The sequence below is a fragment of the Shewanella sp. TB7-MNA-CIBAN-0143 genome (genome assembly GCF_040310065.1).
In the GTDB taxonomy this organism is placed as follows: Bacteria; Pseudomonadota; Gammaproteobacteria; order Enterobacterales; family Shewanellaceae; genus Shewanella.
Window position 1 is genome coordinate 1 of record NZ_JBEOPL010000032.1, and the last position, 43015, is coordinate 43015.

Annotated in this window: 38 protein-coding genes, 4 tRNA genes and 1 pseudogene; 32 read left to right on the forward strand and 11 right to left on the reverse strand. The window is 41.6% G+C overall.

Going from position 1 to position 43015, the window contains the following annotated elements; all coding sequences use genetic code 11:
* The 6 genes from AAEY97_RS19690 to AAEY97_RS19715 form a co-directional block, all read right to left on the reverse strand.
* Positions 1-75 (reverse strand) — tRNA-Gln (locus AAEY97_RS19690).
* 45 nt (positions 76-120) lie between these two features.
* Positions 121-205: transfer RNA gene (locus AAEY97_RS19695), tRNA-Leu, on the reverse strand.
* Between the two features lie 45 nt (positions 206-250).
* Positions 251-327: transfer RNA gene (locus AAEY97_RS19700), tRNA-Met, on the reverse strand.
* 213 nt (positions 328-540) lie between these two features.
* Complete coding sequence (gene ychF / locus AAEY97_RS19705; RefSeq protein ID WP_101088712.1) at positions 541-1632, reverse strand: redox-regulated ATPase YchF; 1092 nt, start codon at positions 1630-1632, stop codon at positions 541-543.
* Positions 1633-1709: 77 nt separating this feature from the next.
* Positions 1710-2297: an aminoacyl-tRNA hydrolase gene (pth, locus tag AAEY97_RS19710; protein ID WP_351000954.1), complete on the reverse strand. Its 588-nt coding sequence runs from the start codon at positions 2295-2297 to the stop codon at positions 1710-1712.
* Between the two features lie 218 nt (positions 2298-2515).
* Positions 2516-3739 (reverse strand): FAD-dependent monooxygenase, encoded by a 1224-nt coding sequence (locus AAEY97_RS19715; RefSeq protein ID WP_351000957.1) that lies wholly within the window; start codon positions 3737-3739, stop codon positions 2516-2518.
* A gap of 227 nt (positions 3740-3966) precedes the next feature.
* On the opposite strand from AAEY97_RS19715, the gene AAEY97_RS19720 reads away from it, so the two are divergent.
* The 8 genes from AAEY97_RS19720 (at position 3967) to AAEY97_RS19755 (ending at position 11006) form a co-directional block, all read left to right on the forward strand.
* Positions 3967-4389: a hypothetical protein gene (locus AAEY97_RS19720; protein ID WP_351000959.1), complete on the forward strand. Its 423-nt coding sequence runs from the start codon at positions 3967-3969 to the stop codon at positions 4387-4389.
* A gap of 82 nt (positions 4390-4471) precedes the next feature.
* Positions 4472-5896: a tRNA (N6-isopentenyl adenosine(37)-C2)-methylthiotransferase MiaB gene (gene miaB / locus AAEY97_RS19725; protein ID WP_101088708.1), complete on the forward strand. Its 1425-nt coding sequence runs from the start codon at positions 4472-4474 to the stop codon at positions 5894-5896.
* Between the two features lie 161 nt (positions 5897-6057).
* Positions 6058-7122 carry a PhoH family protein gene (locus AAEY97_RS19730; protein ID WP_162023778.1) on the forward strand — a complete coding sequence of 355 codons (1065 nt, stop codon included), beginning with the start codon at positions 6058-6060 and terminating at the stop codon, positions 7120-7122.
* A complete protein-coding gene (gene ybeY / locus AAEY97_RS19735; protein WP_101088706.1) occupies positions 7119-7589 on the forward strand; it encodes an rRNA maturation RNase YbeY in 471 nt (156 codons plus the stop codon). Before AAEY97_RS19730 ends, ybeY begins: the two co-directional genes overlap by 4 nt.
* Before the next feature lie 45 nt (positions 7590-7634).
* Positions 7635-8513, forward strand: a complete 879-nt coding sequence (corC, locus tag AAEY97_RS19740; protein WP_101088705.1) for a CNNM family magnesium/cobalt transport protein CorC — start codon at positions 7635-7637, stop codon at positions 8511-8513.
* Between the two features lie 3 nt (positions 8514-8516).
* On the forward strand, positions 8517-10079 hold the full coding sequence (gene lnt / locus AAEY97_RS19745) for an apolipoprotein N-acyltransferase (protein WP_351000964.1): 1563 nt from the start codon (positions 8517-8519) through the stop codon (positions 10077-10079).
* Between the two features lie 12 nt (positions 10080-10091).
* A complete protein-coding gene (locus AAEY97_RS19750; protein ID WP_101088703.1) occupies positions 10092-10604 on the forward strand; it encodes a prepilin-type N-terminal cleavage/methylation domain-containing protein in 513 nt (170 codons plus the stop codon).
* Positions 10605-10715: 111 nt separating this feature from the next.
* Positions 10716-11006: a DUF6482 family protein gene (locus AAEY97_RS19755; RefSeq protein ID WP_174839650.1), complete on the forward strand. Its 291-nt coding sequence runs from the start codon at positions 10716-10718 to the stop codon at positions 11004-11006.
* A 16-nt stretch (positions 11007-11022) separates the two neighbouring features.
* Here the strand turns inward: AAEY97_RS19755 and AAEY97_RS19760 are convergent, their stop codons facing one another.
* The gene (locus tag AAEY97_RS19760) at positions 11023-11523 is read right to left on the reverse strand and encodes a zinc ribbon-containing protein (protein ID WP_101088702.1); all 501 of its coding nucleotides are present in this window, start codon (positions 11521-11523) and stop codon (positions 11023-11025) included.
* A gap of 120 nt (positions 11524-11643) precedes the next feature.
* On the opposite strand from AAEY97_RS19760, the gene leuS reads away from it, so the two are divergent.
* The 14 genes from leuS to lipA all read left to right on the forward strand — a co-directional run bounded on the left by leuS (position 11644) and on the right by lipA (position 25944).
* Complete coding sequence (gene leuS, locus AAEY97_RS19765) at positions 11644-14235, forward strand: leucine--tRNA ligase (RefSeq protein ID WP_351000989.1); 2592 nt, start codon at positions 11644-11646, stop codon at positions 14233-14235.
* A gap of 139 nt (positions 14236-14374) precedes the next feature.
* Positions 14375-14869 carry an LPS-assembly lipoprotein LptE gene (locus AAEY97_RS19770; protein WP_059744816.1) on the forward strand — a complete coding sequence of 165 codons (495 nt, stop codon included), beginning with the start codon at positions 14375-14377 and terminating at the stop codon, positions 14867-14869.
* Positions 14869-15903: a DNA polymerase III subunit delta gene (holA, locus tag AAEY97_RS19775; RefSeq protein WP_351000967.1), complete on the forward strand. Its 1035-nt coding sequence runs from the start codon at positions 14869-14871 to the stop codon at positions 15901-15903. Before AAEY97_RS19770 ends, holA begins: the two co-directional genes overlap by 1 nt.
* 21 nt (positions 15904-15924) lie before the next feature.
* Positions 15925-16560, forward strand: a complete 636-nt coding sequence (gene nadD, locus AAEY97_RS19780) for a nicotinate-nucleotide adenylyltransferase (RefSeq protein WP_351000970.1) — start codon at positions 15925-15927, stop codon at positions 16558-16560.
* 161 nt (positions 16561-16721) lie between these two features.
* The gene (gene rsfS / locus AAEY97_RS19785) at positions 16722-17051 is read left to right on the forward strand and encodes a ribosome silencing factor (protein ID WP_011636184.1); all 330 of its coding nucleotides are present in this window, start codon (positions 16722-16724) and stop codon (positions 17049-17051) included.
* Positions 17051-17521 (forward strand): 23S rRNA (pseudouridine(1915)-N(3))-methyltransferase RlmH, encoded by a 471-nt coding sequence (gene rlmH, locus AAEY97_RS19790; RefSeq protein WP_101088699.1) that lies wholly within the window; start codon positions 17051-17053, stop codon positions 17519-17521. The genes rsfS and rlmH overlap by 1 nt, the downstream gene beginning before the upstream one ends.
* A gap of 129 nt (positions 17522-17650) precedes the next feature.
* Positions 17651-19507 (forward strand): penicillin-binding protein 2, encoded by a 1857-nt coding sequence (gene mrdA / locus AAEY97_RS19795; RefSeq protein ID WP_101088698.1) that lies wholly within the window; start codon positions 17651-17653, stop codon positions 19505-19507.
* Positions 19489-20610: a rod shape-determining protein RodA gene (gene rodA, locus AAEY97_RS19800; protein WP_011636181.1), complete on the forward strand. Its 1122-nt coding sequence runs from the start codon at positions 19489-19491 to the stop codon at positions 20608-20610. Before mrdA ends, rodA begins: the two co-directional genes overlap by 19 nt.
* 14 nt (positions 20611-20624) lie before the next feature.
* The gene (mltB, locus tag AAEY97_RS19805) at positions 20625-21638 is read left to right on the forward strand and encodes a lytic murein transglycosylase B (protein ID WP_162023781.1); all 1014 of its coding nucleotides are present in this window, start codon (positions 20625-20627) and stop codon (positions 21636-21638) included.
* Positions 21628-22440 (forward strand): septal ring lytic transglycosylase RlpA family protein, encoded by an 813-nt coding sequence (locus AAEY97_RS19810; protein WP_101088696.1) that lies wholly within the window; start codon positions 21628-21630, stop codon positions 22438-22440. Before mltB ends, AAEY97_RS19810 begins: the two co-directional genes overlap by 11 nt.
* Before the next feature lie 156 nt (positions 22441-22596).
* Positions 22597-23805, forward strand: a complete 1209-nt coding sequence (locus AAEY97_RS19815; protein ID WP_101088858.1) for a serine hydrolase — start codon at positions 22597-22599, stop codon at positions 23803-23805.
* A gap of 155 nt (positions 23806-23960) precedes the next feature.
* Complete coding sequence (ybeD, locus tag AAEY97_RS19820) at positions 23961-24227, forward strand: DUF493 family protein YbeD (RefSeq protein WP_011636177.1); 267 nt, start codon at positions 23961-23963, stop codon at positions 24225-24227.
* Between the two features lie 101 nt (positions 24228-24328).
* Positions 24329-24979 (forward strand): lipoyl(octanoyl) transferase LipB, encoded by a 651-nt coding sequence (gene lipB / locus AAEY97_RS19825; protein ID WP_101088695.1) that lies wholly within the window; start codon positions 24329-24331, stop codon positions 24977-24979.
* On the forward strand, positions 24979-25944 hold the full coding sequence (lipA, locus tag AAEY97_RS19830; protein WP_101088694.1) for a lipoyl synthase: 966 nt from the start codon (positions 24979-24981) through the stop codon (positions 25942-25944). The genes lipB and lipA overlap by 1 nt, the downstream gene beginning before the upstream one ends.
* A gap of 74 nt (positions 25945-26018) precedes the next feature.
* Here lipA and rimI read toward each other — a convergent pair whose 3' ends face one another.
* Positions 26019-26477: a ribosomal protein S18-alanine N-acetyltransferase gene (gene rimI, locus AAEY97_RS19835; protein ID WP_351000976.1), complete on the reverse strand. Its 459-nt coding sequence runs from the start codon at positions 26475-26477 to the stop codon at positions 26019-26021.
* The gene (locus AAEY97_RS19840; RefSeq protein ID WP_101088692.1) at positions 26464-26838 is read right to left on the reverse strand and encodes a hypothetical protein; all 375 of its coding nucleotides are present in this window, start codon (positions 26836-26838) and stop codon (positions 26464-26466) included. Before AAEY97_RS19840 ends, rimI begins: the two co-directional genes overlap by 14 nt.
* Positions 26839-27358: 520 nt before the next feature.
* Between AAEY97_RS19840 and AAEY97_RS19845 the strand changes: the two genes are divergently transcribed.
* The 3 genes from AAEY97_RS19845 to AAEY97_RS19855 all read left to right on the forward strand — a co-directional run bounded on the left by AAEY97_RS19845 (position 27359) and on the right by AAEY97_RS19855 (position 30921).
* On the forward strand, positions 27359-28036 hold the full coding sequence (locus tag AAEY97_RS19845) for a helix-turn-helix transcriptional regulator (protein WP_162023783.1): 678 nt from the start codon (positions 27359-27361) through the stop codon (positions 28034-28036).
* Between the two features lie 196 nt (positions 28037-28232).
* Positions 28233-29492 (forward strand): aromatic amino acid transport family protein, encoded by a 1260-nt coding sequence (locus AAEY97_RS19850; protein ID WP_162023784.1) that lies wholly within the window; start codon positions 28233-28235, stop codon positions 29490-29492.
* A gap of 67 nt (positions 29493-29559) precedes the next feature.
* A complete protein-coding gene (locus AAEY97_RS19855; RefSeq protein ID WP_162023785.1) occupies positions 29560-30921 on the forward strand; it encodes an L-serine ammonia-lyase in 1362 nt (453 codons plus the stop codon).
* Between the two features lie 857 nt (positions 30922-31778).
* Here AAEY97_RS19855 and ansB read toward each other — a convergent pair.
* The gene (gene ansB / locus AAEY97_RS19860; protein WP_351000982.1) at positions 31779-32837 is read right to left on the reverse strand and encodes an L-asparaginase 2; all 1059 of its coding nucleotides are present in this window, start codon (positions 32835-32837) and stop codon (positions 31779-31781) included.
* 498 nt (positions 32838-33335) lie between these two features.
* Between ansB and aspA the strand changes: the two genes are divergently transcribed.
* From aspA to AAEY97_RS19890, 6 genes are all read left to right on the forward strand, one after another.
* Complete coding sequence (gene aspA, locus AAEY97_RS19865; RefSeq protein ID WP_192114321.1) at positions 33336-34778, forward strand: aspartate ammonia-lyase; 1443 nt, start codon at positions 33336-33338, stop codon at positions 34776-34778.
* Positions 34779-34894: 116 nt separating this feature from the next.
* Positions 34895-36196 carry an anaerobic C4-dicarboxylate transporter gene (locus tag AAEY97_RS19870; protein ID WP_162023788.1) on the forward strand — a complete coding sequence of 434 codons (1302 nt, stop codon included), beginning with the start codon at positions 34895-34897 and terminating at the stop codon, positions 36194-36196.
* Positions 36197-36334: 138 nt separating this feature from the next.
* Positions 36335-37060, forward strand: coding sequence for a fumarate reductase cytochrome b subunit (locus AAEY97_RS19875; protein ID WP_123883716.1), 726 nt, complete (start codon positions 36335-36337; stop codon positions 37058-37060).
* Positions 37061-37263: 203 nt separating this feature from the next.
* A complete protein-coding gene (locus AAEY97_RS19880) occupies positions 37264-39273 on the forward strand; it encodes a fumarate reductase flavoprotein subunit (protein ID WP_162023789.1) in 2010 nt (669 codons plus the stop codon).
* Positions 39270-39995 (forward strand): fumarate reductase iron-sulfur subunit, encoded by a 726-nt coding sequence (locus AAEY97_RS19885; RefSeq protein WP_011636162.1) that lies wholly within the window; start codon positions 39270-39272, stop codon positions 39993-39995. The genes AAEY97_RS19880 and AAEY97_RS19885 overlap by 4 nt, the downstream gene beginning before the upstream one ends.
* 240 nt (positions 39996-40235) lie before the next feature.
* Complete coding sequence (locus AAEY97_RS19890; protein WP_162023790.1) at positions 40236-41288, forward strand: porin; 1053 nt, start codon at positions 40236-40238, stop codon at positions 41286-41288.
* Positions 41289-41979: 691 nt separating this feature from the next.
* Here the strand turns inward: AAEY97_RS19890 and AAEY97_RS19895 are convergent.
* Positions 41980-42056 (reverse strand) — tRNA-Trp (locus AAEY97_RS19895).
* A gap of 598 nt (positions 42057-42654) precedes the next feature.
* Here AAEY97_RS19895 and AAEY97_RS19900 point away from each other — a divergent pair.
* Positions 42655-42807: pseudogene (locus AAEY97_RS19900) on the forward strand (IS630 family transposase); the annotation flags it as partial.
* Between the last annotated feature and the right edge of the window lie 208 nt (positions 42808-43015).

Below are 43015 nucleotides of genomic sequence, written 5' to 3' on the forward strand. Positions count from 1 at the left end.
TGGCTGGGATACAAGGATTCGAACCTTGGAATGCTGAGATCAAAACCCAGTGCCTTACCGCTTGGCGATATCCCAATCAAACTTTTTGAAACATCCGCTTAAGCCAATATTTCTAATAAATGGTACGGAAGGAGAGACTTGAACTCTCACACCTTGCGGCACCAGAACCTAAATCTGGCGTGTCTACCAATTCCACCACTCCCGCACAACACTCTAGTTTAACATCTTGAGCAGATGGGTAAGAAATAGATGGTAGCAATAGCGGGACTTGAACCTGCGACCCCAGCATTATGAGTGCTGTGCTCTAACCAGCTGAGCTATATTGCCACTATTTCTTGCTATCCCTCTTGGTGAGGAACGGGGCGTATTATGCTTATTCAGGTTATCTAGGTCAACTGGTTTTTTTCGCTATTTTCATCAATTCGACTTGTTCGGCTATAACTTCACCAAACTGAATGCCGAATCGACAAAATAAACCCAATTAACACACCTTAAACACCTTTACGCCCCATTTTAATTTCTAATTAACGTAAGTGACACTTATACGTTAAATAAGAAATGCATTACATCGCCATCTTTAACGATGTATGTTTTACCTTCAACACGTAATTTACCCGCATCTTTGGCGCCAGCTTCACCTTTGTAGGTAATAAAATCTTGATATGCCATAACCTGTGCACGAATAAAGCCACGTTCAAAGTCGGTATGGATTACGCCAGCAGCTTGTGGGGCAGAAGCACCAACAGGTACTGTCCATGCGCGAACTTCTTTTACACCTGCAGTAAAGTACGTTTGCAGATTCAGTAATTCGTAACCTGCACGAATTACGCGGTCTAAGCCAGACTCTTCTAAACCAAGGTCAGCCATAAACTCTGCGCGGTCATCTGCTTCCATTTCTGCTAATTCAGATTCAATAGCAGCACATACAGGCACAACGATAGCATTTTCTGTAGCGGCAATAGCACGAACAACATCTAAATGAGGGTTGTTTTCGAAACCATCATCGGCAACGTTAGCAATGTACATTGTTGGTTTAATCGTTAAGAAGTTAAGGTAAGCAACGGCTGCTAACTCTTCTTTAGTTAATTCCAACGAACGCAACATTTGGCCTTCATTTAACAATGGACGCATTTTTTCAAGTACAGCGACTTCAAATTTTGCATCACCGTCGCCGCCTTTAGCACGTTTAGCTTGACGAAAAATAGCGCGCTCACATGCGTCTAAGTCTGCTAGAGCTAGCTCTGTATTAATGACTTCAATATCGCCAGCTGGATCAATTTTATTCGCTACGTGAACAATGTTCGGGTCTTCAAAACAGCGTACTACATGACCAATTGCATCAGTTTCACGAATGTTAGCTAAAAACTTGTTACCTAAGCCTTCACCTTTCGATGCACCAGCGACTAGACCAGCGATATCAACGAACTCCATAGAAGTAGGTAAAATACGTTGAGGTTTAACAATAGCAGCTAACGCATCAAGACGTGCATCTGGTACCGGTACCACACCCGTGTTTGGCTCAATAGTGCAAAACGGAAAGTTTGCCGCTTCAATACCCGCTTGTGTTAACGCATTAAACAACGTTGACTTACCCACGTTTGGCAGACCAACAATGCCGCATTTAAAACCCATATGCTTACCTTTATATATGTAGAGTTATCCCATTGGATAATGATGTCGAAAGGGTGTTAAAACAAAACTCGCTTGGCTTATTCTGCTTTGAACGAATGTAATCTATGCATGGCTTTCGCTATGTCTTGGTTAAATAAAATCTCGGTTGAACGAACCGCTTCATCAATCGCGGCGTTTATTCGCTCTTGCTCTATCGTTGGTGCCCTGCCAAGTACGTAGCCGCTGACTTTATTTTTATCGCCTGGATGGCCAATGCCAATGCGCAAACGATGAAAGTTTTTGTCGTTACCTAAACTGGCAATAATGTCTTTTAAACCATTATGACCGCCATGGCCACCGCCCAACTTGAATTTAGCCACACCAGGATCCATATCCAGCTCATCATGGGCGACTAAGATTTCCTCGGGCAAAATGCGGAAAAAATTGGCTAACGCTGCAACCGACTTACCACTTAAGTTCATATACGTTGTCGGGATCAGTAAACGAACATCCCTGCCATGCAACGTTGCACGGGCTGTGACACCAAAATATTTACTCTCTGCAACCAAAGGGACATTACATATACGCGCTAATTCTTGCACGTACCATGCACCAGCATTATGGCGAGTTTGTGCGTATTCAGCACCCGGATTTGCCAACCCGACAATCAATTTAATGTTACTCATCACAACCTAGTCAGTTTAATAGCAAACAATGCTGCTAAATGCCTTCATGGGGTACATCAAAATACACATGATGCAAAACGCGGCATTTTATACCAATTTCACTCATAATGTAATCATTCAAAGTCACTCATGCTTTACGGTTGACGACTCTTTATAGAAGTCATGTTTGTTGCGTAGTAAGCCTAGCTAACAAATGGCACATATCGCCAACCGATAGTTTAATTCAGCCCAAGCGCGTACTTCAATACTTTACGTTTTAGCGGTGAGTCGATATTGGCCAGTTTTAACGCGCCATTACGCAGTAATTTTAATGGCAATAAATTGTTACTAAAACCAGCATAAAAAGCATCCATTGCAGTCATCATCAATTGATTATCATAATATCGCGCTTGCTGATAATGCTTTAATACACTCGCATGCCACCATGTTTTACCATTACCAATAGCATTAGCAATTTGAGCCACCAGCACATCGACATCTTTAAAACCAATATTAACGCCTTGGCCAGCTAATGGATTAATCGTGTGAGCTGCATCGCCAATAATAACCAGGTTATCTTGATAATATTGTTGTGCATGGCGCCGAGTTAATGGAAAACTACCGCGATTTTCAACAGTAAAATTAGGGTCTAATCTCGACGGAAAATGTAGCCTGATTTGTTCAGCAAGTTGTAGATCATTCAGTTGAGATAACTGTTTAATTCGATTGGCATCGTCATACCACACTAACGAAGCATTATTTCCAGGAAGCGGTAGTAAGCTTCTAGGCCCTGCTGGAGTAAATTGCTGCCAGGTAATTGATTGCTGAGGAGTTTGAGTACTTATATTGATTAACATTGCCGATTGGGCATAATCCCAACCTGTCACCCCAATACCAGCCCATTGGCGCACTTGCGAGTTAGCCCCATCGGCACCAACAAGTAATGTTGTAGTAAGCATATCGCTATTATCCAGCAAAACGCCGACTTGATGACCATCTCTTAAACGCGAAAACTGCATCACTTTAGCTGGACACAGTAAGGTGATGTTGTCCATTTGATGAATTTGTTGCCATAGGCTTAATTGAATTAAACGGTTTTCAAAAAAATAGCCTAAGTGCGGCTGGCCAACTTGTTCGGCGCTAAATGCAGTAAGGCAGCCATCAAGTTCCCATGTTTCTAAACCAGTATATGGCACATGACGCATGGTTAGCAGCTCATCCATAACACCAAGTCGCGCTAACAATTGCTCAGATGCCACACTAATTGCCGAAACTCGTACATCTAGAGGCTGCTCAGGTTCATAAGGTTGCGGTTGGCGAGATTCAATCACTGCAACACTGAGCCCTAACTGACCTAATCCAATCGCTGCTGCTGCACCGACCATTCCGCCGCCAACAACGACAACATCATAATGATTAGTGTGACCAGTGGTGTTCGTTGATGTGCATGAAGCATCTTGCATTGTGTTGGCATCCATAAATAGTGAGATGAGTTTCTGTTTAATATGACAGTGAATAGAGGTCAATATATGTATAAATATGTCTATAAGAGCTAAAGCATGACCAAATGTTGCTATAACGGCTTTTACCTACACCTGCTTACAATGAACAAAAATCAATCAATAAACGATTTTATATACTGTGACTGTCTCATTAATTGATCCACTTTACGTAATCAAGAGAGGGCATCATGAACAGTCACCATCAATTTGTACGCCATTACATTCGCTATGGTTTAATTGCCACAGTTTTGATCACCACAGTTTTGATCACCACAATCATAAGTTGCGCATTAATACTGTCGACTAATGCCAGTGCCAATAACCCCAAAAATAATTTAATCATTCCGGACGCAACAAATATAGGTTCCATTGAAACCATTACCGTGACATATCGTAATGCATTCGATTATGCCCTATATCAACAAACCACGGAAATGTTGCTCAGCTTTAATCGCGATTTAAGCCAAAGTAATCTCGTTCAAGTCCAGCAACAAAGTCGCCAAATGGCCGCGGAATTTGGTTTTTACTCCGCTCAATCCATCACGTTTAACGCCAACGATAAATCATTACAATTTTCAAGGCTATTACAAAGTTTAGATTCAAATGAGTGAAACTTGCACTAGTGCTAGCCAGACCGCCTGACAACAGGTAAAATGTCGCGCTATTTTTACTGTGATTTACTGGCGAGCACTGATGAGTAAAAAACTTCATATTAAAACCTGGGGCTGTCAAATGAATGAGTATGACTCATCAAAGATGGCCGATTTATTAGACGACTATCAAGGATATACCTTGACCGAGGACGCAAGCGAAGCAGATGTTCTGCTGCTTAATACTTGCTCTATTCGTGAAAAAGCACAGGAGAAGGTATTCCATCAGCTAGGGCGTTGGAAATCTTTAAAAGATAAAAATCCTAATTTAATTATTGGGGTCGGCGGTTGCGTTGCCTCGCAAGAAGGTAAAGCAATTAAAGATCGCGCTCAATGCGTTGATATTATCTTTGGTCCACAAACATTGCATCGTTTACCTGAGATGATTGAACAAATTCAACGTGGCGAAAAAGCCGTGATTGATATCAGTTTCCCAGAAATTGAGAAGTTCGATCGTCTTCCTGAGCCTCGCGCTGACGGTCCAACCGCGTTCGTGTCAATTATGGAAGGTTGCAGTAAGTACTGTTCTTTCTGCGTGGTACCTTATACCCGTGGTGAAGAAGTCAGCCGTCCGTTAGATGACGTTATTCTTGAAGTGGCCCAATTAGCCGCCCAAGGTGTACGTGAAGTCAATTTATTAGGTCAAAACGTTAACGCATATCGCGGTGCAACTCATGATGATGAGATATGTACCTTTGCGGAATTATTGCGCCTAGTGGCCTCAATTGATGGTATCGACCGTCTACGTTTTACCACTAGCCACCCAATTGAATTCACCCAAGACATTATCGATGTGTATGAAGACACGCCTGAATTGGTGAGCTTCCTGCATTTACCGGTGCAATCGGGTTCTGATCGTATTTTGACCCAAATGAAACGCGGTCACATGGCAATTGAATACAAGTCGATTATTCGTCGCTTGCGTAAAGCGCGTCCTGATATTCAAATCAGTTCAGACTTTATTATTGGTTTCCCTGGCGAATCTAAACAAGATTTCGCTGATACCATGAAACTGATTGAAGATGTTGGTTTTGACCACAGCTTTAGCTTTATCTACAGCGCTCGCCCAGGCACGCCTGCGGCAGATTTGCCTGATGATGTTAGCGACGAAGAAAAGAAGCAGCGTTTAGCCATTTTACAAGAGCGCATTACGCAACAAGCAATGCGTTATAGCCGTCATATGTTAGGCTCGGTTCAACGTATTTTAGTAGAAGGTCCATCGGTAAAGAATCCAATGGAACTTCGCGGTCGTACTGAAAACAGTCGAGTCGTTAACTTTGAAGCCGCCCACACTCATATCGGCAGTTTCGTTGATGTGAAAATTGTTGATGTTTATACCAACTCATTACGCGGCGAATTTGTCCGTGGTGAAGATGAAATGGATTTACGTCGCAGTTTACAACCAGCTGATATTATGGCTAAACACAAGCAAGATGACGCATTAGGTGTGACCCACTTTAAGCCGTAATTCATGTTTGTTGCTTAAGATGATATTAAAGGCGGCTTGTCCGCCTTTAATTTTGCCTAAAATTAGTCATATTATGGTAATTCGATACAGAGACTCGTAAACTGTCATTATTACTAAATGGCATATATTTTGTTGTCCAATACCAAAACCTGGAGCCTTATTTGACCACTAAAGTCACTACCATGAATTTGTATCTAGAACCTTCAGATACTCGCCGCCTCGTGTCATTATGTGGCCCATTTGATGACAACATCAAACAGCTAGAGCGCCGATTAGGTGTTGAGATTGTTCATAAAGATAACCACTTCACTATTGTTGGACTGCCACGTAATGCGCTCAATGCCAATAACTTGCTGCGTCAGTTATACATTGAAACCCAAACCGTAAAAGGCAGCACGCCAGACTTAGAACCTGAAGTAGTGCATTTAGCCATTCAAGAAGCCATTAACCTTGAAGCACAGCAAGACTCTGACGACAGTAGCATCCATATAAAAACTAAGCGTGGTGTGATTAAGCCTCGTACACCAAATCAAAGTGTGTACATGCATAATATCACTCGTCACGACATCAGCTTTGGTATTGGCCCTGCTGGTACAGGTAAAACTTACCTTGCTGTTGCAGCGGCGGTTGATGCGTATGAGCGACAAGAAGTGCGTCGTATTCTATTAACTCGTCCTGCAGTTGAAGCCGGCGAGAAACTCGGTTTTTTACCGGGCGATTTAAGCCAAAAAGTCGATCCATATCTACGCCCACTTTATGATGCCTTATTTGAGATGATGGGTTTTGAGAAAGTTGAAAAACTGATTGAACGCGGCGTAATTGAAGTCGCCCCGCTCGCTTACATGCGCGGCCGGACTCTCAATGATGCTTTCATTATTTTAGATGAAGCCCAAAACACCACAGTTGAACAAATGAAAATGTTCTTAACCCGTATTGGGTTTAATTCTCGTGCGGTGATCACTGGCGATATTACTCAAATTGATTTACCTCGTAGCCAAAAATCAGGCCTACGTCACGCCATTGAGGTTCTCAGTGAAGTATCTGAGATCAGCTTTAATTTCTTTATTGCCCAAGATGTGGTCCGCCACCCTGTTGTTGCTCGTATCGTTGAAGCGTATGAAGCATTCGAGCAACAAGAGCAAATCCAAAAAACCATCAAAGAACAAGCTTATCGTGAACGTGAGCAGAAACGTCAGCTAATAGATAAAGAGGAAAGTGCTCAATGAGCCAGCAAGGGATATCATTAGATCTCGACCTGCAAATTGCAGTCGATAATCCACATTTACCGACACAAGCTGAGTTTGAAACTTGGGTTCGAACGGCTATTGGCCAAACAATGCCAGTAGTCGAGTTAACCATTCGTATTGTTGATATTGCCGAAAGTCAGCAGCTCAATTCAACTTATCGCGGTAAAGACAAACCAACTAACGTATTGTCATTTCCATTTGAAGCGCCGCCTGAAGTTGAATTGCCATTATTGGGTGACCTCGTTATCTGTGCACCAGTGGTGGAACAAGAAGCAATTGAGCAAAATAAACCGCTAATCGCACACTGGGCACACATGGTCATACACGGTAGCTTGCATTTGCTGGGTTATGACCATATTATCGACGAAGAAGCCGATGAGATGGAGTCATTAGAGACCCAACTTGTTGAAGGCTTAGGTTTTGACAATCCCTATAAGGAAGCATAAATAAACAAGGTATATCTTATAGATAACCCTGTTTAGGTAAATATTATGAGTGACGATATCCCCCCGAGTACAAACGCCCACAAGAAGAGCTGGTTCGATAAAATTAACCAATTATTTCAGGGCGAACCTCAAAATCGCGAAGATTTAGTTGATGTCATCGCCGGTGCAGAAATGCGTGACCTCATCACCGAAGATACTCGCGAAATGATTAAAGGTGTATTAGAGGTTTCCGACCTTCGTGTGCGCGACATCATGATCCCAAGATCGCAAATTGTTACCATTCAAATAGACTCGACCGTCGATGAGTTTTTAGAAATCGTCATGGATTCAGGTCACTCTCGCTTCCCTGTTGTTAATGAAGACAAAGATCATATTGAAGGCATTTTACTGGCTAAAGATTTGATCAAATACGGATTTAAACAATCTGATGAATCTTTTACTCTTGCCCAAGTGATTCGACCTGCCGTGGTCGTTCCTGAAAGTAAAAGAGTCGATGTACTGCTCAAAGAATTCCGCTCACAACGCTACCATATGGCGATTGTTGTCGATGAATATGGTGGAGTGTCAGGCCTAGTCACTATTGAAGATATTCTCGAAGAAATTGTCGGGGAAATTGAAGATGAATTTGACCATAATTCAGTTGAAGATACCGAAATCAAAAAACTCAGTAACACAGTGTTCATGGTAAAAGCGCTGACTGAAATTGAAGATTTCAACGATGCCTGTGGTACCAACTTCAGTGATGAAGAGTTCGATACTGTCGGTGGTATGGTGTCGCATGCATTTGGCCATTTACCAGAACGTAATGAAAGCATTATCATCAACAATATCGAGTTCAAAGTCATTAACGCAGATAACCGCCGCTTGGTGCAACTTCGTGTTAAACTCCCTGACCCTAATATTAGTGAAGAATTCGACGACTAAATCGTGCTAAAAACTCAACCTTTACACTCTTCTTTGAGTATTGTTCGTCTGGTGACGGCATTTATTGCTGGCGCCAGTACGGCACTTTCGTTTGCGCCTTATGAAATTTGGGCCATATTTCCTTTAGCATTGAGTTTTGCCCTATGGCAGAGTCATACATTAACCGCCAAACAAAGTTTGTATTACTGGCTTAGTTTCGGTTTTGGCTGCTTTGCCATTGGCATTAGTTGGGTGCATGTCAGTATTGATACCTTTGGTGGCATGCCCATTGTTGTGTCGATAACCTTAATGGCTTTACTGGCACTGTATCTGGCAATTTATCCCGCAATAACAGGATACTTGCTCAGCAAGTTATCACGCACAGCTAAGCACTCCTTAAATCCTTACTTTACCTATCTAGGATTATTCCCAGCATTATGGGTGCTAACTGAATGGTTAAGAGGATGGGTACTGACAGGTTTCCCTTGGATTTGGGCTGGCTACAGCCAAACATTAGGGCCTCTTAGTGAATTTGCCAGCTTTATTGGTGCGTTAGGACTGAGCTTTGTGGTGGCTTTAGTTGCAGGCTCACTGATGCTGTTAACACAAAAGCGAGTATTCCCAGTGCTAATCATATTACCTATCTTGGCATTAAGCGCTTGGGCGGCACCGCAACTCAACCCAATATCAGCCAGTGGTAAAACAGTTAAAGTGGCATTAGTGCAGGGTAATATTCCCCAAAGTATGAAGTGGGAGCCCGATGCATTGTGGCCAACCATGCTTAAATACATGGATCTAACCCGTGAGCAATTTGATGATGCCTCTAGTGTCGATATCGTTATTTGGCCAGAAGCTGCCATTCCTGCACCAGAAGCCATGGTGGAAGACTTTTTAATCAATGCCAATCAAGTCGCCAATATGAATAACATTGCGATTATTACAGGCATTATTAGCCACCAGCAAAATGATTTTTATAACTCATTAATCGTATTAGGTAATCACCATCAGAAGCAGCAACAAAGTGCTGACTATATTGCCGGTGGCACCAACGAGTTTAAGAAACATCATTTACTGCCAATTGGTGAGTTCGTGCCATTAGGGGATTTATTACGCCCTATTGCACCGTTTTTTAATTTACCAATGTCATCATTCCAACGTGGTGACTACACTCAACCTAATTTAATTGCACTGGGTTATCATGTAGCGCCGGCGATTTGTTATGAAATTGCCTTTCCAGAGCAAGTAAGAGCAAGCGTTACAAATGAAACAGATATGCTACTCACAGTATCAAACGACGCTTGGTTTGGCGCATCTAACGGGCCATTACAGCACATGGAAATAGCCCAAATGCGTGCCATTGAAATGGGTAAACCATTACTGCGTGGTACCAATAATGGCATTACTGCAGTCGTTGATCCGCATGGACGAATTACCGATGCTATCCCGCAGTTTGAAACTGGGGTGTTAGTAACCAATATTGCACTTTATCAAGGTGAAACTTGGTTTAGAAAAATAGGTCAATTCCCCTTACTCATACTGTGCGGTTTATTAGTGTTATTTAGTGTCAGAAACGTCTTACGTAAATAACAGGACAATTTGATGTCACAATCGATTCGACTCCAAACACAGGTTCTCTCAAAAGGATTTACCTTAATAGAGTTGATTGTGGTCATCATTATTTTAGGTATTCTAGCGCTGGTTGCAGCACCTAAATTTATTGGCTTGAGTACCGAAGCGAGACAGCGCACCCTATCGGGCCTCATGGGCAGCATTAAAACAGCCAATACTCTGGTGTATGCCCGTTCAAAAATGACGAGCTTACGAGTGCAAGCAGTCACAAACCGCGATGACTTAATCGATATTGATATCGACAACGACGGAGTATTTGAAACTCGGTTAAAATGGGGCTATTTAGACAACACGGACATTGAAAAATGGATCGTTGTGGATGACGCTTTTACCATTCAATATCAAGGAATTGCTATTACTTATATCGGATATGATAAAGATGATAATGGCCAGGTCATCAATGACAATTGTTACTTCTCTTACACTCAAGCCGCAGATGCAAATACAGCACCCCAATATCAAACTGTAGTCAGTGGTTGCTAATCTAAAACCGTCTTTCAATGCATTTAGATGTTAAAAATAAGCTATCAATATAAACTAAGCTTCAGCTTGCTTCGTAATGTCTTGGGTAAACAACTATTGGTGAAGATTACGATGCAACTATTTGAAATAAAATTAGCCATATCCCAACAAACTAAACATCCAACGATTATTAGTTATGCCGACTCAAATCATTATTTGCTCGGTGTTAAAGATCTGCTAGGAAATTTTTACAGTGTTCGCAATAAAGCAGGGAAACAGCTGAGTTTCAACTCAATCAAACAAGCTGAAGTGTTATTGAAACAACAAGGCATTCATTATGCCATGCTAGAAATTCAGACAGCGTATGATGAAATGATCGGTAACAGCAGTACGAGTCACTACCATTACCGAGTAGAGTTTTAAGTATTCACTTAGCTGGTTATGGTGTTAACGGCTCCCTTGAAAACTCATTATAATCACATTTTGGGCAGTCGGGGATGACCCCAGGAAAATCGATTTGCATTTGATGACCACATTTATCGCAGGTCAGTTTACCTTGGTTAATAATTTCCCCAGACTTATAAACACCATGATGTTTAAAATCTTGTAAAAGTTCATGCCACTCCACTTGGCTACGATCAGTTATTTCGCTCAACCACTGCCATAATGTATTCTCAATCCCAATAACCATCGGACTAAAACTCAAATTATCGGCATTTTCCTCATTTAAGAAGGCTGCAATGTCACGCTTTAAAAATTCTTCTACTAAAGCGAGCTCTTCTTCATCTGCATGAGATTTTAGTTTTAAATACTCTTTACCCTGGGTCACTGACTTAAACAAACTTTTAGCAGTCAATGAGTTATCTTGCTCAAACGAGGTTTTCACCTGTTCGAATAGTGACTGATATAAGGCTAATAGTGCTGAACTTTTTCCACTCATAAGTAATACTCCTTAATACGCACCTTTTTAATAGATCACTTCTGGTTTATTCTATGCAGTTATAAATCTCGCTGCTGAGCGTTAGATCAAACAATGGGCGGCATGGCCGGAAATAGATTGATGCAAGAGCTATATAATCCCTCAGAAATTGAAGCCTTAGTGCAAAAGCACTGGCACGAACATAAAACCTTTGAAGTTACTGAAGATGAAAGCAAAGAGAAATTCTATTGTCTTTCAATGTTTCCGTATCCTTCAGGTCGTCTTCACATGGGCCACGTCCGTAACTACACAATAGGCGATGTAGTGGCACGATATCAACGTTTGCAAGGTAAAAATGTTTTGCAACCGATTGGTTGGGACTCATTTGGTCTGCCTGCAGAAAATGCCGCGATCAATAATAAGACCTCGCCGGCACCGTGGACATACGAAAATATCGACTACATGAAGAACCAACTTAAGCTATTAGGCTTTGGTTATGACTGGAGTCGTGAAATCGCTACCTGTACCCCTGAGTACTATCGTTGGGAACAATGGTTCTTCACTCAGTTGTATGCCAAAGGTTTAGTGTACAAAAAAACCTCATCAGTAAACTGGTGTCCAAACGATGAAACCGTACTCGCAAACGAGCAAGTACAAGATGGTTGCTGCTGGCGCTGTGATACTGAAGTGATTCAGAAAGAAATTCCTCAGTGGTTTATTAAAATCACCGATTACGCTGAAGAATTACTTAACGACATCGACACGTTAGATGGCTGGCCTGAGCAGGTTAAATCCATGCAACGCAACTGGATTGGCCGCAGTGAAGGTATTGAAATGACCTTTGCCGTTGCTGACAGTGATGCCTCGTTTGACATCTACACCACTCGTCCAGATACCTTAATGGGCGTGACTTATGTAGCTATTGCAGCAGGTCATCCTTTAGCTGAACAGCCTGCATTGAATAACCCTGAGTTAGCCGCATTTTTAGAAGAATGTAAAAATGCTGATACCACTGAAGCTGCGATGGCTTCGATGGAGAAAAAAGGCGTAGCAACCGGTTTACAAGCTATTCATCCTATTAGTGGCAAGTTAGTACCTATTTGGGTCGCTAACTTTGTATTGATGAATTACGGCACGGGTGCGGTAATGTCGGTACCTGCTCATGATCAACGCGATTATGAATTTGCGCTTAAATATAAGCTTGCGATTGAAGCGGTCATTAAGCCAGTAGATGGCGAAGTAGACGTCAGCAAAGAAGCCTACACCGAAAAAGGTATCGTATTTAATTCTGGAGACACTTTCCCAGAGCTTGACGGTTTAGACTTTCAAGCGGCTTTTGAAGCCATTGATGCTCGATTAACTGCAGAAGGCAAAGGCAAGCGTCAAGTAAACTACCGTTTACGTGACTGGGGTGTATCTCGTCAGCGTTACTGGGGTGCTCCTATCCCAATGGTGACCCTCGCAGATGGTACTGTTGTGCCAACGCCTGAAGATCAACTGCCAGTTATTTTGCCAGAAGATGTGGTGATGGACGGTATTCAAAGTCCAATTAAAGCCGATAAGGCTTGGGCCGAAACCACAGTCAACGGTCAGCCAGCAACCCGTGAAACAGATACCTTTGATACCTTTATGGAATCATCGTGGTATTACGCCCGTTACTGTAGCCCTCACGCAGACGAAATGTTAGATCCTGCTAAAGCTAACTACTGGTTACCAGTAGATCAGTACATTGGCGGTATCGAACACGCTTGTATGCATTTATTGTATTTCCGCTTTTTCCATAAGTTGCTACGTGATGCTGGCTTAGTCAACAGTGATGAGCCCGCAAAGCAATTACTGACTCAAGGCATGGTATTAGCAGACGCTTATTACTACACCAACGAAAAAGGTGCCCGAGTTTGGGTATCACCTTTAGAAGTGACGGTGGTAGAAAAAGACGACAAAGGCCGCATTATTAAAGCGATAGACAATCAAGGTCATGAACTGGTTTACACTGGTATGAGTAAGATGTCTAAATCGAAAAATAACGGTATCGATCCACAAGTTATGGTTGAAAAGTACGGTGCTGATACCGTACGTTTATTCATGATGTTTGCCTCGCCACCAGAATTAACCCTGGAATGGCAAGAGTCTGGCGTTGAAGGAGCACATCGCTTCATTAAACGTTTCTGGAAATTGGCTAGCGATCATGTTGCTGCAGGTAAAACTGACCCATTAGATACCAGCAAATTAAATGCCGATCAAAAAGCATTGCGCCGTGAATTACATAAGACCATTGCCAAAGTCAGCGATGACATTGCACGTCGTCAAATGTTTAACACCGCTGTAGCCTCAGTAATGGAACTAATGAACCATTTACTGAAAGCCTCACAAGAAACGGCTCAAGATCGAGCATTACTTGCTGAAGCTTTGTCTGCAGTAACGCGTTTGCTTTACCCTATTGTTCCGCATATGACGTTTACGTTATGGAATGAGCTAGGTAACGAAGGTGATATTGAAGATAGCCGTTGGCCTGAAGTCGATGAGTCTGCGTTAGTCGAAGACAGCAAGCTCATTGTGGTACAAGTAAACGGAAAGGTTCGCGCAAAAATTACTGTTGCTGCTGATGCATCAAAAGAAGATGTAGAAGCATTAGGCATGAGTGATGAGCACGTACAAAAACACACTGAAGGGTTAACGGTTCGTAAAGTGATTTACGTGCCCGGTAAACTATTAAGTATTGTTGCTAACTAAGTTGTTTTAATGAGGAGGCTCGTCAGCCTCCGAAATTAGGGTGATAACGTTAACGCTTCAGTGTTATAACTTACCGCGGGTACACCACGGTAAGTTATTTATTTAACCATGCAAATAAACAAGGATGCCTCCCCTCACTATGCTAGCCAAAAAAATCTGTTTAGCCATAATGACATTGGTGCTACTGACCACTGCAGGATGCGGCTTCAAACTCCAACGCAGTTACTCCATCCCTGCCGAATTGGCCGAATTGCATTTAAGCAGCAGCGATGAATACAGTGAGTTAACTCGCTTAGTTCGTGACAGATTACGGATCAACCGTATTAGCCTTGTCGATGCAGCAGAAAAAACACCGACGTTACGGTTAATTAACGACTCACTGGAACGTGCTACACTGTCACTTTATCCCACAGGAAATGTTGCAGAATATGAGCTGATTTACTTAGTGCATTATTCGGTTACTTTACCAGGACAAGAGCCACAAGATTTTGATACTGAAATCCGCCGAGATTATCAAGACGATCCTCGTACTGCATTAGCAAAAAGCCGTGAAATGGAGTTGTTGGTTAAAGAGATGCGCGTACAGGCAGCCGATTATATTATCCAGACTCTGGCGTCAATCGGGGCAGAGTAATGCGGGTTTATCCTGATCAACTCAAACAACATCTCAAACCGCTACCTCAATGTTTTTTACTGTTTGGTGATGACCCATGGTTAATCGAAAACAGTAAACAATTGATCCTCAACGCCGCTAAAAAACAAGGCTTTGAAGAGCGTGTACAGTTGAGCCAAGAAACCGGTTTTAACTGGGGAGATTTAGTCCAAGAATGGCAAGCAATGAGCTTATTTGCCAGCCGGCGGATTATTGAGTTAACCCTGCCGCAAGGCAAACCGGGCATGGAAGGCGCAGCAGCATTTCAAACGCTGTTGCAACACCCTAATCCAGATATGTTATTGATTATTCAAGGCCCTAAAGCCAGTGCAGAGCAAACCAATAGCAAATGGTTTAAATCACTCGATGCCAAAGGTATATACCTACCCTGCACCACGCCTGAAGGTAAACAGTTTGAACGCTGGTTAGACAGTCGTATTTCTCATTATGAACTCACGGTTCACCATGATGCCAAAGCCATGTTGTTTACCCTATTTGAAGGTAACTTATTGGCGGCTGAACAAGCGATGCAATTGTTACAACTGCTCAGCCCTAAGCAAAATATTGCCCCAGAACAACTCAGTGAATATTTCGAAGACCAATCTCGTTTCAGTGTGTTTCAACTTTGTGATGCCATTCTAGGTAATCATCAAAAACATGCGCAACATATGTTGGCTCAATTGCAGGCTGAAGGCACTGCTATGCCCATTTTAATGTGGGCTTTATTCAAAGAGATAAATTTGCTGCTCACCTTGAAACTGGCCGTTCATAATGGCGAGCAACTCAATAAACTGTGGGGCCAGCACCGGATTTGGGATAAGCGTAAACCACTCTATCAAGCTGCAATAACGCGATTAGATTTAGATCATATCGAACATATGCTCGCGTTTGCGTCTAAATTAGAATTAAATCTAAAACAAAAAGGGCTTGAAGATTGGATTGGTCTCAGCCATCTTTGCATTTTATTTGATCCACGAGCACATAACCGTTTAGCTCATATTGAATTAACAGACTGAGACAAAAAGTAAGGACAGCGAATGCGTATCGGTATTTTGGGTGGCACGTTCGACCCTATCCATCTAGGACATATCAATCCTGCACTAGATGTAAAACAGCAACTTCATTTAGACCAGATTTGGCTAATGCCCAATCATATACCCCCACATAAAAATACTACCGTAGTCAGTACTCATCACCGGCTTGAAATGGTGAAGTTAGTTTGCCAGCAGTACCCAGAATTTAAGCTATGTGATATCGAAATCAATCGCGACACCCCGTCTTACAGCGTCACTACGCTCACATTACTCACCCAACAATATCCTGATGATGAATTCTTTTTCATTATGGGCATGGATTCATTTGTTCAATTACCATTGTGGTATCAATGGCAATCATTGTTTAATCTGTGCCATATTGCATTGTGTCAACGCCCTGGTTGGGCAATGGACACCCATAGCGAAATGACCAAAGAATTATTATTCAGACAAGCAACCGCAGACTATCTTGACTCGCCTTCCCATGCTAAAAATGGCAGAATATTCAGCATCAACAGCCAGTTAGTCGATATTTCTTCAACTGAAATACGTCAGCAGTTAGCTCAAAATATTGATATCAGCACGGTTTTATCTCAAACAACAACCGAATATATTCGCCAACATCAGCTCTATCGCTAACACAATAAACCGCACAGTTATTAACTCAACTTTTATGATTATGGGTAAACTCTGCATCGGACACAAAATTAAATCTATCGTTGTTTAGCCTTGCTTAATTGCGCATCAACAGTGAATTTGAGTATAATACTCCGTTAATTTTTACTTATGAGGTACTTCGAGTGCAAGGCACCGAACTAAAAGATTTCGTTATCGACAAAGTCGATGATTTAAAAGCAAAAAATATTACTGTTATAGATGTATCTAAGCGGTCAACCATTACCGACACTATGATCATTTGTACTGGTACATCAAAAACACACGTTCGATCTATTGGTGAGCACGTAATCGTGTCAGCAAAAAATGCTGGCGTGCAACCTCTTGGGGTCGAAGGTCGTGACAGCAGTGAATGGGTATTAGTTGATTTAGGCTCAGTGATTTTGCATGTGATGCAAGAACAAACTCGTGATTACTACGAGCTTGAAAAACTTTGGTCTGAACACAGCGTCTAATGAAGTTACAGCTTATTGCCGTTGGCACCAAAATGCCCGATTGGGTAACCCGAGGCTTCGAAGAATACCAACGCCGTTTCCCTAGAGATATGGCTTTGGAACTCATCGAAATCCCAGCAGGGAAACGCGGGAAAAATGCTGATATCGCCCGAATTTTACATAAGGAAGGCGAATTAATGCTAGCGGCAGTAGCAAAAGGTAACCACATTGTCAGCCTAGATTTACCCGGTAAAAACTGGACAACACCAGAACTTGCCGAGCAAATGACAAAGTGGCAACTCGATGGTAGAGATGTCAGCTTACTTATTGGTGGCCCAGAAGGACTTTCACCTGCTTGTAAAGAGGCGGCCAACCAAAGCTGGTGTTTATCTGCCCTGACCTTACCTCACCCTTTGGTTAGGGTTATTGTGGCAGAAAGCCTATATCGAGCTTGGAGCGTCAATAACAATCATCCGTATCACAGAGAATAAACTCAGTCGCATGAATAACTAAGCTTATCGATAATGATTATCATGCAACTCTTTTTTTCATGTTCATCAGCTGATACTGTGACCTTCTATAATTCAACCTTCCATTTGGTAAAGACGGGGATAGCATAAGTGTCGCCAAATAAGCGCATTACCATGCATGATCACGCCGCAGAGGCCGCGCTATTTAAACGCCGTGCATTATTCACTTTTATTTGCGTATTCTTTCTACTCTGCATCTTATTTTCGAATCTTTATCATCTTCAAGTTGTCTCTTACAAAGACTATGAAACTCGTTCAAATGATAACCGTATCCGTGTGGTTCCTACTCCGCCTAGCAGAGGGTTAATTTATGACCGTCATGGCGTACTATTAGCCGAAAACCAACCTTATTATTCTTTAGAACTTATTCCAGAAAAAGTCGATGACATTACCGCGACTTTGGACGAGCTTAATACCTTCATTGAACTCTCAGAAGATGAGCGCGAAAGCATCACTGAAACCTTAAAGTTTCATCGCCGGTTTAAGCCGTTAACCATTAAAAGTAAATTAACCGACGAACAAGTCGCCATCTTTAGTGTTAATCAATATAAATTTCCTGGTATTTATGTTGAAGCAGGTCTTAAGCGTCATTATCCCTTTAATGCGCTAATGACTCATGTATTGGGTTATGTCGGCAAAATTAATAGCCGAGATAAAGCCTTACTTGAAAAAAGCAGTCAGTGGAAAAACTATGCTGCAACCAAAGATATTGGTAAGCAAGGTATTGAAAAATTTTATGAAAGTTTACTTCATGGTACCCCTGGTCACCTCGAAGAAGAGGTCAATAATCGTGGCAGAGTGATCCGCACGCTTAAAGTGACTCCGCCAACACCAGGACAAGATATCTATCTCACGTTAGATCTCAAACTACAGCAGAAGGCCATGGAGCTTTTAGATGGCCGCAAAGGCTCCGTTGTGGCTATAGATCCTAGAGATGGCGGTGTTTTAGCCATGATTTCAAGCCCATCATATGACCCAAACCCCTTTGTTCACGGCATTAGTTCTAAAGCTTATAATGAGCTGTTAAACGATAAGTCGCGGCCATTAATAAATCGTTCAACCCAAGGGCAATACTCACCTGCGTCAACCATCAAACCGCATGTTGCATTACTTGGGTTAGAAGAAAAAATCATTAGCGAACGCACGCGGATTTGGGATCCAGGCTATTGGCAAATGCCAGGCGTCGATCGCAAATGGGGCGACTGGAAAAAATGGGGCCATGGCTGGGTAGATATCTATCATGCCATTGTCGACTCTTGTGATATTTTCTTTTATGACCTCGTCTATAAAGTTGGCATCGATAGAATGGCCATATTTATGGATCGCTTTGGTTTTGGCAAAAGTACTGGCATTGATATTTTTGAAGAATCAGATGGCGTAATGCCATCTCGAGACTGGAAAAGAATGCGTTACAACCAACCTTGGTATAACGGCGATACAATTTCGGTCGGTATTGGCCAAGGATATTGGACCACTACTCCTCTACAGCTTGCTAATGCGGTGACTATCATGGCAAATAAAGGCAAGCGCTTTACGCCTCATCTATTAAAATCATTTAAAAATAGTACCGTTAAAATTGATTCGCCGATTGATGAGCAAGTACCAATAGAGCTTAAAGACCCTCGTAATTGGGACATCATCAATGAAGCTATGCGCCAAACTGCTGATAAATCTCGCTTTACCGATGCAACCTATACTGCAGCAATGAAAACGGGTACTGCACAGGTATTTAGCGTAGCTAAAGATCAAAAATATAATGCCAACACTATCGCAGAACACTTACGCGATAATGCATTAGTTGTTGCTTACGCTCCTTACGAAAACCCTCGTATTGTTTTGGCTGTGGTATTAGAAAACGCCGGCTGGGGTGGCGCCAATGCTGGCCCGCTAGCTCGAGCCTTGCTCGATGAGTATATTTTACGAGACGAATGGGCGGTAAAACCGTGAATAATCATGCATATCAAAAATCGTTTTGGCAAAAAATACACTTAGATGTGCCATTACTCATCGGCATCGTTATCTTAATGAGCTTTGGCCTTTTTGTGATTTATTCTGCCAGTGGCGAAGACCCTGCGATGATGGAGCGTCAACTTGTGCGTATGGCGTTGTCGTTAGGCGTCATGTTTTGCTTTGCACAAATCAATCCTGAAATACTCAGGCGTTGGGCTTTGCCTATTTATCTTGCTGGGGTAGCGTTACTCATCGGTGTTGAACTGTTCGGCACCATTAATAAAGGTGCCCAGCGCTGGCTAAACTTAGGATTTATGGAATTCCAACCATCGGAACTCATCAAACTAGCCTTCCCCATCACCATGGCGTGGTATATCAGTAAGTTCCCGCTACCACCCAAAAAGCGATATCTGGCCGGTGGCGTTATTATTCTACTTATTCCAACATTACTCATTGCTAAACAACCTGACTTAGGCACCTCTATTTTGGTCGCAGCTTCTGGAGTATTTGTGTTGTTTTTATCTGGCATGAGCTGGCTAATTGTCGGCGGCTTTGTTACTGCGATTTTGATCTTTTTACCCGTATTGTGGTTTTTCTTGATGCACGATTATCAGCGAACTCGAGTATTAACCTTGTTTAATCCAGAACAAGATCCTCTCGGCGCGGGTTATCATATTATCCAATCGAAAATTGCCATTGGTTCTGGTGGACTTTGGGGTAAAGGTTGGCTTGATGGGACTCAATCACAATTAGAGTTTTTACCTGAGCGACATACCGACTTTATCTTTGCAGTGATCGGAGAAGAGTTCGGATTAATTGGCAGTTTAGTGTTACTGGCAATGTATTTATTTGTCATTGGCAGGGGTCTGGTTATCGCTTCACGAGCACAGACCAGTTTTGCACGCTTATTGGCCGGAAGTATCACCCTAACGTTTTTTGTCTATGTTTTTGTTAACATCGGCATGGTATCAGGCATTCTACCTGTGGTTGGTGTACCTTTACCGCTAATCAGTTATGGTGGAACCTCAATGCTGACCTTAATGACAGGTTTTGGTATTTTAATGAGTATTCACACCCACAGACGATTTGTCGATAGATAGGATTAACGTTAACCATGACAAAAATAACCGTTCAAATCGCCAGCTTAGCATTACTTATGAGTGCTGTTTTTGACGCAAATGCAGTGACCGAAACTGATACTCAAGCGTTACAGAAAACCTTTATTGCCGAACAAGTAAAACAAGGATTTAAGCAACAAGAAGTCGAGCAGTTTTTAGCATCGTCAAGCTTCGACCAAACCATTATTGACGCGATATCAAAACCTTGGGAAGCGAAACCTTGGCACCAATATTATCCTATTTTTTTGACCGACAAACGGTTGCAAAAAGGGCTAGAGTTTTGGCAAGAAAACCAGCAAACCATCGATAAAGCAGCCAAGCAATTTAACGTCGATCCACAAATTATAGTGGCGATCATTGGCATTGAAACATTCTATGGTGGTTACTTAGGCAATTATCGTGTGCAAGATGCCCTGTACACGCTGGGCTTTCATTACCCACCACGGGCAACGTTCTTTCGCAGTGAATATGCCAATTTAATGTCGTTGATTAAAGAAGAAAAACTCGATAATGACACCTTAAAAGGCTCATATGCTGGAGCAATGGGTTACGGTCAATTCATTCCATCTAGCTACCGCCATTACGCTGTGGATTTTGATGGTGACGGTCGACGAGATTTATTAACCAGCAAAGCTGATGCAATTGGCAGTGTAGCTAACTATTTTCATCAACACGGTTGGCAAAAAGGCCAACCTGTAGCGTTATTGCTAAATCACACCTCAAGCACGGCCCCTAAAGCGAAGGTATGGACCAAAGAAAAGCTTCACTATAAGGTATCAGACATTCTTAGCCCATCATTAAGCTTGGCAGATAATCAAGATATTGATGCGTCACAAGCTGCATTGTTAATTAAACTAGATCAAGCTGAAAGCACTGAATACTGGCTCGGGCTTAAAAACTTTTATGTGATTACTCGCTATAATCGCAGCCCATTATATGCCATGGCGGTTTATCAGTTTAGCCAACAACTTAACGCTCATCATAAATCGGTAAATCAACATGGTCATTAATTACCGTTTCATCTTATTAATCATTTTTAGCAGTGTCTTTCTCATTAGCTGCTCGTCAAATGATGCTAAAAACTCTTCTTCAGGAAAAAAAAGCCGCTATCAAATGGCTAACGATCGTTATCCTGATGACGCACCAGACGTGAGCTTGGTTAAAAACGCCCAACCTAAATACGAACCTTATAGCAGACAAGGTAATCGTAACTACACCGTATTAGGCAAAAGCTATCAAGTGCTCGACAGCGGAAAGGGATTTAAAGAGCAAGGTCATGCATCATGGTATGGCTCAAAGTTTCATGGTCATTTAACCTCTAATGGCGAAACTTATGATATGTACACTATGTCTGCAGCGCATAAAAACCTGCCCTTACCCAGTTATGTCAAAGTGACCAATTTAGACAACAATAAACAAATTATTGTTAGGGTAAATGACCGCGGACCATTTCATCATGGTCGAGTGATTGATCTATCTTATGCTGCGGCTTACCACTTAGGCATGCTGGCCAGAGGAACCGCAAAAGTCGCTATTGAAACCGTTTACATTCCCTCACCAGAAGAGCGAGTAATAAGCGATTTAAAAGATGACGACAATCATTTTATTCAAGTTGCAGCGTCGCAAGATAAACTGCGTATTAATATGTTAGCCAAACAGTTAGAAACCAAATACGCCGTTAATTCTCGCGTGACATCCATAAATGGCATGCACAGATTACAGTTGGGCCCGATCAGACAAATTCATCTAACCAATAAATTGCTCGATCGTGTGCAAACAGATGGTTATCCACAAAGCTTTATCGTACCGTAAGCCATAATACTGGTGATACAGAGTAACATTAAGCTTCATTTACATTGGATGAATGAACCTTAATGCGAAATGGTTGCCTACTAATGTATAATCGAAAAAATATACCAATTGATCTTTGTCTTTTCTTCGACTAACTAGAGACGTGCTAACTTCATGATGACTTCCAAAACTGCTCAATTAACAACGATGCTCTTTGCATCTGTTGTCTGTTTTTCTTCAATCGCAGCAACGCCACAACCAGATATACGTCCTACACCCAATCGCGCACCTATGGTGACACCAGACGCGCCTAGTGTTGCTGCTAAAGCTTACGTGCTAATGGATTATAATTCTGGCAGAGTTATTGCTGAAGAAAATGCCTACGAAAGTTTAAACCCAGCAAGTCTGACAAAAATGATGACCAGCTATGTTATTGGCCATGAAATCCGCGTTGGTAATATTTCATTAGATGATGATGTAGCCATTACCAAGAACGCGTGGGCAAAGAATTTCCCTGATTCATCTAAAATGTTCATTGAAGTGGGTAAAACCGTCAAAGTACACGACTTAAACCGCGGTATTATTATTCAATCGGGTAATGATGCCTGTGTTGCTATGGCTGAGCATATTGCCGGGACAGAAGGTGCATTCGTTGATTTAATGAATTCATGGGCTAAGCAATTAGGCATGAAAGACAGCTACTTTGAAAACTCTCATGGTTTAGATTCAGAAAATCACAAAACGACAGCCTATGATATGGCCATTTTAGGTGCCGCGCTGATCCGTGATGTACCTGAAGAATATAAAGTGTATTCAGAGAAGTCTTTTACCTATAACGGCATTAAGCAATATAACCGTAATGGCTTGTTATGGGATAAAAGCTTAAACGTTGATGGTATTAAAACTGGTCATACATCAGGTGCAGGCTACAACCTAGTATCTTCAGGCACCAGCGAAGGCATGCGTCTTATCAGTGTTGTGATGGGCACATCGAGTGAATCTGCACGTAAAGCTGAGAGTAAGAAACTACTCAACTATGGTTTCCGTTTTTTCGAAACGATTACACCATACAAAGCTGGCGATACCTTCGTAACTCAACAAATTTGGTATGGCGACAGAGACACAGTTGATCTCGGTGTGATGACCGATACCCCTATTACTATTAGCCGTGGTAAAGCAAAAGATTTACAAGCTAACTTTGAATTAACTAAGCCACTAACAGCCCCACTTGCTAAAGGCGAAACCGTCGGTCGCGTCTTTTTCCAGCTTGATGGAAAAGACATTGCTCAATTCCCGCTAGTGACATTGAATGAAGTTCAAGAAGGCGGTATGTTCAGTAAGTTAATGGATTACTTTAAACAAATGTTTGCCAGTTGGTTTGAGTAATTATTCAGATTGACATGATTCACTAATGAAACTATTAGTGAATCAACTAATTAAAGCCGCCTAATCAGCGGCTTTAACTTTTTAAGATCTACCGGGCTTGAATCGGGTATAATTGCCACCATATTAGTAACACCAAAACAGAATCGAGTAAGTTAATGTTAAATACAACGTTTGACCAAGTGATGGAATTTCCTAATTCGTGCCCTTTCAAAGTGATTGGTGATGCTGACGATACCTTAGCCGATCGTGTTGTTGCTGTAGCGCAACAACTTGCTCCCGGTGATTATGTTCCAAGCGTGAAGGCATCAAGTAAAGGCAGTTACTATTCAGTGACCATCCGTATTACTGTTACCAGCAAAGAACATATTGAAAAAGCGTATATTGATCTTGCCGCAATTGAAGGTGTAAAACGCGTACTGTAAGAACCAAAAGAGTCATCTTTACTCATAAACTTGAGTATAATACTCAAGAATTCATCCATTGACTCGATGGACACACAATTTATCTGGGGGAGACGTTGCCCTTGCAAGCACAAACACTGCACATCCGCCATCTTGGCATGCAAGACTATGAATCGACATGGCATGCAATGCAGGAATATACTGACACTCGCGATAGCGACAGCCAAGATGAACTTTGGATTGTTGAGCATCAACCAGTATTTACCCAAGGCCAAGCAGGTAAAAGCGAGCATATACTCAACCCTGGTAATATTCCGGTTATTCAAGTCGATCGTGGTGGCCAAGTTACTTATCACGGCCCAGGACAATTAGTGGTTTATCCACTTATCGACATCAAACGTAATAAACTAGGCGTTCGTCAATTAGTGAACAATATTGAGCAAAGTATTATTGACATGCTCGCTTGTTACGCTATTAATGCTTACGCAAAAGCTGACGCTCCTGGTGTTTATGTAACAGAACGAAAAATTGCCTCTTTAGGATTACGCATCCGTAAAGGTTGCTCTTTTCACGGCTTAGCATTAAATGTCGATATGGACTTAGCCCCGTTTCAGCGTATCAATCCTTGCGGATATGCGGGTTTAGAAATGGTGCAATGTAAAGCATTAGGTGGTCCACAAACTGTGCTTGAAGCTGGCGATAAATTAATCCAAACCTTTAGCCAAATTATGGGCTACCAACAACTTGTACATCATCAAGGATTAGCAGAATAATGAATAGGCCTGAAAGATTACAACCAGGTGTCAAATTACGTGATGCCGATAAAGTCGCACGAATTCCTGTAAAAGTCGTGCCATCAGAGCGCGAAACTATGCTGCGTAAACCGGATTGGTTACGAGTAAAATTACCCGCGTCAAATCAACGTATTCTCGAGATAAAAGCGGCATTACGTAAAAACGGATTACACTCAGTTTGCGAAGAAGCCTCTTGCCCAAACTTAGCAGAATGTTTTAACCACGGCACAGCAACCTTTATGATCTTAGGTGCAATCTGTACCCGTCGTTGCCCTTTTTGTGATGTGGCCCATGGTCGCCCACTCAAAGCGGATTCTGACGAGCCTAAAAAACTGGCTCAAACGATTAAAGATATGAAATTAAAGTATGTGGTGATTACTTCTGTTGACCGTGATGATTTACGTGATGGTGGTGCACAGCATTTCGCTGACTGTATTCGCGAAATTCGTTTATTAAACCCTGAAATCAAGATTGAAACTCTGGTTCCTGATTTCCGAGGTCGTATCGATGCCGCTTTAGATATTTTAGCGACCGAGCCTCCTGATGTATTTAATCACAACCTTGAGACGGCTCCAGCTCATTACCGCAAAGCACGTCCAGGCGCTAACTATCAGTGGTCATTAGATCTACTTAAACGCTTTAAAGAGCGTCACCCAACGATCCCGACTAAGTCTGGTTTAATGATGGGTCTAGGTGAAACTAACGAAGAAATAGCCGAAGTATTACGAGATTTACGCGCCCACAACGTGGAAATGCTCACGCTTGGTCAATACTTACAACCATCTAAATTCCACCTACCTGTTGAACGCTATGTTCCACCTGCCGAATTTGATGAATTGAAAGCCTTAGCTGATGAACTTGGTTTCACTCATGCAGCCTGTGGCCCACTTGTTCGTTCAAGCTACCACGCAGACTTACAAGCTCAAGGTAAAGAAGTTAAGTAATCTTACTTCGCCCGAATAAAAAACAGCGCTCTATTAGCGCTGTTTTTTTGTATTCAATTGAATCACGCAAAAAATTAACTCAATGCCAAATCCATTAAAATGGCATCTTCATAACCATCATCTGTAGGGTAATAATTTTTACGCCTGCCTGACTCAATAAAACCAACTTTCTCATATAAATATTTTGCAGCCTCATTTGACTGACGAACTTCTAACATCAGCACAACTGCACCCGCATCTTTCGCATCATCAATCAATTGCTGCATTAATAACGAGCCAAACCCTGAGCCTTGTTTATCTGGTGCTACACAAATATCGAGTAACGTCGCCTCATCTATAATTTGCTGTACTATCGCAAAACCCAACAAACCATCTTGCAGCTTAATGCCCAAAACGCGATATAAAGGCCCAAAACACTCCTTTAAGCCAGTTTCTGACCAAGGATGAATATGAGCTTGATTTTCAATACTCGCCATTGCAGTAACATGCTCAACGCCAAGGGGGACAATTAAGTGACCATCAGTGTTGTTCATTGGTCAGGCCTTTACTTAATTGCTGGGTTTTGTCTAAATGTTGAGAAATTTGCTGCCATAAATGACGTTTTTCATCCACAAGTGCATGAAGGTCTGTTAGCGGCGCACTTACAACCCAAGCAACACGAGGACGAACTTTTGTCTTACGCATATCCCATATCACCTGTGGTCCTTTAATCATTTCACAATCAAACTCGCACTGTTCAATATCAACGTTTAATAAACGCAATACATCATGGATAAAAGTTTGATCAGATAAATCGGCATCGAGATCATGCAACACTAAGTAAGGCTTTAACGGTTTATCAGCACTGAGCCAGCGAGTAATATTCATCGCATCTAAAAAAGCAGATTTATCCATCGAACTCTCAAAAACAAGGATACTTCAACAAGCATAACAGTTAACTAAATAAGGTTTAAGGTAATTTAGCCCTAACAGGTGAGATTCCACTCATCTTAGACAACTACTGACTCCCAGATAGCTGATCCTCTAAAGAGATGTAGATTCACAATAAATCTAATCAAAATTTATCCGCTCAATAAAATCGATAGAAATAGCCTTCCAGAGTTTGCTGTCTGTTTTGGGCTCGATGCAAGCTGAAAGGTGACAGTTAAATTTTTTTAACTTTAATTCATCATATATCTAGAGATTAATATCTTTGTGTTCACAAACTATAAAGCTAACTATATGTAACCCAAATAAGCGATAAGATAACCAATATAGTAATTTGGATCACAATAATTAACTATATGTAACTATCCTATTGACTCAATCTGGCCATTATTGTCTTATACGTCTTATCAGCTCGAACGATTAATTGCATTAAAAGTATATAAATGGTCAATTAAGGCCAATTTTAGTTAACTTTAGTGGTATTTACATGACTATGAACGCATACAAATCATTCAATATTGTGTTTACAGATAAAGACAAAGAATTTATGAAATCCAATTTCCGATTGGCAGAAACCGTCGCGGAATTTATAGGGCCTCATTGTGAAGTGGTGGTCCATTCCTTCGAAAGCTTCGAGCATTCCGTCGTTAAAATTGTCAACGGACATCATACCGGCCGAACCGTAGGTTCACCAATTACCGATATGGGTCTGAAAATGCTTCGTGCTTTTGAGAAAACAGGAGATGCGACACCAAAAAGCTATTTCACTAGAATCAAAGACGGATCTTTACTGAAATCGACAACATGCGTACTCGCTGGGGAGAATGAAAAACCAATAGGATTATTTTGTGTTAATGCCAACTTATCCTACCCATTTACCGAAATCATTAAAACATTAATGCCCGAGACGGCAAGCGCTTCAATCGGTGTTAATGAGAACTTTAGTTCATCTCCAACTGAATTAATTGAAAAAGCGCTTGAGAATGCAATTATTCAAGTTGAAAACGACGAAAAAATCAACTTGAAAGGGAAGAATAAAGCCATAACCAAACTGCTGTTTGAAAACGGAATTTTCGAACTTAAAGAGGCAACAAACACGGTTGCAGAACGGCTAGGAATAACTCGCCACGCAATTTATAAGTATATTCGCGAGTTTAGAACCTAACAAAAAGTGGTAATGAAATTAGAAGTTACACATTGGACTGGCATGCAAAGATAGTTGATTCAGAGCACATTATTCTGAACTGAACGGGATTCCGTAATATTTGCAGAACAAGAGCCATATGATTCAGTCCCTATGGGTAAATCTGAGACAGAACCGTTGTCGAATCAATTATTATCAATATTGTGAGTGTATTAATATGAGCTCAAGAACATTAACGAATGACTCCTTCTTACCTGTAGATCAGAGTCGATTTAACTATCAAGATTTTACTTGGTGCCTTTCTCTTTTTGGCACAGCTGTGGGGGCGGGAGTTCTTTTTCTTCCTATTAAAGCTGGAGCAGGTGGTTTTTGGCCTCTCGTTATTTTAGCTTTAATTGCTGCTCCTATGACATGGTTCGCCCATAAGTCTCTGGCTCGGTTTGTGCTATCGTCAACGAAACCAGAATCGAATATTACCGACACAGTTGAGGAGCACTTTGGTAAAACAGGTGCCAACCTGATTTCCTTTGCCTATTTTTTTGCTATCTTTCCTATCGTTCTAATTTACGGGGTGGGGATCACTAATACCGTAGATTCCTTTATGGTAAACCAGATGGGTATAGCATCAATTCCACGCTGGATATTATCTGGAGGATTGATTCTGGCAATGACGGCCGGTGTCGTTTTTGGTAGAGAACTTATGCTGAAAGTCACTTCTATTCTAGTTTATCCATTAGTTTTTCTGTTGCTGGCACTATCGATTTATCTAATCCCAGACTGGAATACTTCGATGATGGAAGTATCGCCTGAATGGTCATCTATGCCATCGATTATTTGGCTATCGATTCCTCTTATTGTCTTTTCGTTCAATCATAGCCCTATCATCAGTCAGTTCACGAAAGAGCAACGTCGAAAGTATGGCCAAAATGCAGTAGAAAAAACTGACGCTATTACAGGTGGTGCTGCGTTGATGTTGATGGGATTTGTTATGTTCTTTGTATTTTCAGTGGTGCTATCTTTGTCACCGGAACAGCTACTATTAGCTAAAGAACAAAATATTTCTATCCTGTCTTACCTGGCCAATGAACATGAATCTCCAATGATTTCTCTAATGGGCCCTATTGTGGCGTTTACAGCAATTACCTCCAGTTATTTTGGCCACTTCCTTGGTGCGCACGAAGGTCTGGTAGGGGTGATTAAGTGCCGGACGACTGCTTCAGTAAATATCATTGAAAAAGCATCACTTGCTTTCATTGTGCTGTCTACATGGGTGGTTGCTATCGTTAACCCAAGTATTTTAGGCATGATTGAGGCTGTGGGCGCTCCTATGATTGCTGCGATTCTATTTTTAATGCCCGTTTTTGCGATGCATAAAGTTCCTGCAATGGCTAAGTATAAAACATCACTTCCTGTTCAAATTTTTACGGTTATATGCGGCTTAGCTGCTATTAGCTCTGTTCTTTACGACATATTTTAACAGCTCTATCCATTCATAAACTATGACAAAAGCTTCTAGGTATAGAAGCTTTTGCAAAGGAATCAATATGATTAGTGTTTTTGATATTTATAAAGTGGGTATTGGACCTTCAAGCTCTCATACCGGCGGACCAATGAAAGCAGGAAAAGAGTTTATCGATGAGTTACGTTCGAAAGGCAAGCTTCGAGATATCACTAGAATTACTGTTGATTTATATGGCGCACTGTCACTCACAGGTAAGGGACACAACACAGATATAGCCATTATTATGGGTCTAGCGGGTAATCTACCGGAAGACGTCGATATTGAAAGTATCCCCGGTTTTATTGCACGGCTGGAGAAAAGTGAAAGGCTTCCTGTAGGCATGCACTGTCATACGGTGTCTTTTCCTCACAATAAAAGCATTCACTTCCATAATACAAATTTAGCACTGCACGAAAATGGCATGCAGATCCATGCATGGATAGAAAACGAGAAAGTGCTCTCCAAGACTTACTATTCTATCGGAGGAGGATTCATTGTTGATGAAGAACATTTCGGCAAACAAGAGGAACAGTTAGTAAAAGTTCCTTATGAATATTCTACAGCTGAAGAATTGATTAAACATTGTAAAGCTGAAGGATTATCGATTAGCTCTTTAGTGTTAGAAAATGAAAAATCGCTGCGCCCAGACGGTAATATTCAAGCTCAGTTTACTCATATCTGGAAAACGATGCGTGAATCTATGGATCGCGGTATGAATACCCAAGGGGTACTACCAGGACCAATGCGGATCCCTCGACGTGCCGCTGCGCTTTGCCAACAACTTGTGGCTTCTGAATCTACTTCTAATGACCCTATGGCTGTTATTGATTGGGTCAATATGTTTGCTTTTGCAGTGAGCGAAGAAAATGCATCTGGAGGCAGGGTTGTCACAGCACCTACCAATGGGGCTTGCGGTATTGTCCCAGCAGTAATTGCTTATTACGACAAATTTATCCATAGAGTTACCGAGAAAGACTATATGCGTTTTCTGGCGGCATCTGGAGCTATTGGCGGGTTATTTAAACAGAATGCTTCCATTTCAGGAGCGGAAGTTGGCTGCCAAGGAGAGGTTGGAGTTGCGTGCTCAATGGCTGCTGCAGGGCTTGTTGAGTTATTGGGAGGTAGTCCTGAACAAGTATGTATCGCTGCAGAAATTGGTATGGAGCACAACTTGGGACTGACTTGCGACCCAGTATCTGGAAGGGTGCAAATACCTTGCATTGAACGTAATGGAATTAACGCAGTAAAAGCGATTAACTCTGCACGTATGGCATTACGTCGTTCTTCAGATCCTCTCGTATCTCTTGATAAAGTCATCGAAACAATGATGGAAACAGGTAAGGATATGAACTCTAAATATAGAGAAACCTCTTTGGGTGGATTAGCTATCAAAGTTCTTTGCTGATATTAAAAACATTAGATGCAATTTTTATTTATGGTAACTTCATATGGATTTATTTTAATTAAAACAAATAAAAATCAAAAATCAAAAAACCAGCTATACATTTAATTTATTATTTATTAAGAGTTTAAAATCATGAATAAGACCATGTAAAAACATTTCGTTTTCACAACTCATTTAGTTTGAGAAGGAATTAAGTTAATTTAAAAGCATCTAAATTATCACAGCTGCTGCAATTATTACGGATGCTTATTTTATGCATTTGTAAGATGAGAAGTAACCGACTCATATTTTTAATTAACAACGCCTGATTGACACCCTTAACTTCTAACATTAAAGCTTAATTCGCGTAATGACGGTTAAAATCAAAAACAACTTAAATGATTTATTTAACTCGTGCATAAGTTAGTAGTTAACGCTTAGTTAAATACAACTTTCGCTTTATCTACTAATAAATTTCACGATTAACACTACCAATCACATTCTCATCTTTTTACCCATTTAGACAATGAGTATATGCAGATAATCGCTGACTACCTGCATTACCCTCGAGTACTTTAATAGATTACTCTGTTCAGATTAATATTTATTAATTGTTACTTAGGCTTATCTCGTATTTTTTTTGGGGGCATCCTAATAAAATATTTATAAATAGCGTTAACCAAGGTGTACGAACTAGGTTACTGAATATTAAGACTGCTGCACTACAGGCATTGCATATTGTAGAGAGTGTTATGTGATTTTTATTAGGAATAATAGACGCTATAACGAGAATAAAGTACATAAAAAAAGCCAGTAGGGCTGACTACTGGCTTCATAAAATGTAGATTTAACCTAGTGTTTTGTGCCTCAGCTAGTACCTAAAACTGCTGGAACCAGCGCTGGATTTGTTGAGGATCTTTACTTTGAGTTAACGATAACATCAACAGAATACGGGCTTTTTGTGGATTAAGATTACCAGCAGCAACAAAGCCGTATTTGGCATCATCTATTTCAGCATCTAGAGTAGTGGCACCGGTCGGTACACGGCTAGAGCGGACAACCAATATGCCTTTTTTGCTCGCCTTAATGAGTGCATCGAATACAGAGTGATAAATGTTGCCGTTACCTACACCCGCACTAATAATGCCATCAAACTCCGCTTCAACCATAGCTTTAGCAGGTAAATCACTAGCATTAGCGTAGTTATAAACAATACCTACCTTTGGTAAAATATCGAGCTTGCTGATATTAAAAGGGGTTTGAGTCGTATGTTGACGTTCCGTTCTGCCCATATACTCAACCTTACTGTTATGAATAATACCAAGCGGGCCAAAATTAGGCGCAGCAAAGGTGTGTACTCCAGTAGTATTAGTCTTCGTTACATCGCGGGCGTTAAGCACTGTATCGTTCATTACGACTAAAACACCTCTGCCTTTAGACTCTAGATTCGCGGCAATGGCGACTGCATTATACAGATTCATAGGTCCATCGGCACTCATAGCAGTGGATGGACGCATTGCACCAACCAGCACTACAGGCTTATCGCTCTTGACAGTTAGATTCAAAAAATAAGCAGTTTCTTCTAAAGTATCAGTGCCATGGGTAATCACAATTCCATCGACATTTTTATCCGCCAGTAAAATATTAATCCGTTTGGCTAAGTCTAACCAAACTTTATCGTTCATATCTTGCGAACCGATTTTAACGAGTTGTTCACCTTGAATATCGGCAAGCTGCTTTATCTCCGGCACAGCTGCTACTAAGCTATCAACTCCCACTTCTCCAGACTGATAATTTGACTCAGTAGCCGATTGGCCCACACCAGCAATGGTTCCACCTGTGGCAATAATTCGAACCTGTGGAAGCGCTTGCACCGCAAAGGATATAAATAACCCTAAGGTAACCGATAGCAAGAGCTTACGTATAGAAAAAATCATACTAACTTCCTTTTATTAATAATAAACACTTCACAAGTGTGCACTATTATTAAATTCTCACCGTGATAGTTATCACTAAACTTAACAACTAAAACCAAATGAAAATCTAAATAAAAAATTAAATAAAAAAATAACTAAATACACTTTCAATTGACGCAGTAATTTTATTAGGAAACACTTTTAGCATCAAAAATAAGTTAACAAAAAATAACAATTCAACATACAGTTTGGATCAAATAGTAATAGATCACACAAATCAATTCAGTTGAGATGTTTATCTAACTACGAAACAAAATCTATAACCAGATACAAATAAGTGATCTTCATCTATATTAAAATACCACTTAAGGGGTAACCTCCCTCCCAATAGTTAAGGAGAAAGTTCTCCTTAATATTTTCGAAGAGTTATTTTTGATATGCAATTTAAGCTTATATACACATACCATAGCTCCAGGTCGAAAATATATCTTACTATTAACAGGATTTAATAGGATAGAAATGAAAAACACTAATAGCACACGTATCGAAGAAGATTTATTGGGTACTAAAGAAGTTTCTAATGAATTTTATTATGGCATTCACACATTACGTGCAATGGAAAACTTTAAATTAAGTAATCAAAAAATTTCAGACGCACCTGAATTAGTACGAGGCATGATGCTAACAAAAAAAGCGGCGGCCATGGCTAATAGCGAATTAGGGGCTGTAAGTCCTGAGATTGCGAATAAAATTATTGAAGCCTGCGATTTGATCCTCACTACAGGTCAATTTGTCGATCAATTCCCAGTAGATGTTTATCAGGGCGGTGCTGGTACCTCGGTCAACATGAACACCAATGAAGTATTAGCCAATGTTGCATTGGAACTCATGGGGCTAGAAAAAGGCCGCTATGATGTCATCAACCCTAATGACCATGTTAATAAGTGTCAATCCACTAATGATGCTTATCCTACAGGTTTCAGAATTGCATTGGTCAACAGCACAGATACTTTATTAGAGGCATTAACCGATCTCATCAGTGCCTTCGACACTAAAGCTACAGAATTTAAGACCGTATTAAAAATGGGCCGCACTCAGTTACAAGACGCAGTGCCTATGACATTAGGACAGGAGTTTCACGCTTTTGCTGTAACACTACGCGAAGAAATTAAATCGATTAAACGTTGCCAAGAATTATTACTTGAGGTGAATTTAGGCGCAACGGCTATTGGTACTGGTCTAAACACTCCAATAGGGTACTCCTCATTAGCCATTAAACATTTGGCTGAAATTACTGGACGTGAATATGTACCAGCAGAAGATTTGATTGAAGCGACATCGGATTGTGGCGCCTACGTTATGCTGCACAGCGCAATTAAGCGTATGGCCATTAAAATGTCCAAAATCTGTAACGATTTACGCTTGCTTTCATCAGGTCCACGCACTGGATTCAATGATATCAATTTGCCTCAATTACAAGCCGGTTCTTCAATCATGCCTGCCAAGGTCAACCCTGTGATCCCAGAGGTGGTTAACCAAGTCGCTTTTAAAATTGTCGGTAACGATATTACGATCACTATGGCTGCAGAAGCCGGCCAGTTACAACTTAACGTAATGGAACCTGTCATTGGCCAGGCGATGTTTGAGTCGCTAAGCCTTATGGGGAATGCCTGTATCGCACTGCGTGAGAAGTGTGTTGAAGGGATCACAGCCAATCCTGATGTCTGTATGAATCATGTATTAAATTCAATTGGCATCGTTACCTATCTTAATCCGTTCATCGGTCACCATGAAGGCGACATTATCGGAAAGATTTGTGCCCAAACGGGTAAAAATGTTCGTGAAGTGGTGCTAGAACGAGGCTTACTAACAGTTGAAGAACTCGATGAAATCCTCTCCGTTGAAAACCTGATGCATCCTAAGTATCAGGCTAAACGAAATACCAGCAAAGCCAAAGTGTAGCCCAGTGGAGTTGGGGGAGTCCTCCCCCAACTCAAACTCAATTATTCAACAATAAGCCTGTGCAAAACTGACATTTATACAGGCTATGCCAATTAACACATAATAGAGTTAATACTATGATTATATTAGAGATAATTATCGTGCTTGGGGCTATTTACCTAGGTGCAAGAATGGGCAGCATGGGGATCGGCTTTGCTGGCGGTGTCGGAGTGCTGATACTGACTGCTGGACTTGGACTTACACCAGGGACGATCCCGATTGATGTAATACTAATCATTATGTCGGTGATCACCGCCATTGCGGCCATGCAAGTATCGGGTGGGATGGACTATCTCGTCTCACTGGCAGAAAAATTACTACGTAAACATCCAAAACAAATTACCTTTCTAGCACCTGTCGTCACTTATTTCATGACACTCTTTGCTGGAACGGGCCACACAGCATTCTCAACCTTACCTGTTATTGCTGAAGTCGCCAAAGAACAAGGCATACGTCCATCTCGTCCTCTATCTATCGCAGTTGTAGCATCTCAAGTCGCCATTACCGCCTCACCTATTTCAGCGGCCGTAGTGTTCTTCTCTGGCATCCTAGAACCTTTTGGAGTGGACTATTTAGTCCTATTAGCTGTATGTATCCCCTCGACTTTTCTCGCTTGTATGGTCGGGGCCGTCGTAGCCAATTTAATGGGTAAACCGCTCGCAGAAGATCCTATCTACCAAGACCGTTTGGCCAAAGGATTAATCAAAAAACGCGGTGCTACCCAAATAAACATTAAAGATGGTGCTAAACGTTCAGTGGTGATTTTTTTGATGGCTATTGCGGCTGTGATGATTTATGCCACTGCGATTTCCGACAAAGTGGGATTAATTGTTAATCCGGTACTGCCTCGCGATTCAGCCATCATGGTGATTATGCTAACTGCTGCTGCAGCAATTACGATTTTTTGTAAATTAGACGCTAGCGAAATTTCTAATGCTGCCACTTTTAAGTCAGGTATGTCTGCCTGTGTCTGTGTGCTAGGCGTTGCGTGGTTAGGGGATACTTTTGTTGCAAACCATATTGATGAAATCAAAGACCTTGCTGGAACCTTATTGCAAAGTCAGCCTTGGCTATTGTCGGTAACCCTGTTCTTCGCTTCCATGCTGCTCTATTCACAAGGCGCCACCACTAAAGCCCTGATGCCTGCGGCTTTAGCCATTGGTGTGAGCCCTTTAACTGCTGTTGCCTCTTTTGCTGCTGTAAGTGCTCTGTTTGTATTACCTACTTATCCAACACTGCTGGCAGCTGTCGAGATGGACGATACCGGTTCAACTCGGATTGGCAAGGCAGTATTTAACCACCCATTTCTCATCCCTGGTGTGGTGACAATTGCTACCAGTGTCGCGTTAGCGTTCTTATTTGGCGGCATGATTATGTAGCTCAATGTTAAACAAAGTAATCGAAGGGCTAATGCAGGAAATGGATTAACCCTGTTCTTTTAATCTTTATATAGAGACTTTGTTTTGGGGTAATGCTTACGCATTTACATCATAACAAACCTTATGAGAGGTGAATTAATGTCAGAAAAAACGCGTGTTCCAACCGCCATCAATGGTGGACCATTTGGACAAGCTTGGTCAGCTAGAGCCGACTGTTTACAGAGTTTGACGGGTGCTTTACTGGGCGCTTTCTTATTAGTGCATATGCATTTTGAGGCAAGCATTTTATTAGGTAAAGAAACCTTCTATCGCTTCGTGCAAGTACTTGAAGGTGGCATGTTTAGCGCTACTGGTCACGGTTGGCCACTAGTGACACAAATCTTTTCGGTATTTATTTTAGTTATCGTCGTCGTTCACGCGGCACTAGCATTACGTCGTTTTCCGGTACAACTTGGCCAGTGGCGTGCACTTCGTGGCTTTATGTCCAACATAAAGCATAAAGACACTCGTGCTTGGTATTGGCAAATGATTACTGGATTCATCTTATTTTTCTTAGTCTCAGCACATCTTGCAACCATGATTTTGGATCCTGAAATTGGTCCACACCTCTCAGCCGACCGCGTCTATAACGGACATGCCTGGCTCTTGTATGTGGTATTCCTTCCGGTTGTATTAGTACATGGCTTAATTGGCTTATACCGAGTGATATTAAAATGGGGAGTGAGCAATAATCGTTCTCTCATACGCACCATTGCCCAAGTGTTAATGATCTATTTACTTTGTTTAGGTTCATTAAGCCTCATTACCTACATCTCTATTGGAAGTGAACTAACACTACCCGTTCAGCCGTTTATTCCGAAGTAATAGTCATGTTAAGGGGGACGCTAAGTGTGATTGCCTGGCAACAAACAGCCAGAGTGAATAACAAAATGAGCCCCCCCCCCTGAATAGCAAGGCTAAGCCTCAACACACAGATCCTCCTCTGACGAATAGGTGCATTACATCTATCGCAGGGGCGTAATAGAAATTCATACACATTATCTAGATTATTAGATAAGGAGCTGATTTTGAAACTTATTTATACAGACTCATTAATCATTGGTGCCGGGCTAGCAGGCCTTAGAGTAGCCATTGCCACCAAAGAACGCGGCCTAGACACACTGGTATTATCGCTTATTCCGGCAAAACGTTCACATTCCGCGGCAGCTCAAGGCGGTATGCAAGCAAGCCTTGGCAACACAGTTAAAGGCATGGGTGACAACGAAGACATACATTTTCAGGATACGGTAAAAGGCTCTGACTGGGGCTGTGACCAAGATGTGGCACGTATGTTTGCCCATTGTGCCCCCAAAGCCATACGTGAGCTGACAAACTGGGGAGTGCCTTGGTCTAGAATTTCTGCTGGTCCACGCGATGTGATAATGAATGCAAAAAAGGTGACGTTACATGAAGCAGAAGAAGCTCATGGCCTCATCAATGCTCGAGATTTTGGCGGCACCAAAAAATGGCGAACATGCTATACCGCCGATGGTACTGGCCACTCATTATTGTATGCGGTAGATAACCAAGCTATATCGATGGGCATTCCGGTACACGAAAGGATTGAAGCCTTATCACTGATCCATGATGGTAAGCGTTGCCACGGAGTCATTGCACGCTGTTTAGTGACCGGAGAACTGCGCGCCTATGTGGCTAAATCAACTACGATTGCGACTGGAGGTTACGGCAAAATTTATGAAATATCGACTAATGCCACTATCTGCGAAGGTATAGGCCAAGCGTTAGCACTCGAAACTGGCGTCGCGACATTAGGCAATATGGAAGCGGTACAGTTTCATCCGACAGCCATCGTCCCAGCAGGAATTCTTACCACTGAAGGTTGTCGCGGTGACGGCGGCATACTACGCGATAAAGACGGTCATCGCTTTATGCCAGACTACGAGCCAGAGAAAAAGGAACTCGCTTCACGTGATGTGGTATCTCGCCGCATGACCGAACATATTCGCAAAGGTAAAGGAGATGACAGTCCTTACGGGCCACATCTCTGGTTAGATATAACCATTTTAGGTCGTGAGCATATTGAAACCAATCTGCGCGAAGTTAAAGAAATTTGTGAATATTTTCTTGGAATAGATCCCTGCAAAGAGTGGATCCCTGTAAGACCTACCCAGCATTATTCTATGGGCGGCGTTCGTACTAATGCCACCGGTGAAAGCCCACAACTTAAAGGACTATTTAGTGTTGGAGAAGCTGCATGCTGGGATATGCATGGTTTTAATCGTTTAGGTGGTAATTCTGTGGCAGAAACCGTAGTAGGCGGCATGATCATCGGTAAGTATGTAGCCGATTTTTGTGAACAAAATGCCTTAGAAATTGATACTGCCCTTACCCAAAAATTTCTCGATAAATTGCAAAATGAAATCGATAACTTAGTCGACGGTAAAGGTACAGAGAACCCCTTCGACATAAAAAAAGAAATGCAACGTATCATGATGAATTACGTCGGCATCTTTCGAAATGGTCCTGAACTAGACAAGGCTATAGCCGAGCTTAAAGCATTACTTCTACGCGCAAAAAATCTAGGACTTAAGTGTAAAAAACGTCATTCAAATCCTGAATTAGTTGAAGCTCTGCGCGTCACCAGAATGTTGAAAGTAGCCTTAACGGTAGCCTGTGGGGCTGCTGCACGCACCGAAAGCCGTGGAGCCCACTCTAGAGAAGATTATCCACAACGCAATGATAAAGATTGGCTAAACCGTACATTGGCTACCTGGCCAAATGACGAGTCATTAGAACCCGTTTTACATTATGAGAAGCTCGATGTAATGAAAATGGAGTTACCTCCTGGATACCGTGGTTACGGCAACGATAACAACATAGCCCATCCCGATACAGAGAAACGAACTCAAGAAATAAACAAAATAACGGCAGAACTTGGCGACGCCCCAGATAGGCACGCACTGCAGCAAGCATTGATGCCATATACGCTACCGAGCCATCTACAACCAGCTAATGAACGTCTTAGCAATACATTAGCAGTCATACCATCTCAACCGGTAGGAAATAAATCATTATGAGCCGAAAAATCACCTTTAATATCTTCCGCTACGATCCGCAAGATAGCCAAGATAAGCCAAAAATGGAACGTTATGAATTAACCGAAACAGATGGTATGACAGTATTTATCGCATTAAATCAATTGCGTGAACAACAAGATACTTCGTTACAGTTCGACTTTGTGTGCCGAGCAGGTATTTGTGGCAGTTGCGCCATGGTGATTAATGGCTTCCCAACCCTTGCCTGTCGTACCTTAACGGCAAATTACCCTGATGGTGAAATCACCTTAATGCCTCTACCTGGCTTTGAACTGATTGGTGACCTGTCGGTAAACACCGGGAAATTTATGCGTGAATTAGCCGAGCGATTAAAGCTCTGGTTACATCCTAAACCGGACGATCAAGACATGCATCGCCTAGAAAATCCAATGGCACCAGAAGAAGCCGCGCGGATATATGAATTGGAACGCTGTGTCGAATGTGGTGTCTGCGTCTCTGCATGTGCCACCAAACAAATGCGAGACACCTTTGTGGGCGCAGTAGGCATGATGAAAATTGCCCGTTTCGAAATGGATAGTAGAGACAACCGCAGCGCAGATGACTTCTACCATGTTATCGGTAATCAAGATGGAGTCTTTGGCTGCATGACGCTGTTAGGTTGCCAAGATAACTGCCCTAAAGACTTGCCCCACATGCAGCAAATTGCTTACTTACGCCGAAAAATGGCCTCGACAATTCTCTAGTCAAAAAAGTCCTTTAATCAAAAAACTTGCTGCTTTGGCGAGATTGATGAGGGCAATACAACACTAAAACTTTGCAAACAGGCGTCCCTGTTTGCAGTAAATATGTGGGAGCTTTTGCATTGTCGCTAGGCACCTGCTCACGCACTGTCACAAGTGCACATCCTTACTACTAGCAGTACTGTTTAATCGGTAACCAAACCATTAGCAGAACACTAGTAGTTGTTATGTAAGGAAACATAAATGAAACCGTCCCAACTAAAGTCGGCAATTATTATGCTGAGCTTTGCGGCTCCTATATTCACAACTCAAGCTAATAGCAACACCGATACTAATGAGGAGTTACGAGCTGAACTACAACAAATTCAGCAAAGGCTCGCCACGCTTGAAACCCAAGACAGTGAGTTATCTTTGCTTTCAGATACCCAGTTTAATTTTTATGGTTCTTTACGTCCGACATTCGGTCTTACCCATACCAATTCAGACGATGTGTGGGATGTTGGAGATGCTAACTCACGGATTGGTTTTGCGACGGAATACCAATTAGGAGATGGCCTAATGGCCTTTGCTAAAGGCGAGTTTAAAGTTGATATAAGAAATGATGGTGACTTTGGCGATGCACGAAAAGCCTATGTCGGAATCGAAGGTTTTTTAGGTCGGTTTGCTATTGGTAAGCAAGCAGTAACACAAGAAATCATTTACGATCCCGTCGATATTTTCAATCGTTCAGGAACCCCAATAGCCTATGACAGTGCAAGTCCATTTAGACTTAACAATCTAGTGACCTATAGAAAGCAATTCGGCGATATTTTGTTTTCTGCTGATGCCCAATTCGATGGTAACAAAGGAAGTGATGGGAGTGATTTTTTTAACACCGGTTTACGTTACAAAACCGACCTAATCTACATAGCCGCAGCGTTTTACACTAAAGAATTAGAAGACGGTACAGATGAAAATACCGTAGGTGTCACCTTAGCTAAAAACTTTGAGTCACTGTACCTAGCTGCTGCTTATCAAAGCATAGACAAAGACATCGCCGATGGTTCAACTCTTGATATAGTCGCAAGCTACTTCATCAATGAAACCTATAAAATTAAACTGGGGATATCTAAATACGATGATGGTGGCAACAATATCACCTCAGGTAATTATAATGCCTATAACACCACCTTTGAATGGCATAAAACATCGAAATTCAGTACCTTCATCGAATATCAGAAAAAACACTTTGAATACCAAGAGACTGATGATCAAATTATGATCGGTATGCGCTATAACTTCGATTATAAGTTTTAAGCCGTAAATGAACTTCATGATTCAGTAAAAGTAATGGCCCCTATACTTATTAGAGTGCCATTAGATACTGTAAGCATGAGCAAACTAACCATGGTTAACATGGTTAACTACTACTTTTAAATACACTAACAGTATAAATCTACCCCCCCCTGATATTCCGTTAAGAAAAAGCTACGGAGGATTAACGCATAATGTTAATTCTCCGTAGTGAATTATCCATAAAACATCAGAATATTCAGTACATAAATCGAAAATACTACAGACAGTAGTTCGAGAATTTGTCGAAAAAATCCAGAAAACTACAAACCTAGGCTTTGCAGAGTTCTACTGAACTAATCGTTTTCCAAGGAAAATGGATAAGAAACAAATAAAGGCATAATGAGGATGACATGAAGTAGTCAACTAAATAAAAATGCACATAAGAGCGACAAGCATTTCCATCACCAATGAAAAAACAACAGGCTAACTCAGAAACGTCAGGCTGCTCTTAGCAACAATGAAAGTGAAACAGGAACAAGAAAGCCCATATATAGAGAAACAAAAAATTTATACTCATAAGTCTAAAAATATAAATTACAAAAGGGACAAAGGGGTAATAACAGGAGTACAGATGTTAAACTTTCTGTTTCTAAGTTATATTCTACACAATTGAAAACGGCTCGCATATTTCTATGCAAGCCGTTATTTTATTTGGCAGGGGTGGCAAGACTCGAACTCGCAACCATCGGTTTTGGAGACCGCTGTTCTACCAATTGGAACTACACCCCTGTTGACGAGGGGCATTATGCTAAAACCACCACCAAAGGTAAAGTACTTTTTATCATAAAGTGCTCAATTGCAGTTTTTTCAGGCAAGTTAGCCAATCTAATCAATTTATGTGTAGATCATACAGCTAAGTAGAGCCATTTGGCTTCAGACCAAACGTACGTCACATCCGCACGCCAAACCAAACCCAGTTTATGTCGTCAACGTTAAACAGCCGCTTTAACAAGTTAGACGCGATTGTAGACTCATCATTCGCTATCTTGTAACGATGCTTCCTGAATTGACTACTGATGAGTCCTGCATCTCTCATTAATCTCGCAGCCTTATAACGGCCAACATTTTTTACCCAACTGATTAAGCTAGCCAGCATCGTTCTCGCTCCTGCAGGCTCTCGGCTATCACGGTGTATTGCAATTGTTACTGACGTAAATTCTCACGTTCAAGCTTTACTAATCCACGATGTTTGAGATGATAATGTTAGCTACTACGCGATAGCTATTTAACTCATGGCATTAGCAGCCTCGATGATAAACATAATCCAGGTAGACCCGCTCAATTATCACTTAAGCTCCCCCTATTCCACAGAATAGAACAAGTGTAACAATGGCTTCGTCAGAATGAACTAGCTAATCGTTGTTTTAGTGGATATGACGATATTGTTGAGCAGTGTTCCATTGCATGGAATCGATTTATTGCAGAGCCGGAAAGGGTGATTCAACTATGTTCTAGACGGTGGACAGAATTGACCAATTAATTAATGTAAATGGTATAAAGCATTACAATACAAAACGTGGTCATAGTTATAACAATTATATGACGCCAGCCGCTGCCGAAATGGCAGCATAAAAACGCCCCCTGTTTGTGTACAGTTTTACTTGACCACATCAAACTGCTGTCATGTTTTGGCCAATAACAAACTCTACACTATAAATTGCAGACGTAAAAAAGCCCGTTACGTTAGT

Excerpts from the sequence above, each read along its gene's own strand:
- ychF (WP_101088712.1), bottom strand. The coding sequence starts at position 1,632 with ATGGGTTTTAAATGCGGCATTGTTGGTCTGCCAAACGTGGGTAAGTCA.
- pth (WP_351000954.1), bottom strand. The coding sequence starts at position 2,297 with ATGAGTAACATTAAATTGATTGTCGGGTTGGCAAATCCGGGTGCTGAA.
- AAEY97_RS19715 (WP_351000957.1), bottom strand. The coding sequence starts at position 3,739 with ATGCAAGATGCTTCATGCACATCAACGAACACCACTGGTCACACTAAT.
- AAEY97_RS19720 (WP_351000959.1), top strand. The coding sequence starts at position 3,967 with ATGAACAGTCACCATCAATTTGTACGCCATTACATTCGCTATGGTTTA.
- miaB (WP_101088708.1), top strand. The coding sequence starts at position 4,472 with ATGAGTAAAAAACTTCATATTAAAACCTGGGGCTGTCAAATGAATGAG.
- ybeY (WP_101088706.1), top strand. The coding sequence starts at position 7,119 with ATGAGCCAGCAAGGGATATCATTAGATCTCGACCTGCAAATTGCAGTC.
- corC (WP_101088705.1), top strand. The coding sequence starts at position 7,635 with ATGAGTGACGATATCCCCCCGAGTACAAACGCCCACAAGAAGAGCTGG.
- AAEY97_RS19750 (WP_101088703.1), top strand. The coding sequence starts at position 10,092 with ATGTCACAATCGATTCGACTCCAAACACAGGTTCTCTCAAAAGGATTT.
- AAEY97_RS19755 (WP_174839650.1), top strand. The coding sequence starts at position 10,716 with ATGCAACTATTTGAAATAAAATTAGCCATATCCCAACAAACTAAACAT.
- AAEY97_RS19760 (WP_101088702.1), bottom strand. The coding sequence starts at position 11,523 with ATGAGTGGAAAAAGTTCAGCACTATTAGCCTTATATCAGTCACTATTC.
- leuS (WP_351000989.1), top strand. The coding sequence starts at position 11,644 with ATGCAAGAGCTATATAATCCCTCAGAAATTGAAGCCTTAGTGCAAAAG.
- AAEY97_RS19770 (WP_059744816.1), top strand. The coding sequence starts at position 14,375 with ATGCTAGCCAAAAAAATCTGTTTAGCCATAATGACATTGGTGCTACTG.
- holA (WP_351000967.1), top strand. The coding sequence starts at position 14,869 with ATGCGGGTTTATCCTGATCAACTCAAACAACATCTCAAACCGCTACCT.
- nadD (WP_351000970.1), top strand. The coding sequence starts at position 15,925 with ATGCGTATCGGTATTTTGGGTGGCACGTTCGACCCTATCCATCTAGGA.
- rlmH (WP_101088699.1), top strand. The coding sequence starts at position 17,051 with ATGAAGTTACAGCTTATTGCCGTTGGCACCAAAATGCCCGATTGGGTA.
- rodA (WP_011636181.1), top strand. The coding sequence starts at position 19,489 with ATGGGCGGTAAAACCGTGAATAATCATGCATATCAAAAATCGTTTTGG.
- mltB (WP_162023781.1), top strand. The coding sequence starts at position 20,625 with ATGACAAAAATAACCGTTCAAATCGCCAGCTTAGCATTACTTATGAGT.
- AAEY97_RS19810 (WP_101088696.1), top strand. The coding sequence starts at position 21,628 with ATGGTCATTAATTACCGTTTCATCTTATTAATCATTTTTAGCAGTGTC.
- AAEY97_RS19815 (WP_101088858.1), top strand. The coding sequence starts at position 22,597 with ATGACTTCCAAAACTGCTCAATTAACAACGATGCTCTTTGCATCTGTT.
- ybeD (WP_011636177.1), top strand. The coding sequence starts at position 23,961 with ATGTTAAATACAACGTTTGACCAAGTGATGGAATTTCCTAATTCGTGC.
- lipA (WP_101088694.1), top strand. The coding sequence starts at position 24,979 with ATGAATAGGCCTGAAAGATTACAACCAGGTGTCAAATTACGTGATGCC.
- rimI (WP_351000976.1), bottom strand. The coding sequence starts at position 26,477 with ATGAACAACACTGATGGTCACTTAATTGTCCCCCTTGGCGTTGAGCAT.
- AAEY97_RS19840 (WP_101088692.1), bottom strand. The coding sequence starts at position 26,838 with ATGGATAAATCTGCTTTTTTAGATGCGATGAATATTACTCGCTGGCTC.
- AAEY97_RS19845 (WP_162023783.1), top strand. The coding sequence starts at position 27,359 with ATGACTATGAACGCATACAAATCATTCAATATTGTGTTTACAGATAAA.
- AAEY97_RS19850 (WP_162023784.1), top strand. The coding sequence starts at position 28,233 with ATGAGCTCAAGAACATTAACGAATGACTCCTTCTTACCTGTAGATCAG.
- AAEY97_RS19855 (WP_162023785.1), top strand. The coding sequence starts at position 29,560 with ATGATTAGTGTTTTTGATATTTATAAAGTGGGTATTGGACCTTCAAGC.
- ansB (WP_351000982.1), bottom strand. The coding sequence starts at position 32,837 with ATGATTTTTTCTATACGTAAGCTCTTGCTATCGGTTACCTTAGGGTTA.
- aspA (WP_192114321.1), top strand. The coding sequence starts at position 33,336 with ATGAAAAACACTAATAGCACACGTATCGAAGAAGATTTATTGGGTACT.
- AAEY97_RS19870 (WP_162023788.1), top strand. The coding sequence starts at position 34,895 with ATGATTATATTAGAGATAATTATCGTGCTTGGGGCTATTTACCTAGGT.
- AAEY97_RS19875 (WP_123883716.1), top strand. The coding sequence starts at position 36,335 with ATGTCAGAAAAAACGCGTGTTCCAACCGCCATCAATGGTGGACCATTT.
- AAEY97_RS19885 (WP_011636162.1), top strand. The coding sequence starts at position 39,270 with ATGAGCCGAAAAATCACCTTTAATATCTTCCGCTACGATCCGCAAGAT.
- AAEY97_RS19890 (WP_162023790.1), top strand. The coding sequence starts at position 40,236 with ATGAAACCGTCCCAACTAAAGTCGGCAATTATTATGCTGAGCTTTGCG.